At 66.7% G+C, this 55,063-nt stretch carries 55 protein-coding genes and 1 other RNA gene (2 of these 56 only partly in view); 35 read left to right on the plus strand and 21 right to left on the minus strand.

Annotated elements, in window-relative coordinates; genetic code table 11:
• The 5 genes from HMJ39_RS03200 to HMJ39_RS03220 form a co-directional block, all read right to left on the minus strand.
• On the minus strand, positions 1–10 hold the start of the coding sequence (locus HMJ39_RS03200; RefSeq protein WP_194296251.1) for a hypothetical protein. It extends 1,205 nt beyond the left edge of the window; only the first 10 of its 1,215 coding nucleotides appear in the window; its start codon is at positions 8–10; its stop codon lies beyond the left edge, outside the window.
• A gap of 188 nt (positions 11–198) precedes the next feature.
• On the minus strand, positions 199–1,008 hold the full coding sequence (locus tag HMJ39_RS03205) for a putative bifunctional diguanylate cyclase/phosphodiesterase (protein WP_194296252.1): 810 nt from the start codon (positions 1,006–1,008) through the stop codon (positions 199–201).
• The gene (locus tag HMJ39_RS03210; RefSeq protein ID WP_194296253.1) at positions 905–2,245 is read right to left on the minus strand and encodes a sensor domain-containing diguanylate cyclase; all 1,341 of its coding nucleotides are present in this window, start codon (positions 2,243–2,245) and stop codon (positions 905–907) included. Before HMJ39_RS03210 ends, HMJ39_RS03205 begins: the two co-directional genes overlap by 104 nt.
• Before the next feature lie 332 nt (positions 2,246–2,577).
• Positions 2,578–2,895 (minus strand): hypothetical protein, encoded by a 318-nt coding sequence (locus HMJ39_RS03215; RefSeq protein ID WP_161383392.1) that lies wholly within the window; start codon positions 2,893–2,895, stop codon positions 2,578–2,580.
• 131 nt (positions 2,896–3,026) lie between these two features.
• Positions 3,027–3,917, minus strand: a complete 891-nt coding sequence (locus HMJ39_RS03220) for a DUF2167 domain-containing protein (protein WP_194296254.1) — start codon at positions 3,915–3,917, stop codon at positions 3,027–3,029.
• Positions 3,918–4,127: 210 nt separating this feature from the next.
• Between HMJ39_RS03220 and HMJ39_RS03225 the strand changes: the two genes are divergently transcribed.
• Entirely contained in the window at positions 4,128–4,391 is a 264-nt protein-coding gene (locus HMJ39_RS03225; RefSeq protein ID WP_161383394.1) for a hypothetical protein, read from the plus strand.
• Here the strand turns inward: HMJ39_RS03225 and HMJ39_RS03230 are convergent.
• The 3 genes from HMJ39_RS03230 to HMJ39_RS03240 all read right to left on the minus strand — a co-directional run bounded on the left by HMJ39_RS03230 (position 4,375) and on the right by HMJ39_RS03240 (position 7,915).
• Positions 4,375–5,106 (minus strand): SGNH/GDSL hydrolase family protein, encoded by a 732-nt coding sequence (locus tag HMJ39_RS03230; protein ID WP_194296255.1) that lies wholly within the window; start codon positions 5,104–5,106, stop codon positions 4,375–4,377. The genes HMJ39_RS03225 and HMJ39_RS03230 overlap by 17 nt on opposite strands.
• A 4-nt stretch (positions 5,107–5,110) precedes the next feature.
• Positions 5,111–6,736, minus strand: coding sequence for a phytoene desaturase family protein (locus HMJ39_RS03235; RefSeq protein ID WP_194296256.1), 1,626 nt, complete (start codon positions 6,734–6,736; stop codon positions 5,111–5,113).
• Between the two features lie 141 nt (positions 6,737–6,877).
• The gene (locus tag HMJ39_RS03240; RefSeq protein WP_194296257.1) at positions 6,878–7,915 is read right to left on the minus strand and encodes an aldo/keto reductase; all 1,038 of its coding nucleotides are present in this window, start codon (positions 7,913–7,915) and stop codon (positions 6,878–6,880) included.
• Positions 7,916–8,146: 231 nt separating this feature from the next.
• On the opposite strand from HMJ39_RS03240, the gene rplM reads away from it, so the two are divergent.
• The 7 genes from rplM (at position 8,147) to HMJ39_RS03275 (ending at position 12,882) form a co-directional block, all read left to right on the plus strand.
• The gene (gene rplM, locus HMJ39_RS03245; protein WP_161383397.1) at positions 8,147–8,575 is read left to right on the plus strand and encodes a 50S ribosomal protein L13; all 429 of its coding nucleotides are present in this window, start codon (positions 8,147–8,149) and stop codon (positions 8,573–8,575) included.
• Between the two features lie 11 nt (positions 8,576–8,586).
• Positions 8,587–8,982, plus strand: a complete 396-nt coding sequence (gene rpsI, locus HMJ39_RS03250; RefSeq protein WP_161383398.1) for a 30S ribosomal protein S9 — start codon at positions 8,587–8,589, stop codon at positions 8,980–8,982.
• Between the two features lie 222 nt (positions 8,983–9,204).
• A complete protein-coding gene (petA, locus tag HMJ39_RS03255; protein ID WP_194296258.1) occupies positions 9,205–9,792 on the plus strand; it encodes a ubiquinol-cytochrome c reductase iron-sulfur subunit in 588 nt (195 codons plus the stop codon).
• On the plus strand, positions 9,789–11,075 hold the full coding sequence (locus HMJ39_RS03260) for a cytochrome b (RefSeq protein ID WP_228462131.1): 1,287 nt from the start codon (positions 9,789–9,791) through the stop codon (positions 11,073–11,075). Before petA ends, HMJ39_RS03260 begins: the two co-directional genes overlap by 4 nt.
• Positions 11,075–11,731, plus strand: a complete 657-nt coding sequence (locus tag HMJ39_RS03265; protein ID WP_194296259.1) for a cytochrome c1 — start codon at positions 11,075–11,077, stop codon at positions 11,729–11,731. Before HMJ39_RS03260 ends, HMJ39_RS03265 begins: the two co-directional genes overlap by 1 nt.
• A 102-nt stretch (positions 11,732–11,833) precedes the next feature.
• Positions 11,834–12,472 carry a glutathione S-transferase N-terminal domain-containing protein gene (locus tag HMJ39_RS03270; RefSeq protein WP_161383402.1) on the plus strand — a complete coding sequence of 213 codons (639 nt, stop codon included), beginning with the start codon at positions 11,834–11,836 and terminating at the stop codon, positions 12,470–12,472.
• A gap of 17 nt (positions 12,473–12,489) precedes the next feature.
• Positions 12,490–12,882, plus strand: coding sequence for a ClpXP protease specificity-enhancing factor (locus HMJ39_RS03275; protein ID WP_161383403.1), 393 nt, complete (start codon positions 12,490–12,492; stop codon positions 12,880–12,882).
• 73 nt (positions 12,883–12,955) lie between these two features.
• Here HMJ39_RS03275 and HMJ39_RS03280 read toward each other — a convergent pair whose 3' ends face one another.
• The 4 genes from HMJ39_RS03280 to HMJ39_RS03295 form a co-directional block, all read right to left on the minus strand.
• Complete coding sequence (locus HMJ39_RS03280; RefSeq protein WP_161383410.1) at positions 12,956–13,525, minus strand: BON domain-containing protein; 570 nt, start codon at positions 13,523–13,525, stop codon at positions 12,956–12,958.
• On the minus strand, positions 13,525–14,112 hold the full coding sequence (locus HMJ39_RS03285) for a phosphoheptose isomerase (RefSeq protein ID WP_161383411.1): 588 nt from the start codon (positions 14,110–14,112) through the stop codon (positions 13,525–13,527). The genes HMJ39_RS03280 and HMJ39_RS03285 overlap by 1 nt, the downstream gene beginning before the upstream one ends.
• Complete coding sequence (locus HMJ39_RS03290; RefSeq protein WP_161383412.1) at positions 14,112–14,483, minus strand: YraN family protein; 372 nt, start codon at positions 14,481–14,483, stop codon at positions 14,112–14,114. Before HMJ39_RS03290 ends, HMJ39_RS03285 begins: the two co-directional genes overlap by 1 nt.
• Before the next feature lie 62 nt (positions 14,484–14,545).
• Complete coding sequence (locus tag HMJ39_RS03295; protein ID WP_194296260.1) at positions 14,546–16,396, minus strand: penicillin-binding protein activator; 1,851 nt, start codon at positions 16,394–16,396, stop codon at positions 14,546–14,548.
• 148 nt (positions 16,397–16,544) lie between these two features.
• Between HMJ39_RS03295 and rsmI the strand changes: the two genes are divergently transcribed.
• From rsmI to lpxC, 19 genes are all read left to right on the plus strand, one after another.
• The gene (gene rsmI / locus HMJ39_RS03300) at positions 16,545–17,375 is read left to right on the plus strand and encodes a 16S rRNA (cytidine(1402)-2'-O)-methyltransferase (RefSeq protein WP_194296261.1); all 831 of its coding nucleotides are present in this window, start codon (positions 16,545–16,547) and stop codon (positions 17,373–17,375) included.
• Between the two features lie 37 nt (positions 17,376–17,412).
• An RNA gene (rnpB, locus tag HMJ39_RS03305) (RNase P RNA component class A) lies at positions 17,413–17,773 on the plus strand.
• 89 nt (positions 17,774–17,862) lie between these two features.
• Positions 17,863–18,666 carry an oxygen-binding di-iron domain-containing protein gene (locus HMJ39_RS03310; RefSeq protein WP_194296262.1) on the plus strand — a complete coding sequence of 268 codons (804 nt, stop codon included), beginning with the start codon at positions 17,863–17,865 and terminating at the stop codon, positions 18,664–18,666.
• 322 nt (positions 18,667–18,988) lie between these two features.
• Complete coding sequence (mraZ, locus tag HMJ39_RS03315) at positions 18,989–19,432, plus strand: division/cell wall cluster transcriptional repressor MraZ (protein ID WP_194296263.1); 444 nt, start codon at positions 18,989–18,991, stop codon at positions 19,430–19,432.
• Between the two features lie 18 nt (positions 19,433–19,450).
• Positions 19,451–20,389 carry a 16S rRNA (cytosine(1402)-N(4))-methyltransferase RsmH gene (gene rsmH, locus HMJ39_RS03320; protein ID WP_194296264.1) on the plus strand — a complete coding sequence of 313 codons (939 nt, stop codon included), beginning with the start codon at positions 19,451–19,453 and terminating at the stop codon, positions 20,387–20,389.
• Complete coding sequence (ftsL, locus tag HMJ39_RS03325; protein WP_161383418.1) at positions 20,386–20,652, plus strand: cell division protein FtsL; 267 nt, start codon at positions 20,386–20,388, stop codon at positions 20,650–20,652. The genes rsmH and ftsL overlap by 4 nt, the downstream gene beginning before the upstream one ends.
• Positions 20,649–22,382 carry a peptidoglycan D,D-transpeptidase FtsI family protein gene (locus HMJ39_RS03330; protein ID WP_194296265.1) on the plus strand — a complete coding sequence of 578 codons (1,734 nt, stop codon included), beginning with the start codon at positions 20,649–20,651 and terminating at the stop codon, positions 22,380–22,382. Before ftsL ends, HMJ39_RS03330 begins: the two co-directional genes overlap by 4 nt.
• Entirely contained in the window at positions 22,379–23,860 is a 1,482-nt protein-coding gene (locus tag HMJ39_RS03335; RefSeq protein ID WP_194296266.1) for a UDP-N-acetylmuramoyl-L-alanyl-D-glutamate--2,6-diaminopimelate ligase, read from the plus strand. Before HMJ39_RS03330 ends, HMJ39_RS03335 begins: the two co-directional genes overlap by 4 nt.
• Positions 23,857–25,191: a UDP-N-acetylmuramoyl-tripeptide--D-alanyl-D-alanine ligase gene (locus HMJ39_RS03340; RefSeq protein WP_194296267.1), complete on the plus strand. Its 1,335-nt coding sequence runs from the start codon at positions 23,857–23,859 to the stop codon at positions 25,189–25,191. The genes HMJ39_RS03335 and HMJ39_RS03340 overlap by 4 nt, the downstream gene beginning before the upstream one ends.
• On the plus strand, positions 25,191–26,273 hold the full coding sequence (gene mraY / locus HMJ39_RS03345) for a phospho-N-acetylmuramoyl-pentapeptide-transferase (RefSeq protein ID WP_194296268.1): 1,083 nt from the start codon (positions 25,191–25,193) through the stop codon (positions 26,271–26,273). The genes HMJ39_RS03340 and mraY overlap by 1 nt, the downstream gene beginning before the upstream one ends.
• A 14-nt stretch (positions 26,274–26,287) precedes the next feature.
• On the plus strand, positions 26,288–27,613 hold the full coding sequence (gene murD / locus HMJ39_RS03350) for a UDP-N-acetylmuramoyl-L-alanine--D-glutamate ligase (protein WP_161383423.1): 1,326 nt from the start codon (positions 26,288–26,290) through the stop codon (positions 27,611–27,613).
• Positions 27,606–28,760 (plus strand): putative lipid II flippase FtsW, encoded by a 1,155-nt coding sequence (gene ftsW / locus HMJ39_RS03355; RefSeq protein WP_256245273.1) that lies wholly within the window; start codon positions 27,606–27,608, stop codon positions 28,758–28,760. Before murD ends, ftsW begins: the two co-directional genes overlap by 8 nt.
• Complete coding sequence (murG, locus tag HMJ39_RS03360; RefSeq protein ID WP_194296269.1) at positions 28,757–29,824, plus strand: undecaprenyldiphospho-muramoylpentapeptide beta-N-acetylglucosaminyltransferase; 1,068 nt, start codon at positions 28,757–28,759, stop codon at positions 29,822–29,824. Before ftsW ends, murG begins: the two co-directional genes overlap by 4 nt.
• Positions 29,814–31,265 (plus strand): UDP-N-acetylmuramate--L-alanine ligase, encoded by a 1,452-nt coding sequence (gene murC, locus HMJ39_RS03365; protein WP_161383425.1) that lies wholly within the window; start codon positions 29,814–29,816, stop codon positions 31,263–31,265. Before murG ends, murC begins: the two co-directional genes overlap by 11 nt.
• Before the next feature lie 16 nt (positions 31,266–31,281).
• Positions 31,282–32,220 (plus strand): D-alanine--D-alanine ligase, encoded by a 939-nt coding sequence (locus tag HMJ39_RS03370; RefSeq protein ID WP_161383475.1) that lies wholly within the window; start codon positions 31,282–31,284, stop codon positions 32,218–32,220.
• The gene (locus HMJ39_RS03375; protein WP_321206033.1) at positions 32,217–33,035 is read left to right on the plus strand and encodes a cell division protein FtsQ/DivIB; all 819 of its coding nucleotides are present in this window, start codon (positions 32,217–32,219) and stop codon (positions 33,033–33,035) included. Before HMJ39_RS03370 ends, HMJ39_RS03375 begins: the two co-directional genes overlap by 4 nt.
• A 22-nt stretch (positions 33,036–33,057) precedes the next feature.
• Positions 33,058–34,293: a cell division protein FtsA gene (gene ftsA / locus HMJ39_RS03380; protein ID WP_161383426.1), complete on the plus strand. Its 1,236-nt coding sequence runs from the start codon at positions 33,058–33,060 to the stop codon at positions 34,291–34,293.
• A 78-nt stretch (positions 34,294–34,371) separates the two neighbouring features.
• A complete protein-coding gene (gene ftsZ, locus HMJ39_RS03385) occupies positions 34,372–35,535 on the plus strand; it encodes a cell division protein FtsZ (RefSeq protein WP_161383427.1) in 1,164 nt (387 codons plus the stop codon).
• A 109-nt stretch (positions 35,536–35,644) separates the two neighbouring features.
• Positions 35,645–36,559 (plus strand): UDP-3-O-acyl-N-acetylglucosamine deacetylase, encoded by a 915-nt coding sequence (gene lpxC / locus HMJ39_RS03390; protein ID WP_161383428.1) that lies wholly within the window; start codon positions 35,645–35,647, stop codon positions 36,557–36,559.
• Positions 36,560–36,671: 112 nt separating this feature from the next.
• On the opposite strand, the gene HMJ39_RS03395 is transcribed toward lpxC, so the two are convergent.
• Positions 36,672–37,121, minus strand: coding sequence for a hypothetical protein (locus HMJ39_RS03395; RefSeq protein ID WP_194296270.1), 450 nt, complete (start codon positions 37,119–37,121; stop codon positions 36,672–36,674).
• Between the two features lie 129 nt (positions 37,122–37,250).
• On the opposite strand from HMJ39_RS03395, the gene HMJ39_RS03400 reads away from it, so the two are divergent.
• From HMJ39_RS03400 to HMJ39_RS03415, 4 genes are all read left to right on the plus strand, one after another.
• On the plus strand, positions 37,251–38,177 hold the full coding sequence (locus HMJ39_RS03400) for a M23 family metallopeptidase (protein ID WP_194296271.1): 927 nt from the start codon (positions 37,251–37,253) through the stop codon (positions 38,175–38,177).
• Between the two features lie 144 nt (positions 38,178–38,321).
• Positions 38,322–41,072: a preprotein translocase subunit SecA gene (gene secA, locus HMJ39_RS03405; protein WP_194296272.1), complete on the plus strand. Its 2,751-nt coding sequence runs from the start codon at positions 38,322–38,324 to the stop codon at positions 41,070–41,072.
• A 3-nt stretch (positions 41,073–41,075) separates the two neighbouring features.
• Positions 41,076–42,278, plus strand: coding sequence for a bifunctional glutamate N-acetyltransferase/amino-acid acetyltransferase ArgJ (argJ, locus tag HMJ39_RS03410; protein ID WP_194296273.1), 1,203 nt, complete (start codon positions 41,076–41,078; stop codon positions 42,276–42,278).
• Between the two features lie 5 nt (positions 42,279–42,283).
• A complete protein-coding gene (locus HMJ39_RS03415; protein WP_194296274.1) occupies positions 42,284–43,213 on the plus strand; it encodes a Nudix family hydrolase in 930 nt (309 codons plus the stop codon).
• A 67-nt stretch (positions 43,214–43,280) separates the two neighbouring features.
• On the opposite strand, the gene HMJ39_RS03420 is transcribed toward HMJ39_RS03415, so the two are convergent.
• The 5 genes from HMJ39_RS03420 to pilB all read right to left on the minus strand — a co-directional run bounded on the left by HMJ39_RS03420 (position 43,281) and on the right by pilB (position 47,985).
• A complete protein-coding gene (locus tag HMJ39_RS03420; protein WP_161383433.1) occupies positions 43,281–43,472 on the minus strand; it encodes a DNA gyrase inhibitor YacG in 192 nt (63 codons plus the stop codon).
• Complete coding sequence (gene coaE / locus HMJ39_RS03425) at positions 43,462–44,067, minus strand: dephospho-CoA kinase (RefSeq protein WP_161383434.1); 606 nt, start codon at positions 44,065–44,067, stop codon at positions 43,462–43,464. Before coaE ends, HMJ39_RS03420 begins: the two co-directional genes overlap by 11 nt.
• A gap of 73 nt (positions 44,068–44,140) precedes the next feature.
• Positions 44,141–45,001 carry a prepilin peptidase gene (locus HMJ39_RS03430; RefSeq protein WP_228462132.1) on the minus strand — a complete coding sequence of 287 codons (861 nt, stop codon included), beginning with the start codon at positions 44,999–45,001 and terminating at the stop codon, positions 44,141–44,143.
• A 12-nt stretch (positions 45,002–45,013) separates the two neighbouring features.
• Positions 45,014–46,240 (minus strand): type II secretion system F family protein, encoded by a 1,227-nt coding sequence (locus HMJ39_RS03435; protein ID WP_194296276.1) that lies wholly within the window; start codon positions 46,238–46,240, stop codon positions 45,014–45,016.
• A gap of 23 nt (positions 46,241–46,263) precedes the next feature.
• A complete protein-coding gene (pilB, locus tag HMJ39_RS03440; protein ID WP_194296277.1) occupies positions 46,264–47,985 on the minus strand; it encodes a type IV-A pilus assembly ATPase PilB in 1,722 nt (573 codons plus the stop codon).
• 333 nt (positions 47,986–48,318) lie between these two features.
• Here pilB and HMJ39_RS03445 point away from each other — a divergent pair, with 333 nt between their 5' ends.
• Positions 48,319–48,756 (plus strand): pilin, encoded by a 438-nt coding sequence (locus HMJ39_RS03445; RefSeq protein WP_194296278.1) that lies wholly within the window; start codon positions 48,319–48,321, stop codon positions 48,754–48,756.
• A 132-nt stretch (positions 48,757–48,888) separates the two neighbouring features.
• Here HMJ39_RS03445 and HMJ39_RS03450 read toward each other — a convergent pair whose 3' ends face one another.
• From HMJ39_RS03450 to HMJ39_RS03460, 3 genes are all read right to left on the minus strand, one after another.
• Positions 48,889–49,263: a glycine zipper family protein gene (locus HMJ39_RS03450; protein ID WP_228462133.1), complete on the minus strand. Its 375-nt coding sequence runs from the start codon at positions 49,261–49,263 to the stop codon at positions 48,889–48,891.
• Between the two features lie 73 nt (positions 49,264–49,336).
• The gene (gene nadC / locus HMJ39_RS03455; protein ID WP_194296279.1) at positions 49,337–50,185 is read right to left on the minus strand and encodes a carboxylating nicotinate-nucleotide diphosphorylase; all 849 of its coding nucleotides are present in this window, start codon (positions 50,183–50,185) and stop codon (positions 49,337–49,339) included.
• A complete protein-coding gene (locus tag HMJ39_RS03460; protein WP_194296280.1) occupies positions 50,178–51,512 on the minus strand; it encodes an alanine/glycine:cation symporter family protein in 1,335 nt (444 codons plus the stop codon). The genes nadC and HMJ39_RS03460 overlap by 8 nt, the downstream gene beginning before the upstream one ends.
• Positions 51,513–51,861: 349 nt before the next feature.
• Between HMJ39_RS03460 and HMJ39_RS03465 the strand changes: the two genes are divergently transcribed.
• The 3 genes from HMJ39_RS03465 to HMJ39_RS03475 all read left to right on the plus strand — a co-directional run.
• Positions 51,862–54,120 (plus strand): DUF1631 domain-containing protein, encoded by a 2,259-nt coding sequence (locus HMJ39_RS03465; RefSeq protein WP_194296281.1) that lies wholly within the window; start codon positions 51,862–51,864, stop codon positions 54,118–54,120.
• A gap of 48 nt (positions 54,121–54,168) precedes the next feature.
• A complete protein-coding gene (gene ampD, locus HMJ39_RS03470) occupies positions 54,169–54,699 on the plus strand; it encodes a 1,6-anhydro-N-acetylmuramyl-L-alanine amidase AmpD (RefSeq protein ID WP_194296282.1) in 531 nt (176 codons plus the stop codon).
• Positions 54,700–54,764: 65 nt separating this feature from the next.
• On the plus strand, positions 54,765–55,063 hold the 5' end (the start) of the coding sequence (locus HMJ39_RS03475) for a CobD/CbiB family protein (protein ID WP_194296283.1). It continues 529 nt past the right edge of the window; only the first 299 of its 828 coding nucleotides appear in the window; its start codon is at positions 54,765–54,767; its stop codon lies beyond the right edge, outside the window.

Consider the following 55,063-nt stretch of genomic DNA (forward strand, 5'->3'; position numbering starts at 1 on the left):
CCTTGGACATAAGCGCTCCTTAACGACGTGCTAGCGAATTAGGGAGTGGGACGCTGTAAAACCCACCCTAGCATATCCAAGCTTAGTTGAATATCTGAATACCGCGACTCGCGCGATAGCCTTCTCGGGACCGGTATAAGGTGGACCTCGATGACCATTAATTTTGCGTTACTGCTGGCGATGTCAGCCCAAGCCGCGTCAGAGGTGCTTGCCGACGTGCCCCACACTCAGCAGTTTGGTCAAATCCCCTGCCGGCACCGGCTTTGCGAACAAGTAGCCCTGCATATGCCGGCATCCGCTTTCACGCAGCAATCGGCACTGCTCCGGTGTCTCCACGCCCTCGGCGATGACATCCAGATCCAGCCGCTGAGCCATGGCGATGATGGCGTCGGCGATCGCGGCACTGGCCTTATCGGTGGTGATTTCGCGGACGAACGACTGGTCGATTTTGAGCGTATCGATCGGGAAGCGCTTCAGGTAGCTCAGGCCGGAGTACCCGGTGCCGAAGTCGTCCAGTGCGATGCTCACGCCGTAATCCTTGAGGCACGTCATTGTTGCGATCGCAGCATCGACGTCCTCCATGAGCATGCTTTCGGTCAGTTCGAGTTCCAGGTGCTCCGGGTTCAATCCGGTCTCCTTGAGTAGTTGCACCACCCGCATGGCAAGGTCTGCTTGGCGGAACTGCCGGGCTGAGAGGTTCACGCCAATGCGGCCGGGTTTCAGGCCACTTTCGCGCCAGAGCCGGTTCTGCTCGCATGCCGCACGTAGCACCCATTCCCCGATCGATTCGATCAGGCCGGTCTCCTCCGCAATCGGGATGAAACGCGCCGGCGAGATCATGCCCATGTCGGGGTGATGCCAGCGCAGCAGTGCTTCAGCGCCAACGGGAGCGCCGGTGTCTACGTCAATACGGGGTTGGTAATGGACGCAGAACTCGCCTTGCTTCAGCGCGCAGCGCCGCCTCCAGGGACAGTCGCTCCGGATCCCGGTTGCCCGCCATCGTGGCATAGGCCTGGTGCATGTTGCGTCCCCGGTCTTTAGCACGGCGCAGTGCTGACGTGGCATTCTTGAAAAGCTCCCCCGAGTCCGTTCCGTCGGCTGGATAGGCGGCAGAGCCGATGCTGCAGGTTATGCAGACCTCCTGGCCGTTGATCCGCAAGGGCTCGGAGACCGACTCGAGGATACGCTGAACCCAGTACTCAGCCTGCAGGACCTGCTGTGTTCCGGCCGTGTACATGATCGCAAACTCGTCCCCGCCGATACGTGCAACTGTCCCGTGTGTTTCCACGCATCCGGACAGCCGTTCAGCGGTAGCTCGGAGCACCCCGTCGCCGCCCACATGCCCCAGAGCGTCGTTAATCAGCCCCAGGCGGTCGAGTCCGACAATGAGTATTGCCACAAACCTGTTGCCGCGCTGCGCCGATTCGATGGCCTGTGCGAGGCGTTCGTGGAGCGCGGTCCGGTTCGGCAACCGCGTGAGACCGTCGAAACGGGTGAGAAAGTGGATGCGCTCCTCGGTCGCCCGGTGGGCCGTGAGATCGTCGACATAGGCGAAGCTGACGGGCTCGCCTTCGTACTCAATGTAGGTAGCGGTGACCTCGACGGGGATCAGTGTCCCATCGCTGCGGCGTGCGACGGACTCAATGCGTGCCGAGCCCTGCACCTGCAACTCGTGCAAATGCTCTCGCCAGGCCGTTTCCGTCATGGTGGGATCGATATCGGAAAGCAGGCGTCCGATAAGGTCTTCGCGGTCATACCCGAGCATGTAGCATGCCGCGCGATTGGCATAGCGTACCCGCCCTTCGGCGTCGATCTGGAACATCGCGCCCCGGGCGTGATCCACCGCGAACTGGGTCAGCCGCAGTTCCTGCTCCGCTTGCCTGCGTTCCGTGATGTCGCGCGCGGAAGGTACCAGATAGATGACGTTTCCGTGGTCGCCGCAGATCGGATGCAGGGTGAAATCCATGGTCCGCACCTGACCGTTACGGTCGAGGATAGGCACGTCAAAGCGGGACGTCAGCCCGCGTCCGGCAGCCGTTATCGCCTCGCGCAGACGTTGCCGACTCTGGTCCGAGAATCGCCACCAGGGAGTGGCATCAAACGGTCGGCCCAGCACATCGTCGGCTCGTGCGCCAATGGCATCCAGAGCGGCCTTATTGGCGTAGGTGAGAACGCCATTGACGGACAGCAGACCGGCAAAGATTGAAGGTGACAGCCGGTCCATGACCTCATGTACGTCAGTCATCGTATTGCCCCCACGAATTTACTGTTTGCGACGAGTTTCAGTGCCGGATCTTCCACTGATTGAAGATGGAAGTTGATAGCACGGACTTCAGTCTTAAGGGACTCTGGTGCAACGGATACGGCGACCGGCAGCTCAACCCTCTCCCCTGCTCGACCTTTGAACCGCCCCGGGTATCGCGGAGGCAGCTTAGAAAAGGATGCGGCCTGCGTCCTCCGCTGCCGCGTAGTTCGCTGCCGCGTAGGCAGCTTAGGAATCCGCGCCAGGAAGGAGGGTGAGTGATGGATGGTTCGCTGCCGTACAGGCAGCCATGGAACTGCGTATTGGGAAAAGCCTCACTCCCGTTCCGGTGCGCGCACCTTGAGCGGGATGTAGACCGCCTCGACCTTGCCGTCCAGGGCGGCGGGAATCTGCCCGGCCAGGACGCTGCGCGGCAGCGGCGTTCTCAGCACGTAGCCGCCGCCGAGGCCCTCGGCCCGTTCCAGCGGCATGTCCAGCAGACGAATCAGGCGCACCGGCGAGCGGTCGAAGCCGTCCGGTGAGTAGGTCCATTCCGGGACCAGGCAAACGGTGCCCTCGATGCGGATGGCGTCGCAGGTAAAACTGACGTCGGGCTCTTCATCAGAGTGCAGCGTGACGGTAAGCGAGTCCATGCCAACCCCCTTTGGTGGGTTCCTTTGTGGTCTTTTTGTTATTGGCGTGGGCTGGGAAGCTACCACCTTATGTGAAATGGATCACCTGGACATAAGGACAGTGCGGCCCGCCGGGCGGCGGGCCGGCGGGGTCAGGATTTGCGGAACAGCTTGCGGCCCAGGGCGGCGAGGCCGGCCAGGAGGACGAACCAGAACTTCTTGAGCAGCAGCAGGGCGGCGGCGAGCACGCCGGTCTTGGCCAGGGCCTTGCCGGCGATCAGCCCGCCCACGCCGTAGGCGGCCAGGTGGTCGGTGTCCGGGTCGTAGTCGGCGTAGCGGTTGCCTTCCTCGAAGCGGGACAGGGCGAGCACCGCTTCCCGGTGGTGGTTGATCTCCGGCAGGGCGGGCATGTCGGCGATGAAGTTCATCTGCAGGAAGCCTTCGCGGCCCAGTTTGCGGATATTGTAATTGAGGGTGTCGCCTTCCTGGCCTTCGAAGTGGATGCGTTTGGCCCAGTATAACTGGTGGGTGTCCGGGTCGTAGTGGGGCGGTTCCGCCCAGCCCACCAGTTCCAGGGTTTCATAGCCGAGTTCCTGGCGTTGCGGGTTGGCGTCGCGGATGTCCTCGCGCATGGTTTCCAGCAGTTCGTCGTAGTCGATGTGGTCGGCGTCCTCGTCGTCCACGTGGCCGTCTTCCACATAGGCGATGTCCACGCCCCAGGCCTCGGCGTCGAAGGGCCGGTAATGGCTGGGAAACAGCATGCCCAGGGTGGTGTCGTCCGGCGGATTGCCCCAGAAATCCTCGAGGACGGTGCGCGCGTCCTTCTTGTCCAGGTAGTAGAAGTCGTCGGGTATGGTGAGGACCACGCCGGCTTCCTCCAGGCGGATTTCGCCACGGCGCGGGGTCATGGTGTCCCAGGTACGTTCGACATGCTGCTGCCAGGCCCGGGCGTCGTCGTAGGTGGCCGGCGCCGGCTCGTCGGCGGCCAGGGCACTGTTGGACAGCAACAGCGCCGCCCCCCAAAGGGTCGTCCATTGGTTCATCGTGATGTCCTTTCGGTTTCGTTTTTTCCGTTGCGAGCGGGCCCTGAGGCGGGCCCCGTTCCCCGATGTTCAGTGTAGCGGTGGCGGTCATGGTAAGCGCGTGACGCGGCTCTCATCCGCGCCTTTACGGCGGCCATCCGGCTCTGACAAGCTATTCGGACGCCCCGTCGGAAGGGGCGGCTACCCAGCGGTCAGGAAGGGAGGCCAGGGATGATGTTGACGTGTTGCAGTGACTGCCAGTATCGCGGTGCGCGGCCCCGCCGGACGCTTTATGGTCCCGGGGTGTGGTGCAGCCATCCGGACAATCCGGATTCGGTGCCCCGGGGCGTGTTGCACGCCGGTTCCGCCAGTGTGGAGTGCGCCTACGCGCGGTCCGGCGCGGCCCGGGAGCAGGGCGACCGGGTGCGCGAGCGCCGCGAACGCGGGCCGGTGGTGCGGGTGCGCCGGCGTATTCCGGTCAGCGGCACGGCGTGAGCCGCGCCGCCAGGGTGTCCGCCACCCGGTCCGCGATGTAGGCATAGCCCCGTTCGCCGGGGTGGTAGCCGTCCTCGGCCAGATAGGCCGGGTCGGCGATGACCGGATAGGCCAGATGCTGGACGCCCTCCAAGCGCGCCGCCAGGGCGCGCTGTGCCCGATCCAGCCGCGCCGCCCGCAGCCCCAGCACCTGGCGCAGGGGGCGGGGCAGGGCGGTGAAGTGCTGCATCGGGGGCACCGACAGCAATGCTACCGGTAACGAGGGGCGGTCCCGCCTCAGTGCGTCGATCAGGGCCCGCAGGTCCGCCTGGTAACGGCCCGGCCGGGTCAGCCCGGTGGTGTCGTTAACCCCCAGACTGATTACCACCAGGTCCGCCTCCGGCGGCGGTTCCGCCGCCAACCGGTCCGCCAGGGCCCGGGCGCGGATGCCGTTCACGCCTGTTACCCGCCAGCCCACCGTTCGCGCCGAGCGGGCATGCAGCGCGCGGGCCAGCTGACCGCCCAGCCCCTGGTGGTGTTCGGCCACGCCGACGCCGGCGGCGGTGGATTCGCCCACCACCAGCAAGCGGGTGGCCACCGGTCCCGCGCCGGCCTGGCCGTGGTCCGCGCCGCCGGCTTCCGGCAGGCGCGGGGTCTCGCGGCGGGCACGCCTGGCCTGCGCCATCAGCAGCGGGGCCAGAGCGATCAGCGCCAGCCAGAAACGTACGCCTTCCATGGGGTCAGCCCACGAACATGCGCCGCGCCAGCGGCAGGCCCTTGCGGCCGGTGACCGCCAGGGTGGTGGCCAGGCCCGCCACCAGGGCGCCGACCACGCCGCAGGTGAGCACGTCCTGGCCGGTGAGGTAGAGGCCGGGGATGCGGGTCTTGGGGCGCAGCCAGTCCTGCTGGAAGCGGTTGGGATCGTGGTCCAGGCCGTATATCTCGCCGGTGGGGTAGCGGCAGAACCAGGCGGTGGAGAGCGGCGTGGACAGCTCGTAATAGTCCAGGTGGGCACGCAGGTTGGGGTGTTTCTCGAACAGCTTCTCCAGCAACCGTTGGGCGAAGGCCTCCTTGTCGGCCTCGTAGTCCTCGCCACGCTGGCCCCAGGTGGTGCCGTCCCAGCGCTGGTACCACTGGTAGGGCGCGGCGGCGACGATCTCCACCGTGGCCCGGCCCGGGTAGCGGCGGGTGAAATCCGGGTCCTTGGCGCTGGGGAAGGAGATGTAGGTGAGCGGGATGTCTTGGTGGTCCGGGTCCGCCAGGGCGCGGTCCAGCTGGCCTTCGTAATCGTTGTCCGGGTAGATCCAGTAGTTGGTTTTCGGCAGCCCCAGGTTCTCGGCGGTGTCGTTCAGGCCGATGTAGAGGCAGGCGCTGGCCATGGAGCGGTTCACTCGCCCCAGCCGTTCCCGGTAGTGGTCGTGGTGCGGCGCGTGTTCGGGCAGCAGCTCCGTGAAGGTGTTGAACACGCCGGCGTCGCTGATCACGCAGGGGGCCCGCTCTTCATGGCCGTCGGCCAGGCGCACGCCGGTGGCGCGGCCGTTCTCCACCAGAATGTCGGTGACGTCGGCGTAGGTGAACACCTCGCCGCCGCTGGCCTGGATCACCGGCAGGATGGTGCGCGCGATTTGCGCGGCGCCGCCCACCGGGTAGTAGCCGCCGTGCAGGTAGTGGCGGGCGATCAGGGCGTGGATCAGAAAGCTCGACCGGGACGGCGGCAGGCCGTTGTCGCCCCACTGGCCGGTGAGCACGGCGATCAGTTCCTGGTTGCTGGTGAGTTCCTCCAGTACCGCCCGGGTGGGCCGGTTGTAGCGGCCCAGGGCGCCCAGGTCCAGCCCTTTGCGGGTGATGCCGGCCACCGCCCGGGGCAGCATGCGCGCCAGCGTCAGTGGCTGCACGGCGCCGGCCGCCTTCTTGATGGCGGTCAGGTAGGCGTCGATGGCGTCGTGTTCGTCCGGGAACGCCTTTTGCAGCTCGGCGCGGAACGCCTGGGGACCGGCCTTGAGGTCGTAGTGCCGGTCGCCCAGGTGGATGCGGTCGTAGCACTCGGCCATGGGGGCCCATTGCAGCCGGCCGTCGGTGATGTGGTCGAACAGCCGCCGGCCCAGGGTATCGGGGCGGCCCATGTCGCCAATGTAATGCACACCCACGTCCCATTCGTAGCCGTTGCGCTCGTAGCTGTGGGTGAAGCCGCCGGCGGTGTAATGCTGCTCGAACACCGCCACCTTCCAGCCCATCCTGGCCAGGCAGGCGGCACTGGCCAGGCCGCCGATGCCGGAGCCGATCACCAGGGCGTCGTAGGGGCCATTCAGGCGATTGGCGCGGTAGCGCCGGCCGATCCCGAGGCGGCTGGGTTGCGGGCTGGCCATGGTCTCGCTCCTTGAAAGTACACAGTGTGTACATTGCCCCGGTTTGGCCGGGCCGTCAAGGCAGGCGTGTGGGGGTGTAGGAGCGACTTTAGTCGCGATGGAAGCTTGATCGCGACTAAAGTCGCTCCTACGGTGCTGCCTTCAGGGCGCGGGGAAGGGGAAGCGGGTGTGGATGGCTTCCAGTTCCTTCTCCAGGTCCTTGTCCCAGGCCAGGTTCACGCTGTCCAGATTCTCGCGGAGCTGGTTGAGGTTGGTGGCGCCGATGATGTTGCTGGTCACGAACGGCCGGGTGGTGACGAACTGCAGGGCCAGCTGGGTGGGGCTCACGCCGCGTTCCTCGGCGAGCCGGCAGTAGGCCTCGGTGGCGGCCTCGGCCTGTTCGTTGGTGTAGCGGGCGAACTGCTTGAACAGGGTCAGTCGCGCGTTGGCCGGCTGCTGGCCGTGGCGGTACTTGCCGGTGAGCATGCCGAACGCCAGCGGCGAATAGGCCAGCAGGCCCACGTCCTCGCGGTGCGCCACCTCGCCCAGGCCGACCTCGAAGGTGCGGTTGAGCAGGGAATAGGGGTTCTGGATCGACACCGGGCGCGCCAGGCCGATTTTCTCCGCCTCGTGAATGAAGGTCATGGTGCCCCAGGGGGTCTCGTTGGACAGGCCCCAGTGGCGGATCTTGCCGGCGTCCACCAGCTTCTTGAGGCCGGCCACGGTCTCGGCGATGGAGACCGCGTCCGGGTCCTCGCGGTGTTTGTAGTTGAGGCGGCCGAAGTAATTGGTGGTGCGCTCCGGCCAGTGCAGCTGGTAGAGGTCGATGACGTCCGTGCGTAGGCGCTTGAGGCTGCCTTCCACGGCGCTTTGCAGGCTCTCGGCGGTGAAGCGCGGGCCGCCGCGGATGTGCTTGACGTAGTCGCCGGGGCCGGCGGCCTTGGTGGCCAGCACCACCTTGTCGCGGTTGCCGGTTTGGGCGAACCAGTCGCCGATGATCTCCTCGGTGCGGAACGAGGTTTCCGGGCTCGCCGGGACCGCATACATTTCGGCGGTGTCGAAGAAGTTGACGCCCCGGTCCAGGGCCAGCTCCATCTGCGCGAAGCCTTCCTCGGCGCTGTTCTGATTGCCCCAGGTCATGGTGCCCAGGCAAATGCTGCTGACCTTGAGATCGGTGCGGCCCAGCGGACGGTATTCCATGCTCTCCCTCCTGACGTGTGTGGAAAAGACCGACTATACCGTCCCGTGGCGGGCGGCGGCGAGGCATGGCGGGGAGCGGCTTCAGCCGTGATCATCGGGTCATTTTCCTGCTTGTCTTCGGCCGGGCGGTTCAGTACAATTCGCACCCTCTTGCCCGGCGGGCTCTCGCCGGAGGGTTGATTGAACCCGTAACGTATTGAATTCAGGGCACAAATTTTAGGGAAGACTCCCATGAAGACCTACAGCGCGAAACCGGAAAGCGTAAAGCGCGACTGGTATGTGGTGGACGCCTCCGGCAAAACGCTGGGCCGGCTGGCCGCGGAAGTCGCCAGCCGTCTGCGCGGCAAGCATAAGCCGGAATACACCCCGCACGTCGACACCGGCGATTACATCGTGGTAATCAACGCCGAGAAAGTGGCGGTGACCGGCAAGAAAGCTTCCAACAAGATGTACTACCGTCACACCGGCTATCCGGGTGGCCTCAAGGAAGCCAACTTCGAGACCCTGATCAGCGAAAAGCCGCAAATGGTCATCGAAAAAGCCGTGAAGGGCATGATGCCGCGTAACCCGCTGGGTCGCGACATGTTGCGCAAACTCAAAGTCTACGCCGGCGCCGAGCATCCGCACACTGCTCAGCAGCCGCAGCAGCTCGAACTCTAAGAGGTCAGTCGATGGCAACTGCAAACGCCGATTACGGAACCGGTCGCCGCAAGACGGCTTCCGCCCGCGTATTCCTCCGCCCGGGCAGCGGTAACATCACCGTCAACGGCCGCCCGCTGGACGTTTTCTTTGGTCGTCAGACCAACCGCATGGTGGTGCGTCAGCCCCTGGAGCTGGTGGACGCCACCGACCGCTTCGACGTCTACGTGACCGTCAGCGGCGGCGGTAACAACGGCCAGGCCGGCGCCATCCGTCACGGCATTACCCGTGCTCTGATGGAATACGACAGCGAGCTGCGTGGCGCCCTGCGTCGGGCCGGCTACGTGACCCGTGACGCCCGTGGTGTGGAACGTAAGAAGATCGGTCTGCACAAAGCGCGTAAGCGTCCGCAGTACTCCAAGCGGTAAGACGGCGCCCGGCGCTGTCCGAACCCCGAAAAAGCCCGGCTATGCTGGGCTTTTTTTGTGCATAAATCAGGGGTTTAGGGAGGCCCCGCGGGGGAATAACCGGTTGTCAGATGTGGTCTTTTTCATTACCATTTGCGCCGCCTTGCTCCGCCCGGAGCATGAGCACCGACCGCGAGTCTCGGATCACCCCCCGGCCGTGGGATCTAAGGGGAGAACAATTCAATGAGCAATGACGGCGTAAATACCAGCCGCCGCACCTTTTTGATCGGCCTGACCTCGACGGTCGGCGTCGCGGGTGCCATCGGCGCGGCGGTTCCTTTTGTCAAATCCTGGCAACCCAGCGCGAAGGCCGAGAATGCCGGCGCCCCCGTGGAGGTGGACGTCAGCAAACTCGAGATGGGGCAGCGCGTGGTGGCCGAATGGCGTGGCCAGCCGGTCTGGGTGGTTCGCCGGACCGAAGAAATGGTCGCCAATCTGGACAAACTCAACGATCAGCTCAAGGATCCTCAGTCCGAAGAGGATCAGCAGCCGGCCTACGCGGCCACTGAGTGGCGTTCCATCAAGAAAGAATATCTGGTGCTGATCGGTATCTGCACCCACCTGGGTTGTTCTCCTCTGTTCGAAGAAGAGCCCACCGTCGAACTCGAGCAGGGCGGCTTCTTCTGCCCCTGCCACGGTTCCAAGTTCGACCTGGCGGGCCGTGTTTACCAGGGCGTGCCGGCTCCCACCAACCTGGTGGTGCCGCCCCACTCCTACATCAGTGATGCCGTGATCATCGTCGGTTCTGAAGAAGGGGAGACCAAGGCATGATGAGAATGGTGAACGGTTTGATCGATTGGGTGGATGCCCGTCTCCCCGTCGTCAATGCGTACAAGAAACACATGTCGGAGTACTACGCTCCGAAGAACTTCAACTTCTGGTACTACTTCGGGGTTCTCTCCATGGTGGTGCTGGTCAACCAGCTGCTTACCGGCATCTGGCTGACCATGTTCTATTCCCCGGGTCAGGGGTTTGAATCCGTCGAATACATCATGCGCGACGTGCAATGGGGCTGGTTGATCCGCTACATGCACGCGGTGGGCGCGTCCGCCTTCTTCGCGGTGGTCTACATCCACATGTTCCGCGGCCTGATGTACGGCTCCTACAAGCCGCCCCGGGAGCTGGTGTGGATCTTCGGCATGCTGATCTACGTGGCCCTGATGGCGGAAGGCTTCCTGGGCTACGTGCTGCCCTGGGGCAACATGTCCTACTGGGGCGCCCAGGTGATCATCTCCCTGGCCGGCGCCATTCCGTTCGACATCCTGCCGTTCATCGACGGCAAGGACGCCAAGGAAATCGGCGAGGCGCTCACCACCTGGGTGCGCGGCGACTACCTGCTGTCCACCGCCACGGTGAACAAGTTCTTCGCCCTGCACGTGGTGGCCATCCCGCTGGTACTGGTGGCCCTGGTGTTCCTGCACATCCTGGCGCTTCACGAAGTGGGTTCCAACAACCCGGACGGCGTCGAGATCAAGCAGAACAAGGACGAGAACGGCATTCCGAAGGACGGCATCCCGTTCCACCCGTACTACACCGTCAAGGACCTGCCCGGCGTGATCATCTTCCTGATGATCTTCGCGGTGGTGATCTTCTTCTTCCCCACCGGCGGCGGCTACCTGATCGAGAAGCCCAACTTCGTGGCGGCCAACCCGCTCAAGACCCCGGATCACATCGCGCCGGTGTGGTACTACGGGCCTTACTACGCCATGCTGCGGGCCACCACCATCGAGTGGTTCGGCATGTCGTCCAAGGCCTGGGGCCTGATCGCCATGGGCGGCGGCATCGTGGTGCTGTTCCTGCTGCCCTGGCTTGACCGCCACCCGGTGAAGTCGATCCGCTACAAGGGCTGGCTGAGTAAGCTGCTGCTGTTCGTGTTCGCCGCCGACTTCCTGATGCTCGGCTACCTGGGCACGCAGCCGGCCACCGGCACGGCCAAGACGCTGGCGCAGATCGGCACCGTGTACTACTTCCTGTACTTCTTCATCGGGCTGCCGCTGGCGTACCGGTTCGAGAAGTCCAAACCGGTTCCTGAACGTGTAACGGGGGGTCACTGATGAAGAAGCTGGTTGTTGTATTGCTTGTCAGTTGCCTGCCCGCGTTCGCCAGCGCGGCCGGCGGCCATGACGTGGAGCTGGAAAAAGCGCCGGTCAACCTGCAGGACAAGGTAAGCCTGCAAAATGGCGCCAAGCTGTTCGTCAACTACTGCATGGGTTGCCACAGTCTGGAATACCTGCGCTACGGCCGCATGGGCGAGGACCTGGGTATCTCCGACGAGCTGACGCTGAAGTACCTGAACTTCACGTCCGAGAAAATCGGCGACCCGATGAAGAACGGCATGACCGCCGAGAACGGCAAGGACTGGTTCGGCAACCCGCCGCCGGACCTGACCCTGGCGGCCCGGCACCGTTCACCGGACTGGATTTATTCCTACCTCACCGGTTTCTACGAGGATGAATCCCGTCCCTACGGCTACAACAACGAGGTGTTCCCCAGCGTGGGCATGCCTCATGTGATGGCCAAAATGCAGGAAAATCTGAGTGAGGAGGAGTTTGAGTCCAACATGGGCGATATCACCAACTTCCTCACCTACGCGGCGGAGCCCATCGCTCCCACCCGTGAACGGATCGGCGTGTACGTGCTGGTGTTCCTGGCTATCCTGTTCGTACCGGCGTACCTGCTGAAAAAGGAATACTGGAAAGACGTTCACTGAGCGGACCGACCCGCTCAGAACCCTTTCCGGCGAGCAACAGGGTAACCGCGCGAGCGGCTACCCTGTTTGTGTTATAGCGATATACGTGGAGATGACTCGACCATGGGTGTGGTGACCAAACGTTCCTCGATGACATTCTTTTCTTCCCCGAACGATCATTACTGCCATCGGGTACGCATCGTTCTGGCGGAAAAGGGCGTGACCGTGGACATCGTCGACGTGGACAACGGGGACAAGCCGGAGGATCTGGCTTCGCTGAACCCCTACAACGAGGTGCCCACCCTGGTGGACCGGGAGCTCACCCTGTATCAGTCCACGGTGATCATGGAGTACCTGGATGAGCGTTTCCCGCATCCGCCGTTGCTGCCGGTGTATCCGGTGGCCCGTGCCCAGAGCCGGCTGCTGATTCACCGCGTGGAGCGCGACTGGTGCCACAACGTGGACGCGCTGCTGGAAGGCACCGAGAAGGAAGCGAGCCTCAACAAGCGCCGCAAGGAGCTGCGCGAGGGCCTGATCGCCACCGCGCCGATCTTCAGCGAGCTGCCGTTCTTCATGAGCGAGGAATTCACCCTGGTGGATTGCGTGGTGGGCCCGATCCTGTGGCGGCTGCCCGCCATGGGCGTGGAACTGCCGGCCAAGCAGGCCAAGCCGCTGATCGACTACGCCGAGCGCCTGTTCGATCGCGACGCCTTCCAGGCCAGCCTGTCCGACGCCGAGCGTGAACTGCGCCAGCGCCTGTAAGCCCTATGAGTGAAGAGATGACCCCCAATCGCCCGTATCTGATACGGGCGATGCACGAATGGATCTGCGATAACGGCCTGACCACGCACCTGGCGGTGGACGCCCATTACCCGGGCACCGAGGTGCCGCAGGAGTTCGTCCAGGACGGCCAGATCGTGCTCAACATCGCCCCCCGGGCGGTGACCGCCTTCGAGGCGGGCAACGAGGCGATTACCTTCTCCGCCCGTTTCGGCGGCGTGCCGCGCACGGTGTACGTGCCGGTGGAGGCGGTGATGGCGGTGTTCGCCCGCGAGAACGGCCAGGGCATGGCCTTCGAACCCACCGAACCGCCGCCGGAGCCGCCGGCGCCGCCGGAACCGGACAACGACGACAAGCCCTCCCGCGGCAGCCACCTCAAAGTCGTCAAGTAATGGGGTGGTGATGTCCTGGCGGCGGAAGCCGCTCCTATTGCCAAGAGCACCGTAGGAGCGGCTTCAGCCGAGATCAGTCGATGTATTCGATGATCTTGACGATCTTCTGAACGCCCCCCACCTGCTTGACCTGCTCGACCACGGCGCTGGCTTCGTCGTGGCTGAGCAACCCCAGCAAATACACCACGCCGTTCACCGTCACCACCTTGGTGCGCATGCCCGGGGCGTCGCTGTTCACCAGCAACCGGCTTTTCACCTTGGTGGTGAGCCAGGTGTCGTTGGTGCGCGCCAGGGTGGAGGTCTTGCCGGACACCTTGAGCTCGTTGTGCACGTGGCGCACATGGCGCACCCGGTCGGCGATGTTGCCGGCCTGGGCGCGCAGCTGGTCGCTGGCTACTTCGCCGGCCAGCAGCACGTTGCCGTTGAAGCTCACTACCACGATGTGGCTTTCGTCCAGCTCGGCGCTGGCACGGGCCAGGTTGATCTTGATCTTGCGCTCGATGTTGCCGTCCTCGACGAAGGCGCCGAAGGTGCGCGAGCCGTGGTCGCGGTCCACCGGTTCCTGGGACATGTTCTTGGTCAGGCTGGCGCAGCCGGACAGCATCAGGGTGGCGAGCAGGGCCATCAACCCGAGAGCACGCATCAGGGTCCTCCGAACAACTGTTGGTCGATAAAATCGCACAGGGCGTGGATCACCAGCAGGTGCACCTCCTGAATGCGGGCGGTGGAGCTGGCGGGTACGCGGATTTCGATGTCGCCGGGGCCGTAAAGGTTCACCATTTCGCCGCCTTCCCGGCCGGTCATGGCGACCACCTTCATTTCCCGGTCATGGGCGGCCTGGATCGCCTGGATCACGTTGGCGGAGTTGCCGCTGGTGGAGATCGCCAGCAGCACGTCGCCGGCGTTGCCCAGGGCGCGCACCTGCTTGGAATAGACCTCGTTGTAGCTGTAGTCGTTGGCGATCGAGGTGAGCGTGGAGGAGTCGGTGGTCAGGGCCACCGCCGGCAGGGCCGGGCGCTCCATCTCGAAGCGGTTGAGCAGCTCCGAGGAAAAATGCTGGGCGTCGCCGGCGGAACCGCCGTTGCCGCAGCTGAGAATCTTGCCGCCGTTGAGCAGGCTCTCGACCATCACCTGACCGGCGGCGGCGATCACCTCGGGCAGCACCTCGCCGGCCTTGGCCTTGGTTTCCAGGCTCTCGGCGAACAACTGTCTGATGCGGTCCACACTCATTATCCGTCTCCGTAAAATGCGTTCTGTACCCAATCATAGCGGACCGTGCCGCCGTCATCCGGTTCCAGGCCCAGCACGTCGAAGCGGCAGGGCCGGCGTGCCTGATGGGGATGGCGGCCCAGGTAATGACGGGCCGCGAGGATCAGACGGCGTTGCTTGCGGGTGTCCACCGAGGCCAGGGCGCCACCGTAGTCCGTCTCGCCGCGCCAGCGCACCTCCACGAACACCAGGGTTTCGCCGTGGTTCATGATCAGGTCCACTTCCCCCAGCCGGCACTGGTAATTGGCCACTTCCGGCGTCAGTCCCTGGCCGCGCAGCCAGCGCAGCGCCCATTGCTCGGCCCGTTGGCCGCGTTGTTTGCGCCAATGCATGAGGCATCCCTTCCTCGTCGTCGTTGTGCGGGCGGCGCCATCCCCCGGCGCCGCCGGATGTTCTAGTCGCGTACCGGCTCGCCGGCCCGGCGGCCGCTGATGCGCGGCAGCGGTTCCGGCTCGCCGCGGCGGAACACCGCCCAGTTGCCGTCGCGCACCAGGCGCGCGCCTTCCAGATGCAGGTTGCCGGTGACGCCGGGCAGTTCGGCGCCGCTCAGGCTGCGCAGCATGGACAGCCGCGCCTGCAGACGGTAGGCGTCCACGCCCATGGCGAACAGCCGGTTATAGCGACCGTGGCCCTCCGGCCAGGTTTCCTCGGCCAGACGGTGCAGTCGGGTATCCTGGTAGAGAATCCAGGGCATGTCCACGAAGCGCACGCCGTCCAGATCCTGGTCGCGGCGCGGCGCCGGGGTGCCATCGTAAATGTAGGAGGTGGTGTACACCGGCAGACGACGGCCGTAGTGGAAGTTCAGCAGCGGTTTGATCTGGCGGCCCTGATTGGGGCTGGCGACCATGAACAGGAAGCTCATGTCCTCGCCGATGCGCGGCTGATATTCCGTCTTGCGGCCGTAGCGGTCCTTGGTCGGGCCGCCCTGGCGTTCCCGGGCCGCCTCCATCAGGTTGCGCACCGTGTCGCCCATGTTCTCGTCGGTGAAGCCGCTCTCCAGGCTGACCTCGCCGCCGCGTTCCCGCCAGGCGTTCATGAAGGCGCCGCTGACACGGCGGCCCCAGTCGCTTTCCGGGTACAGCACGCCCACCTGACGGTGGCCCTCGCGCCAGGCCTGGCGCGCCACTTGGCGGGCCTCGTCCTCCGGCGCCAGGCCAAACTGGAACAGCGGCGCGTCGCGGCTGCCCTGGTCCAGGTAGTTCAACGCCAGCACGGTAACCGGCGGCGCGCCTTGGGCGGCCAGCTCGGCGACCTGCTCCTTGGCCAGCGGGCCGACCACGAACTGGGCGCCGTCTTCCACGGCGCGCTGGAACACGGCGCTCACGTCGGCGTTGCTGACGTCGTAGAAGCGCAGGTCGGGGGTTGGGTTGCCCGCTTCCTCGGCGCTGTAATAGCCGGTCATCATGCCGTCGCGAATGGCGTCCGCCGCCGTCGACAGGTTACCGCTTTCCGGCAACAGCACCGCCACCCGCTGCGGCCGCTGGCGGGCGGCTTTCCGCATGGCGCCGACCATTTCCGGCAACTGCAGGGCGGCGGGGTGGTTGGGCCATTGCTCACGCCATTGCGACAGGCGCTGAACCTGGTTGTCGATGTCCGCCTGCGGGTCGCGGTAGAGCAGCGCCAGTTCCAGCCAGCCGCGCAGATCCCCGGACGCTTGCTCGGAGCGGTTTTCCAGGGTGTCCATGGGCAGGCTCATGAGCGCTTCCCAGGTGAGCTTGCGGCTATATCGCTGGTCGTCCCGGTCGAGCAGCGCGTCCACCGCCACCCGTTCGCTCACGCTGTCCATCAGCTGACCGTCCAGGGCCAGGGCGTCGGCGTGCAGCAATTTCAGGCGCGCGCGGCGCTGAGCGTCGAGACCATCGATGGTGCTCCGCGAACCGTCCAGCAGCTCAAGGGCCCGCTCCGGTTTCTGTAACGCCAGCCAGCATTGCGCGCGCAGCCACAGCCAGCGATAGCGCTGGTCCTGGGACTGGGCGCTGTCGGCGATCCGGTCGAGAAGATCGGAGGCGTCCTGGGCGCGCTGGTTGACCAGATAGTAGCGCGCCCATTGCAGGGCTCTTTCGGTGCGCACCGGTTCCGCCAGAGCCGCCAGTTGGGCGTTGGCATCCTCCAGGTTGCTCGGGGCTTCGCGGAGAGGGGCTCCCCGGTGAGGGCCGTCGGAGGCCTCCTTGGGAGTGGGTACTTGGCAGGCGGCGAGCAGCGCGATCAGCGCCATCGCGGCCAGGCGGGCCGGTCGGAATTCCATGACTTTGGGGCAACCCCTTTGCTACTGCGGGAACGAAGCCGGTATTGTAGGGCCTGTTCGCACCGCTTGCACCACGCCGGGGGTGCTGTTTCGGGGCGTCCTTCTCACTCCCAAACAACTCTTTACACTAGCTCGGGATACAAAGGGCATGAGCGGTTCCCTCTATGTGGTCAGCACGCCGATCGGCAACCTGGACGATATCACCCGGCGCGCGCTGACCGTGCTCGGCGAGGTGAACTGGATCGCCGCGGAGGACACCCGCCACAGCCAGAACCTGCTCGGCCACGTGGGCGTGAGCACCCGCCTGATCAGCTACCACGATCACAACGAAGCCCAGCGTACCCCGGAGCTGGTGAGCCGCCTGCGCGAAGGCGACAGCGGCGCGCTGATCAGCGACGCCGGCACGCCCCTGGTGAGCGACCCGGGCTTCCGGCTGGTGCGCGCCTGCCAGGACGCCGGCGTGCCGGTGGTGCCGGTGCCCGGCGCCTCGGCGTTGCTGGCGGCGCTGGCGGTGGCCGGCCAGCCCAGCGACCGGTTTCAGTTCGAGGGCTTCCTGCCCGCCAAGGGCGCCGCCCGGGAGCGCGCCCTGGAACGCCTCGCCGGCAGCGACGCCACCACCCTGATCTACGAGGCGCCGCACCGGGTGCTGTCCCTGCTGGAGGCGCTGGCACCCAAGGTCACCGCGGAGCGGGAGCTGACCCTGTGCCGGGAGCTCACCAAGCGCTTCGAAACCGTGCGCCGGGGCCCGGTGCCGGAGATCCTGGAGTGGGTGCGCGGCGACAAGGACCAGCAGCGCGGCGAACTGGTGCTGGTGCTGTCGCCGGCGGTCCGTGGCGAGGTGCTGGATGAACGGGACCGGGCCCTGGCCCGGGCGCTCCTCGAGGAACTGCCCCTGTCCCGGGCGGCCCGCGTTCTCGCCGCCCACACCGGGCTCAAGCGTCAGGCGCTCTACACCTACCTGGAAGCAATTAACAGTTAACTGTTCACCGTTCACTATTCACTGCTATTATCCGCGCCGGACCGGTCAGGCAACCGCTGGCGACGTACGTCGCTGGAGGAAAGTCCGGGCTCCATAGGGCAGGGTGCCAGGTAACGCCTGGGGGCCGCGCTGGCGACGGCGCGGTCACGGACAGTGCCGCAGAAAACAAACCGCCCGTTCGTTCTCGATCGGGTAAGGGTGAAAAGGTGCGGTAAGAGCGCACCGCGCCGCTGGTAACAGCGGTGGCACGGTAAACCCCACCCGGAGCAAGACCAAATAGGGATCCCATGGCGTGGCCCGCGCTGGATCCGGGTAGGTCGCTTGAGGGCCCGCGGTGACGCGGGTCCCAGATGAATGGTTGCCCACGACAGAACCCGGCTTATCGACCGGTCCACCCCTTTCCCACGACCCGGGCTTTTCTTGACCCGGGTCAGTCGCCCCGCGGGCACCGTGGATTATCCTCCTCCCAGAGATAGACGGGGGAATCATGGCCAAAGCGGATATTCTGTTTGAAAGCGACGATCACCGGGTGGTGCGCTACGCCGACCTGGTAAAAGGCGAGGGCATTCAGGCCAACCAGTTCGCCATCCGCCACGGTTCCCACGGCGCCCTGATCGATCCGGGCGGCGATCTCACCTTCACGCCGCTCACCATCGAGTTGAGCCGGCACCTCAATCTCCAGGGGCTGGATTACATCCTCGCCTCCCACCAGGACCCGGACATCATTGCCTCGCTGCCGCGCTGGATGCTGCATTCCAACTGCAAGGTGGCGGTGTCGAAGCTGTGGTCCCGGTTTCTGCCCCACCTGGCTTCCACCTTCGTCACCAGCCGGGTGGGGGAGCAGTGGCAGTCGCGCATCCTGGCCCTGCCCGACGAAGGCGCCCGGTTGCCGTTCGGCGATACCGAGCTGTGGGCCCTGCCGGCCCACTTTCTGCACTCGGTGGGCAATTTCAGCTTCTTTGATCCGATCAGCCGGATCCTGTTTTCCGGCGACATCGGTGCGTCCCTGGACGGGGAAGAGGCGGCGGTGGCCAAATTCGAGGATCATGTACCGGCCATGGCCGGTTTCCACCGGCGCTACATGGCGGGCAACCGGGCCTGCCGGCTGTGGGTGCACATGATCCGCGAGCTCAAGCCCGCCATGATCGTGCCGCAGCACGGCGGCTACTTTGACCGCCCGGAGACCGTTGAGCTGTTCCTGGACTGGCTGGAACGGCTGGAATGCGGCCCGGATTTGATGGAGCCCCGCCAATACCGGCTTCCCCCGCGAGTCAGTGCTTACCCGGAATAATCCTTTTCGATCTAAAAAATAACAATCCTTAGAATAAAATAATCTAGCACTTAAAGTGGTTTCTCGGAAACGGCCGTCAGGGCCCTGATTCCGCACGCAACTCCTTCCTCCATACCCTCCAAACCCCCTTTGTGACTCAGCTAACAAACTGATTTGCAAAGAGTTTCTTTTACATTCGCCATTGTCGCCGTGCTTGACTTGCCGAATAGGGTGGTCCTAGAGTGTCGCAATGTGGTGAAAAGTGGGATGAAGTGGAGAAAAACGCTCATCCGGTGGCTCGAAGTGGGATGGACCCGCACAGACCCGAGAGAGGGGAAGGCCAGTGTTCAACGGGCGTACGGCGCTCAATCTGGATGCCAAGGGTCGGCTGACCGTGCCGACCCGCTACCGTGAGTCGCTGAACAGCGCTTGCGGCGGCCGCCTTGTGCTTACCCAACACCCCTACGACGCCTGTCTGGTGATGTATCCCGCCCCGGAATGGCGTGACATCGCCCGCCAGGTGGCGGGCCAGAGCGATGCCCACGCCCAGGTGCGTGCCCTGAAGCGGCGGTTCCTGGGCCAGGCCGCGGAAATGGAAATGGACGGCAACGGCCGGCTGCTGGTGCCGCCGGAGTTGCGTGACGTGGTCGGCCTGGAAAAGCGCGCCATGCTGGTGGGCTTGATGCACCGTTTCGAGATCTGGGCCGAGGACACCTGGAACGAACTGGAACAACAGAGCCTGGATCAGGAAGCCATGCCCGAAAGCGTGCAGGCCCTGTCCTTCTAGGGTCATAGGGCGGCGGGTATGAGCAACGACAACAAGCAGTACGAACACCAGCCGGTGATGCTGGAGGAGGTACTGGAAATGTGGTCCACCCGCGCGGATGGCTTTTACGTGGACGGCACCTTCGGGCGCGGCGGTCACAGTCGCGCGCTGCTGGGTCGCCTCGACGACGCCGCCCGGCTGGTGGGCGTGGACCGGGATCCGCAGGCGGTGGCCGCCGGCGAGGCCCTGGCCGCCGAGGACCACCGTTTCCGCATTCACCGGGCCCGTTTCGACTGCCTGCCGGAGCTGGTGGCCGCCGAAGGCCGGGCCATCGACGGCCTGTTGCTGGATCTGGGCGTGTCCTCGCCGCAGCTGGACGACGCCGCCCGCGGCTTCAGCTTCCTGCGCGACGGGCCCCTGGACATGCGCATGGACCCGGAGCACGGCGAAAGCGTGGCCGACTGGCTGGCCCGCGCCGAGGAAAAGCAGATCGCCGACGTGCTCTATCAGTACGGCGAGGAACGCAAGTCGCGCCGCATCGCCCGGGTGATCCGCGAGCGCCGCGAGCAGACGCCGATTCGAACCACCGCCCAGCTGGCGGATCTGATCGAGTCGGTGCTGGGTCGTGGCGAGCCGGGCAAGCACCCGGCCACACGCAGTTTTCAGGCGTTACGCATCCACATCAACGGTGAGCTGGATGCGTTACGCAATGTGCTGGACCAGGCTCTCGAGACGCTCGCCATCGGCGGGCGTCTCGCCATTATCAGCTTCCATTCCCTGGAAGACCGGCTGGTGAAGCGTTTCATCCGCGATCACTCCGGCCTGGCCCCCAAGGGCCGGGGCGGCCTGCCGATGATGGACGAACCGCCCGAGCGGCTGCGGCCGCTGGGCAAGGCGCGCCGCGCCGGCGAGGCGGAGGTGCGCGTCAACGCGCGCAGCCGCAGCGCGGTGCTGCGCGTGGCGGAGAAGGTGGCATGAGCGCGCGCTGGCTGGCGCCGCTGCTGATCGCCCTGGCGGTGGTGTCCGCCCTGGGCGTGGCCTACAGCGTGCACGAGGCGCGGCGGCTCACCGACCGCGCCCAGCAACTGCAGCGCGAACAAGCGCGACTGGAAACCCGCTGGGGCCAGTTGCTGCTGGAGCACAGTACCTGGGGCAGCTATGCCCGGGTGGAGCGCCTGGCCCGTGACGAGCTGGGCATGAAGTTACCGCAAAACGACGAGCGAGTGTTGATACGGCCATGAAAGGGGCGCGTCGAACCTCACAACCGGCCAAACGGCAAGCCAACCGGACCCTGCGCTGGCGCTTCGTGCTGGGCTTCTGGGCGGTATGCGGTGCCGTTCTGGTGGGGCGCGCGGTGCAGCTGCAGGTGGTCGAGCATGACTTCCTGGCCCACCAGGGCCAGATTCGCAACCTGCGGGTGGAACCGGTGGCCGCCCACCGCGGCGTGATTCGCGACCGCGAAGGCCGCCCCCTGGCCGTGAGCACCCCGGTCACCACCCTGTGGGCCAACCCCAGCGAGGCGCTGGAGCACCCGGAGCAGTGGGCCCGGCTGGGCAACAACCCGATCATCGACCGGGATCGCTTCGCCAAGCGCATCGAGCGCCACCGGAACAAGGAGTTCATCTACCTGGCCCGCGGGCTGGCCCCGGAGCAGGCCGCCACCGTGCTCGACAAGAGCGTGCCCGGCATCCACAAGCTCACCGAATACCGCCGCTACTACCCGGCCGGCGAGGTGACCAGCCATGTGGTGGGCTTCACCAACATCGACGAGCAGGGCCAGGAAGGCGTGGAGCTGGCCTTCGAGGACCGCCTGTCCGGCCAGCCCGGGCGCAAGAAGGTGGTGCGTGATTTGCTTGGCCGGGTGATCCAGGACATCGAGATGATCGAGCCGGCGGCGCCGGGCAAGGACGTCACCCTGAGCCTGGATCTGCGCCTGCAATACCTGGCCTACAAGGAACTGCTCGCCGCCACCCGCCGTTTCAAGGCCAAGGGCGGCTCCGCCGTGGTGCTGGACGTGAAGACCGGCGAGATCCTGGCCATGGTCAACCAGCCGGCCTACAACCCCAACAACCGGGGCAACCTGGACACCGCCAGCCTGCGCAACCGGGCGGTCACCGACCTGTTCGAGCCCGGCTCCACCATGAAGCCGTTCACCGTGGCCGCCGCCATGGAGCAGGACCTGGTGACCCCGACCACGGTGATCAACACCCATCCGGGCTACCTGCGCGTGGGCGCCAAGACCATCCGTGACCACCGCGACTACGGTGTCATCGACGTCACCACCGTGCTCACCAAGAGCTCCAACGTGGGCACCAGCAAGCTGGCCCTGGCCATGGAGCCGCTGGTGCTGCCCGGCTACCTGGAACGGTTCGGCTTCGGCCAGCCCACCGGCATCGCCTTTCCCGGCGAGAGCGACGGCATGCTGCCGCTGCGTTCTCGCTGGCGGGACGTGGAGCGGGCGGCGCTGTCCTACGGCTACGGCGTGAGTGTGTCCGCCCTGCAGCTGGCCCAGGCCTACGCCATCATGGCCAACCACGGCCGCAAGGTGCCGCTGTCCCTGCGCAAGGTGGACACGCCGCCCCAGGGCGAGCAGGTGATCGCCCCGGAAACCGCCGATTCCCTGGTGCGCATGCTGGAAACCGTGGTCAGCCTGGAAGGCACCGCCCGGCGCGCGCGCATCCCCGGCTACCAGGTGGCCGGCAAGACCGGCACGGTGCACAAGGTGACCAGCCGAGGCTACGCCGACGACCGTTACATCGGCCTGTTCGCCGGCATCGCGCCCGCTTCCAACCCGCGCATCGCCGCCGTGGTGGTGATCGACGACCCGCGCGGCGACGCCTATTACGGCGGCCTGGTGGCGGCGCCGGTGTTTTCTTCCATCGTTGGCGGGGTGCTGCGCACCCTGCACGTGCCGCCGGACAAGACCGACGGCCTGATCGCCGGCGATCTGGACGGGGAGGGCCGCTCATGATCACCCTGCGCGACCTGTTGCCCGACCTGCCCTTGCCGGCGGCCCTGCGGGACCTGACCGTGCCGGCCCTGCGCCTCGACAGCCGCGCCGTGGAGCGCGGCGATCTGTTCCTGGCGGTGCCCGGCCATCAAGCGGACGGCCGCCGTTTCATCGACGCGGCGATCCGCGCCGGCGCCGCCGTGGTGCTGGAAGAGGGCGATGTCTTCGCGGTGCATGGCCAGGAGCCGGTGGCGCGTATCGTGGTGCCGGACCTGCGACGCCAGGTAGGCGATCTGGCAGCCCGTTTTTACGGCCAGCCCGGGCGGCAGCTGAAAGTCATCGGTGTCACCGGCACCAACGGCAAGACCAGCATTACCTGGTTCCTGCGTGACGCCCTGGACGCCCTGGGTTACCACTGCGGACTGATGGGCACCCTGGGGCTGGGGCTCAAGGGCGCCGAGATCGCCACCGGCCACACCACGCCGGACCCGATCACCCTGCAGCGCGGCCTGCGCGATCTGTGCGACGCCGGCGCCGACACCGTGGCCATGGAAGTCTCTTCCCACGCCCTGGACCAGCACCGTCTGGGCGATACCCCGGTGTGGGCGGCGGTGTTCAGCAATCTGAGCCGCGACCATCTGGATTACCACGGCGACATGGACAGCTACCTGCTGGCCAAGGTGGCCCTGTTCACCCGCCCGGACCTGCGCGAGGCGGTGATCAACGGCGACGACCCCTCGGCGCCGGTGCTGCTCAGCCGCCTCAACGACGGCGTGCGCTGCATCATCTTCGGCGGCCAGGCCGGCGCCACGGTGCGCTGCGTGGCCGAGCAGCCCCACGAGGCGGGCATGGATCTGCGCCTCACCGTGGGCGGCGAAGCGATCAATGTGTCGGTGCCGCTGTTCGGCGCCTTCAACCGCAGCAACCTGATGGCGGTGGCCGGGGTATTGCACGGCCTGGGCGTGGCACCGGAACGGCTGGGCACGGCGCTCAACGCCATCACGCCGGTGCCGGGCCGCATGCAGCCGGTGCGCGAGCCGGGCAAGCCCACGGTGATCGTTGATTACGCGCACACCCCGGACGGGCTGGAGAAGGCCCTGGCGGCGGTGCGCGAGCATTTCCCCGGCCGCCTGCATTGCGTGGTCGGTTGCGGCGGCGACCGGGACAGCGGCAAACGCCCGTTGATGGCGGCCGCCGCGGAAGCCGGCGCCGACCGGCTGATCCTGACCAGCGACAACCCCCGGGGCGAGGATCCGCAAGCGATCGTCGACGCCATGCTGCAAGGCGCCGCCAACCCGTCCGCGGTGGCCGTGGAGCTGGACCGCCGGGCGGCGGTGAAGCGGGCGGTGGCCGGCGCCGGGCCGGGCGACGTGGTGCTGGTGGCCGGCAAGGGCCACGAGGATTACCAGGAAGTGCGCGGCCAGCGCCAGCCCCTGGACGACCGGATCCTGGCCCGCGAAGCCCTGGCGGCCTGGACCGGCCAAGGAGGCGCGGCATGATGCGCTTGTCCGAAATTCGCGACTGGACCGGCGGCGAACTGCGCGGCGCGGACCAGACCATTACCTCGGTCAGCACCGACACCCGGGCGCTGGGCGAGGGCAGCCTGTTCGTGGCGCTGCGCGGCGACCGCTTCGACGGCCACGACTTCCTGGCCGCCGCCCGCGAGGCCGGCGCCCGGGCCGCCCTGGTGGAACGGGATCAGGAAGTGTTCGACAGCCAGGTGCGCGTGGCCGATACCCGCCAGGCCCTGGGCCGGCTGGCCGCCGGCCACGCCACCCGTTTCCCGATTCCGCGCGTGGCGGTGACCGGCAACGCCGGCAAGACCACCGTCAAGGAGATGATCGCCACTCTGCTGGGCGAGGGCACCCTGGCCACTCGGGGCAACCTGAACAATGACATCGGCGTGCCGTTGACCCTGCTGGGGCTCAATGAAAGCCACCGCCGCGCGGTGATCGAGCTGGGCGCCAACGCCCCTGGCGAAATCGCCTGGACGGTATCGCTGGTGAAGCCGGACGTGGTGCTGGTGACCAATGTCACCGGCGCGCATCTGGAAGGCTTCGGCAGCATGGATGGCATCGCCCGCGCCAAGGCGGAAATCTTCACCGGCTGCGCGGAAGGCGCCACCGCCATCATCAACAATGACGACAGCTACGCGGACTTCTTCGCCGAGCAGGCTCGGGAACAGGGTTTGACCCTGTGCCGCGTGGGCGGCACCGACGGTGATCTGCGCGCCGAGTTCGTCTGTCTGGATGACGCCGGCGCCGACTTCTTGCTGCAGCCCCTGGGCGTGCGCGTACGCCTGCCGCTGGTGGGTGCCCATCAGGTCGGTAACGCCCTGCTGGCGCTGGCGGCGGTGCAGGCCCTGGGCGTGGACCTGGCCGAAGCGGCGCCGCGCTTGAACACCCTGAAACCGGTCCCCGGGCGCATGAACGTGATCGCCCGCGACCGGGGCACCCTGGTGGACGACACCTACAACGCCAACCCGGGTTCGGTGCGCGCCGCCATCGCCTGGCTGGCCGGCCGCCCGGCGCCGCGCGCCCTGGTGCTTGGCGCCATGGGCGAACTGGGGCCGGACGCGGAGACGCTGATCGGCGAACTGGGCGAGGACGCCAAACAGGCCGGCATCGAGACGCTGATCACCCTGCCCGGGGCGCACGCCGCCGCCGAGGCGTTCGGGGACGGCGCCCGACCGGTGGACAATCATGACCAGGCCGCCCGCGACGCCGAGGGAATTCTCGCCGCCGGTGGCACCGTACTGGTCAAGGGGTCGCGCTTTGCCCGCATGGAGCAGGTGGTGCAACGGCTCACCAACGAGGGGGAGAAGCACTGATGCTGCTGTGGCTGGCGGAACAACTGGGTGATTTGTACAACGGCTTCCTGGTGTTCCAGTACATCACCCTGCGCGCCATTCTGGCGGTGCTGACGGCGCTGTTCCTGGCGTTCTGGATCGGTCCGGTGATGATTCGCAAACTCCAGGAAAAGCAGGTCGGCCAGGCGATCCGTGACGACGGCCCGAAAAGCCACCTGAGCAAGGCCGGCACGCCGACCATGGGCGGCGGCCTGATCCTGGTGTCCATCGCCATCGCCACCCTGCTGTGGGCGGATCTGGAGAACCGCTTCGTGTGGATCACCCTGGGCGTGCTGGTGGTGTTCGGCGCCGTGGGCTGGGTGGACGACTGGCGCAAGGTGGTGGAGAAGAACCCGCGTGGCCTGCCGGCGCGCTGGAAGTATTTCTGGCAGTCCGTGGGCGCGTTGGGCGCCGGGCTGGCGCTGTACTTCACCGCCCAGAGCCCGGCGGAGACCCAGTTGATCGTGCCGTTCTTCAAGACCGTGGCCATCAACATGGGCGTGTTCTACGTGGTGCTCACCTATTTCGTGATCACCGGCGCCTCCAACGCGGTCAACCTCACCGATGGCCTGGACGGCCTGGCGATCATGCCCACGGTGCTGGTGGCGGCGGCCCTGGGCATCTTCGCCTACGCCAGCGGCCACGCGGAGTTCGCCACCTACCTGCAGATTCCCTACATCGCCGGCGCCGGCGAGCTGGTGGTGATCGTCGCCGGCCTGTGCGGCGCGGGTCTCGGTTTTCTCTGGTTCAACGCCTACCCGGCCCAGGTGTTCATGGGCGACGTGGGCGCCTTGGCGCTGGGCGCGGTGCTCGGCGTGATGGCGGTGATCGTCCGCCAGGAAATCGTGCTGTTCATCATGGGCGGCGTGTTCGTGATGGAAACCGTGTCGGTGATGCTGCAGGTGGCGTCGTTCAAGCTCACCGGCCGCCGCATTTTCCGCATGGCGCCGATCCATCATCACTTTGAACTGAAGGGCTGGCCGGAGCCCAAGATCATCGTCCGGTTCTGGATCATCACCGTGATGCTCGTACTGGTGGGTCTCGCGACCCTGAAGATTCGTTGAGGGATGCGTAGATAATGTCGAAAGACGCGTTCGATCTGGTCATTGGTCTCGGGGTAACCGGGCGTTCCGTGATCCGCTATCTGGTGGATCAGGGCATGCCCGTGCGCGCCCTGGACACCCGGGAAGCTCCCGCCGGGCTGGATGATCTGCGCGCCGAATTCCCCAAACTCAAGATCCACACCGGCGGGTTCAAGAACGGCTGGATGAAGCGCGCCCGCCGGCTGATCGTGAGCCCGGGCGTGGCGGTGTCCACTCCGGCCATCGCCGAGCAGGCCGCCGAAGGCAAGGAAGTGGTGGGCGACATCGAGCTGTTCGCCCGGGCCGCCAGCCGCCCGCTGGTGGCGATCACCGGCTCCAACGCCAAGAGCACCGTGGTCACCCTGCTGGGCGAAGTGGCGCGGGCCTGCGAGGCGCGCCCCGGCGTGGGCGGCAACCTGGGCGTGCCGGCCCTGGATCTGCTGCGCGAGGAAGCGGAGCTGTTCGTGCTGGAGCTGTCCAGCTTCCAGCTGGAAACCACCTACAGCCTCAATGCCCAGGTGGCCAGCATCCTCAATGTGTCCCAGGACCACCTGGACCGCTACGCCAAGTTCAGCGACTACCTGGCCGCCAAGCAACGCATCTACGACGGCTGTCAGGTGGCGGTGTGGAACCGCGACGACCTGGCCACCCGGCCGCAGAATCCGGCGCCCCGGGAGGTCACCTTCGGCAGTCACCCGGAAGCGCATTACCGTCTGGACACCGAGCGCCAGGCGCTCACCCACCAGGGCCAGGTGCTGGTGCGCCTGGACGAACTGGCGCTTACCGGCCACCACAACGCCATGAACGTGCTGGCGGTGCTGGCCATGAGCGACGCCCTGGGCTTTCCCCGGGATCTCACCCTGGCCACGGTGAAGCCCTTCGAGGGCCTGCCGCACCGCTGCCAGCTGGTGGCGGAGGCCGGCGAGGTGCGCTGGATCAACGATTCCAAGGCCACCAATGTGGGGGCCACCCTGGCCGCGCTCACCGGCATTGGCGAAGCGATTCCCGGCAAGGTGATCCTGATCGCCGGTGGCCAGGGCAAGGGCCAGGATTTCTCGCCCATGGGCGAACCGGCGCGGCAGTATCTGCGTGCCGCTCTGTTGCTCGGCCAGGACGCGGACAAGGTGGGCGAGGGCCTCTCCGGCGTGCCCTGCGAGCGGGTGGCGGACATGGCCGCCGCCGTGGACCGGGCCCGGCAACTGGCCCAGCCCGGCGACGCGGTGCTGTTGTCCCCGGCCTGCGCGTCCTTCGATATGTACAGCGGCTACACGGCCCGCGGCGACGAATTCGTCGCCCTGGCCAGGGAGGTGAGCGGTGGCTAATCCCCTGATCTCCCCGCGCCAGCCCGGCCTGGATCGCCCCCTGCTGTGGACGGTGGCGCTGCTGTCCCTGGCCGGCCTGGTGATCGTCACCTCGGCGTCGCTGCAGATCGCCGAGACGCGCCTGGGCAACCCGTTCTATTACGGCGTGCGCCATGGTCTGTACCTGCTGGCCAGCGTCGGCGTTGGCCTGTTCGTGTATTGCTGCGTGCCGCTGTCGCTGCTGGAGAAGCTGCGCTTCGCCACCTTGCCGGTGGCCTTGGTGGCCCTGGTGCTGGTATTCGTGCCCGGCCTGGGTCGGGAAGTGAACGGTTCGACCCGCTGGATCGCGCTCCCCGGCCTCACCATCCAGGCCTCGGAAGTGGTCAAGCTGTGCTTCGTGCTTTACCTGGCCGGGTACATTGCCCAGCACAAGGCCGCCCTGGAGAAAACCTGGAAAGCCTTCCTGATCCCCCTGGGCGTGCTCGGCGTGCTCACTTTCATGCTGCTGCTGCAACCGGACTTCGGCGCCGTGGTGGTGCTGGGTATCGCCGCCATGGGCATGCTGTTCCTGGCCGGCGTGCCGACCCTGCGTTTCTTGCTGATCGGGCTGGTGGCGGTGGCGCTGGCGGCCCTGGTGGCCCTGGCCGAGCCGTACCGGGTGGCGCGCCTGATGAGCTTCACCGATCCCTGGGCGGATCAGTACGGCGCCGGCTACCAGCTCACCCAGAGTCTGATCGCGTTCGGCCGTGGCCATTTCCTGGGCGTGGGCCTGGGCAACAGCGTGCAGAAGCTGTTCTACCTGCCGGAAGCGCACACCGATTTCGTGTTCGCGGTGCTGGCCGAGGAGTGGGGCCTGCTGGGCGTGCTCGCCATGCTGGCCGGTTTCGCGGTGCTTGGCTGGCGGGTGTTCCTGATCGGGCGGGGCCTGGAAGAACGCGGCTTCCTTTATCACGCCTACCTGGTGTACGGCTGCGCGCTGGTGTTCTGCGCCCAGGCCTTCATCAACGTGGGCGTGAACATGGGCGTGCTGCCCACCAAGGGCCTGACCCTGCCGTTCGTCAGCTACGGCGGTTCATCCCTGCTGATCTCGGCGGCCATGATCGGGCTGGTGCTGCGCGCCGGCGCCGAGCAATCCCGCCTCAAGGCCAGGGGGAGGGCGAAATCATGACCGGGACGGTACTTATCATGGCCGGCGGCACCGGCGGGCACGTGTTCCCCGCCCTGGCGGTGGCCCGGGAACTGGCCGACGCCGGTTACCGCATTCTCTGGCTGGGCGCCGAGGGTGGCATGGAAACCCGGCTGGTGCCCAAACACGGCTTCGAAGTGGCCACCCTGGGCGTGGGCCGGCTGCGCGGCGGCGGTCTCAAGCGCAAGGTGCTGGGGCCGCTGCAACTGCTGCGTGCGCTGTTGCAGGCGCGGCGTCTGATCCGCCGGGTCAAGCCGGTGCTGGCGGTGGGCTTCGGCGGCTTCGTCAGCGCCCCGGGCGGCCTGGCGGCGCGGCTCGCCGGGGTGCCCCTGGTGATCCACGAGCAGAACGCGGTGCCCGGCCTTACCAACCGCCTGCTGTCGCGGTTCGCCCAGGAGGCCCTGGAGGGCTTCGAAGGGGCGCTGATCGGCGGCGTCTGGGTGGGCAACCCGGTGCGCGCGGAAATCACCGGCCTGCCGTCGCCCGACGAGCGCTACGAACAGCGCCGGGGCCCGCTGCGGGTGCTGGTGCTGGGCGGCAGCCAGGGCGCGCTGGCGCTCAACCAGGATCTGCCGGAGTTGCTGATGGCGGCCCTGGGCAGCCACCTGGAGGTACGCCACCAGTGCGGCGCCGGCCGCGAGGAAGAGGCGGCGCCGGTGTACAAGGCCCTGGGGCTGGACGCCCGGGTCAGCGAGTTCATCGACGACATGGCCGAGGCCTATGCCTGGGCGGACCTGGTGGTGTGCCGGGCCGGCGCCCTGACCGTGGCGGAAGTGGCCGCCGCCGGCGTGGCCGCCCTGTTCGTGCCGCTGCCCACGGCGGTGGACGACCACCAGACGCTGAACGCGCGCTGGCTGGTGGATCGCGGCGCCGCCCTGATGATGGCCCAGAACGATATGAACGCCGGCGCCCTGGCGCGCAGCCTGGCCGGCATGACCGAACGGGACGCCCTGGCGCAGATCGCGCGCCGGGCGCGCCAGCTGGCGGTGCCGGACAGCGCCGCCCGGGTGGCGAAACTGTGTGAGGAGGTGGCCGATGGCCGCTAACGACGTGAAGCCGGAAGCCGTGCACATCGTGCCGGAGATGCGCCGCATCCGCGGTATCCACTTCGTGGGTATCGGCGGCGCCGGCATGTGCGGCATCGCCGAGGTATTGGCCAATCAGGGCTACCGGATCAGCGGCAGCGACATCAAGGAATCGCCGGTGGTGGCGCACCTGCGCGCCTTGGGCGCGCGGGTGGAAATCGGCCATCGCGCCGAGAACATCGGTGACGCCGACGTGGTGGTGACGTCCTCGGCGGTGAACAGCGACAACCTGGAGGTGGCCGCCGCCCATGAGCGCCGCGTGCCGGTGGTGCCGCGCGCGGAAATGCTCGCCGAGCTGATGCGCTTCCGCCACGGCATCGCCGTGGCCGGCACCCACGGCAAGACCACCACCACCTCCATGGTGGCGTCGATCCTGGCGGAGGCGGGCCTGGATCCCACCTTCGTGATCGGCGGCCGCCTCAACAGCGCCGGCACCAACGCGCGCCTGGGCCAGAGCCGCTATCTGGTGGCCGAGGCGGACGAGTCCGACGCCAGCTTCCTGCACCTGCAGCCGATGAGCGCCATCGTCACCAACATCGACGCCGACCACATGCACACCTACGGCGGCGATTTCGCCCAGCTGGAGAACACCTTCATCGAGTTTCTCCACAATCTGCCGTTCTACGGCGTGGCGGTTCTGTGCGTGGACGATCCGGTGGTGCGCAAGCTGCTGCCCCGGGTGAACCGCCAGGTGATCCGCTACGGCTTCAGCGAGGACGCCGACCTGCGCGCCGAGAACCTGACCCAGCGCGGCATGAGCACCGCTTTCCGGGTGGTGCGCACCGAGGGCGAGCCCCTGGAGATCACCCTCAACATGCCGGGCCGTCATAACGTGCTCAACGCCCTGGCGGCGATCGCCGTGGCGGCGGACGAGGGCGCCGACGACGAGGCCATCGTACGTGGCCTGAACGGCTTCGGTGGCGTTGGCCGGCGCTTCGACGTGCTCGGCGAATACCCCTGCGCCGGCGGTGGCAGCGCCACCCTGGTGGACGACTACGGCCACCACCCCCGGGAAGTGGCGGCCACCGTCGCCGCCATCCGCGAAGGCTGGCCGGAGCGGCGCCTGGTGATGCTGTTCCAGCCGCACCGTTACACCCGCACCCGGGATCTCTACGAGGATTTCGTGGAGGTGCTCGGCGAGGTGGATCAATTGCTGATGCTGGAGGTCTATGGGGCCGGTGAAGCACCGATTCCCGGCGCCGACAGCCGCGCGCTGATGCGCAGCCTGCGCCAGCGCGCCCGGGTGGAGCCAGTGTACGTGGACGACCCGTCCAAGCTACGCGGGCTGCTGGACACCATTCTTCGCGACGGCGACCTGCTGGTGACCCAGGGCGCCGGCAATGTGGGCGCCATCGCCCGGGAACTGGCGGAACAGACCAAGGGAGAGCCGGACCGTGGTTAATCGTCTGGACAACGGGATGAAGCAGCGCCTGGCCCGCATCGGCCGGGTGGCGGTGCTCGCCGGCGGCGATTCCGCCGAGCGCTCGGTGTCGCTGAAGAGCGGTGCCGCGGTGCACCAGGCGTTGCGCCAGTTGGGCCTGATCGCCGAGCTGGTGGACCCGGCGGAGACCGGCGTGGCCACGCTCAAGGGCTTCGACGTGGCATTCGTCGCCCTGCACGGGCGTGGCGGCGAGGACGGCGTGATCCAGGGCGTGCTTGACCACCTGGGCGTGCCCTATACCGGCTCCGGGGTGATGGCCTCGGCGATTGGCATGGACAAGGTGCGCACCAAACAACTGTGGAAGGGCGCCGGTCTGCCCACTCCGGCTTTCTATGTGGATGGCGTTTCCGAAGCGCCGGCGGAGATGGGTTTCCCGCGCATGGTGAAGCCGTCCCACGAAGGCTCCTCCATTGGCATGGCCAAGGTGGACAACGAGGCGGAACTGGCCGCCGCCCTGGCCGAGGCGCGCCGCTACGACAGCGAAGTGCTGGTGGAAGCCTGGGTGAACGGCCCGGAATACACGGTGGCGGTGGTCGGCGACCAGGCGCTGCCGTCGATCCGGCTGCGCACGCCCCATGCCTTTTATGACTTCGAGGCCAAGTATCAGTCCGACACCACCGAGTACCTGTGCCCGGCGGGCCTGGATGAGGCCGATGAACAGGCCCTGCGCGAGCTGTCGCTGCGCGCCTTCCGGGTAGTGGGCTGCCAGGGCTGGGGCCGGGTGGACGTGATGCGCGACGAGCAGGGCCGCTGGCAGCTGCTGGAAGTGAACACCGTGCCCGGCATGACCGACCACAGCCTGGTGCCGATGGCCGCCAAGGCCGCCGGCGACGATTTCGCCACCCTGGTGGCGCGCATTCTTCTGGAGGCGGTGGACCGGTTCGCCGCCGACCGTGACAGGGAGCAATCGACGTGACACGCCAACACGCCGCCAAGCGCCCGGTGAGCAAGCGGGGCGCGCGCAACGCGGTGCCGCAGCGCGGCGCCCGCCGCCGCGTGGCCAAACCGCAGCGCCCGCCGCTGCGCGAGCGGCTGGCGGCGGCGCTGCCCGGTGTGCTGGCCTCGCTGGTGGCGGCGGTGCTGGTGGCCGGCGTGATCTGGCTGCCCCGGGTGCTGGATCAGTACCCGATCCGCAAGGTCGGCGTGGACGGCGTCACCGACGTGCGCCGGCAGCAGCAGGTGCAGACCGCCCTGGCGGCTCTGGTGCGCGACGCCAACTATTTTTCGGCGCCGCTGGAAGAGATCTACCAGCGCGCCGCCGGCCTGAGCTGGGTGTCCGATGTGTCGGTGCGCCGGCAATGGCCGGACACGGTGAAGCTGGACATCACCGAGCGCGAGCCGGTGGCGGTGTGGAACGACACCGTGCTGGTGTCGCGCAATGGCGAGCCGTTCAAGGCGCTCAAGCAGTACGACCTGACCGGCCTGCCGCGCTTGAACGGGCCGGACCAGCGGCTGGAGGCGGTCATGGGCTTCTACCACAGCATGAGCAAGCTGCTGCGGGAAGTGGGCCTGGGCATCGAGCGCATGGAAGTGAACGCCCGGCTCACCGCCCGGCTGACCCTGGACAACCAGATGCAGGTGGTGGTGGACCGGGAACATTACGTGAGCAAATTGCGCCGCTTCACGCGGCTTTACCGCGGCGTGCTGAGTTCCGACAGCCGCGGCGTGGCCCGGGTCGATCTGCGCTATGCCGATGGCATCGCGGTGACCTGGCGGGATCAAAAGGCTTGAGCAAACAGAGGATGTACCTCTAATGGCGAATGCAGTGGACAACATGATCGTGGGTCTCGACATCGGCACCTCCAAGGTGGTGGCCATCGTCGGCCAGGTCACCGAGGAGGGCACCGTGGAGGTGGTGGGCCTCGGCTCGCAGCCGTCGCGGGGGATGAAGAAAGGCGTGGTGGTGGACATCGAGGCCACCGTGCGCTCGATCCAGCGTGCCGTGGAGGAAGCCGAGCTGATGGCCGGCTGCCAGATCCACTCGGTGTACGCGGGCATCGCCGGCTCCCATGTGCGCAGCCTCAACTCCCACGGCATCGTGGCGATCCGCGACCGGGAAGTGACCCAGGCGGACATCGACCGGGTGATCGACGCCGCCCAGGCGGTGGCGATTCCGGCGGATCAGAAAACCCTGCATGTGCTGCCGCAGGAATACGTGGTGGACAACCAGGAAGGCGTGCGCGAGCCGGTGGGCATGAGCGGCGTGCGGCTGGAGGCCAAGGTGCACCTGGTGACCTGCGCGGTGAACGCCGCCCAGAACATCGAGAAGTGCGTGCGCCGCTGTGGGCTGGAAGTGGAGGACATCATCCTCGAGCAGCTGGCCAGCGCGCATTCCGTGCTCACCGAGGATGAGCGCGAGCTGGGCGTGTGCATCGTCGACATCGGCGGCGGCACCACCGACATCGCCATCTTCACGGAAGGGGCGATCCGCCACACCGCCAACATTCCGATCGCCGGCGATCAGGTCACCAACGACATCGCCATGGCGCTGCGCACGCCCAAGCAGCACGCCGACGAGATCAAGATCAAGTACGCCTGCGCGCTGACCCAGCTGGCCGGCGCCGATGAGACCATCAAGGTGCCCAGCGTCGGCGACCGGCCGCCACGCACCCTGAGCCGCCAGAATCTGGCCGAGGTGGTGGAGCCGCGCTACGACGAGCTGTTCACCCTGATCCAGGCGGAAATCCGCCGCTCCGGGTTCGAGGACATGATCCCCGGCGGCATCGTGCTCACCGGCGGCTCCTCCAAGATTGAGGGCGCGGTGGAACTGGCGGAAGAGATTTTTCATATGCCGGTGCGGCTGGGCACGCCCCAGGGCGTTGCCGGGCTCACCGACGTGGTGCGCAACCCGATTTATTCCACCTCCGTGGGCCTGCTGCTGTATGGCCACCGGATGGAGAAGGAAGGACGCAGTCCGCGGGCCCAGGCCGGCGGCGGCGAAGTGAACTGGCTGGAGCGCTTCAAGAAGTGGTTCCAGGGCAATCTTTAAAGGTTTCAAAACGGGGCGGACAGGCCGGCCCGATTTGGAAAAAGCAGTAAACAGGGAAGCATTAACGGGAGATCAACCATGCAATTCAAACTCGAAGATTCCGTACCCCATGGCGCGGTAATCAAAGTAGTGGGCGTCGGTGGTGGCGGCGGCAACGCCGTGGACCACATGGTGCGTTCCAACGTGGAAGGCGTGGATTTCATCTGCGCCAATACCGACGCGCAGGCACTGCGCAACTCCGCGGCCAAGACCGTGATCCAGCTCGGCAGCCAGGTCACCAAGGGCCTGGGCGCCGGCGCCAACCCGGACATCGGCCGGCAGTCCGCTCTGGAAGACCGTGAGCGCATCGCCGAGCTGCTGGACGGTGCCGACATGGTGTTCGTCACCGCCGGCATGGGCGGCGGCACCGGCACCGGCGCGGCGCCGGTGGTGGCCGAGATCGCCAAGGAGCTGGGCATTCTCACCGTGGCGGTGGTCACCAAGCCGTTCCCCTTCGAGGGCAAGAAGCGCATGCGCTCCGCCCAGGAAGGCATCGAGGCGCTCAAGGAGCACGTCCACTCCCTGATCACCATCCCCAACGAGAAGCTGCAGTCCGTGCTGGGCGGCTCCACCACCCTGCTGGACGCCTTCAAGGCGGCCAACGAGGTGCTGCAGGGCGCGGTCAAGGGCATCGCCGATCTGATCGTGCGCCCGGGCATGATCAACGTGGACTTCGCCGACGTGCGCACCGTGATGAGCGAGCTGGGCACCGCGATGATGGGCACCGGCGTGGCCAGCGGCGACAACCGTGCCGCCGAGGCGGCCCAGGCGGCGATCTCCAGCCCGCTGCTGGAGGACGTGGACCTGCGCGGCGCCCGTGGCATCCTGATCAACATCACCGCCAACGAGTCCATCGCTCTGGATGAGTTCTCCGAAGTGGGCGACATCGTCAGCGAACTGGCCAGCGAGGATGCCAATGTGATCATCGGCACGGCCATCGACCCGGACATGGGCGACAATATCAGCGTGACCGTGGTCGCCACCGGCCTGGGCGCCGCCCAGCAGGAACTGAAGGTGGTCCGTGGCCGTCAAACCCCCGTCGGCGCCGACGGCCGGGTCGACTACAACGACCTGGACCGCCCCGCCGTGGAGCGCAAGCGTGCCCAGCAGCAGGCCGCCAGCGGGGGCCGGCAGGCCGTGAACACCGCGGAAGACCTCGATTTCATCGATATTCCGACCTTCCTCCGCCGTCAGGCTGACTGACGGCGGCGGATACGTGGTGCGAAAAGGGGTTTTTTGCTATCATCGCCCCCTTATTTCGCGTTGAGGATGGACGTATCCTCGCGGATACCGGCAATTTTGTGACGGATCAATGATCAGACAACGAACGCTCAAGAACGTCATCCGCGCCACCGGCGTGGGTTTGCACACCGGGGAAAAGGTCTATCTCACGGTGCGCCCGGCACCGGCGGACACGGGCATCGTGTTCCGGCGGGTGGACCTGGATCCGGTGGTGGAGATCTCCACCGGGGCCGAGAACGTGGGCGAGACCACCCTGTCCACCACCCTGGTGAAGGACGGCGTGAAGGTAGGGACCGTGGAGCATCTGCTCTCGGCCATGGCCGGTCTGGGGATCGACAACGCCTACGTGGAGCTGTCGGCGCCGGAAGTGCCGATCATGGACGGCAGCGCCGGTCCTTTCGTGTTCCTGTTGCAGTCCGCGGGTATCCGGGAGCAGGACGCCGCCAAGAAGTTCATCCGGATCAAGAAGGAAGTCACCGTCCGCGACGAGGACAAGGTGGCCACCTTCGTGCCCTTCGATGGCTTCAAGGTGACCTTCTCCATCGAGTTCGACCACCCGGTGTTCGAGGAGCGCAACCAGCTGGCCAGCATCGACTTTTCCTCCACGTCCTTCGTGAAGGAAGTGGCGCGGGCCCGGACCTTCGGGTTCATGCGCGACATCGAGTTCCTGCGCAGCCAGAACCTGGCGCTCGGTGGCAGCGTGGACAACGCCATCGTGGTGGACGAGTTCCGCATCCTCAACGAGGACGGTCTCCGTTACGACGACGAATTCGTCAAGCACAAGATGCTGGACGCCATCGGCGACCTGTATCAGCTGGGCCACAGCCTGATCGGCGAGTTCGTGGGTCACAAATCCGGCCATGCCCTGAACAACGCCCTGCTGCGTGAGCTGCTCAAGCAGGAGGACGCCTGGGAACTGGTCACGTTCGAGGACGCGGACACCGCGCCGATCTCCTACGTGAAACCGATCATGGCCGCGGAGTAACCGCCCCGCGTATCGTCACCGCGACGGATCGCGGTGGATGCCTCCCTGTGCGCCCCGGTCGTCTCCCGCGACCGGGGCGCTTTCGTTTGCGCTGATCGCGGTCGGAGCGGCTTTAGCCGCGATCGGCCCGCCCGGCCAGGCGCCGCAGCGCCGCCGCCAGATCCGGGTCCTCGATGTAGTCCGCCGCCTGTCTCAGGTGGGAGGCGCTTTGGGCGTCCAGGGTCGGGCCGCTGGCGGGGGCCTTGCCCGGTGGCGCGGCGCCGCCCACTTCCCGCTTGCCGGTGACCACGATTTTCAGGCCGTTGCCCGGCGGCAGCGCCCGCTGCAGGCGGGGCAGGTGAAAGCGCAACAACTGGGCGGTGGCGCTGGTTTCCACCAGGGCCAGCCAGCGCCGCTCGTCCTCCACCAGGCGCACCCGGTCGCGCAGGGCCGGCGGCAGGCACTCAAGCGGGTCCTGCGCCGGCGCCGCTCCCTGGGCGCGGGCGGCCCGGGCCAGCCGCGCCAGCCCCGGCGTGGCGCGGATCAGGCCCTGGAGTTCGTCGGGCAGGGTTTTCTTGCTCATGCCAAATCCTTACGCTACCCTGCGATTGTAAAAATGTTTTAAGGAACCCTTGATCAATCCGTAAAAGCCCGCCTTCACGCGGAGCCCGGGGCTTTCTATAGCCCGGATTATGGGACGTTCTTAATCACCATGAACATCATATTGTTGAACAGCAAGCGGGGCCACTCCCGCACCTTCTCGCTGCCGCGCTTCCTGCCGCTGATCGCGCTGGGCGTGCTGGTGGCGCTGCCGGTGCTGGTGGGCGTGGGCGCCTACTGGATCAGCTACCGGGTGGCGCCGCCATCCTACACCGACGCCGTGGCCGAGCGCTTCCAGGAGAATCTGCGCGCCCAGGCCGACGAAGTGGTCGAGCTGAAGCGGCTCAGCGAGGAACAGATTCGCGCCCTGACCCTGAAGCTGGCCGACGCCCAGGCCCGGCTTACCCGTCTCGACGCCCTCGGCGAGCGGCTGGTGGACGTGGCCGGCATCGACAGCGATGAGTTCGACTTCGGCGCCGAGCTGGCGGTGGGCGGCCCGGAACCGGCGGAAAGCAGCGCCTTCACGCCGCCGTCCTTCATGGCCGAGCTGGACGCTCTCACCAATACCCTGGAGCGCCGCGAGCAGCAGTTGAACATCCTCGAGGACCTGCTCGCCGACCGCCACCTGGAAAACGAAACCTTCCTGGCCGGCCGCCCCATCGTGCAGGGCTGGATGTCCAGCCGCTTCGGCCGCCGCACCGACCCCTTCAGTGGCAAGCTGGCCTGGCACGAGGGCGTGGACTTCGCTGGCAAGGACGGCTCCGACATCGTCGCCACCGCCGCCGGCGTGGTCACCTACGCCGGCAAGCGCTCTGGTTATGGCCGGCTGGTGGAAATCAACCACGGCAATGGCATCAGCACCCGCTACGGCCACGCCAAGGACGTGCTGGTGAAGGTGGGGGACATCGTGCGCACCGGCGACGTGGTCGCCCGGATGGGCTCCAGCGGCCGCTCCACCGGCCCGCATGTGCATTACGAAGTGCTCAAGAACGGCCGCCAGGTCAATCCGCACCCCTATATCTACCGCGCCCGTCGGTGACGGGGGGCGGTTGATCGCGGCGGAAGCCGCTTCCGCCGTGATTCCCGGCCCTTGAATAGTCGCCCCCCGCACCTTATCTCCCTGGCCTATTGTGTTTAGAATGGCATCCTTTCGCCCTACCCATTGATCGGAAACGGACGTTTCATGCTGGCTACCATCGTCAAGAAAGTCTTCGGGACCAAGAACGACCGCGAGCTCAAGCGGATCAGCCGTCTGGTGGCGTCGGTGAACGCGCACGGCGACGAAATGGCGCAACTGGACGACGCGGCGCTCCAGGCCAAGACCGCCGAACTGAAGGCCGCCCTCGCCGACGGCAAGACCCTGGATGAACTGTTGCCGCGAGCGTTCGCCGTGGTCCGCGAGGCGGCCACCCGGGTGATGGGCATGCGCCATTTCGACGTCCAGCTGATGGGGGGCATCGCTCTGCACGAGGGCCGCATCGCCGAGATGCGCACCGGCGAGGGCAAGACCCTCACCGCCACGCTGCCCACCTACCTGAACGCGCTCACCGGCAGCGGCGTGCACATCGTCACGGTGAACGATTACCTGGCCGAGCGGGACGCCAACTGGATGCGTCCGTTGTATGAGTTCCTGGGCCTGAGCGTGGGTATTATCTTCTCCCAGCAGCCCCAGGAGCAGAAACGCGAGGCCTATGCCTGCGACGTCACCTACGGCACCAACAACGAATTCGGGTTCGACTACCTGCGTGACAACATGGCGTTCCGGCTCGAGGACCGGGTGCAGCGGCCGCTGTACTACGCCATCGTGGACGAGGTGGACTCGATCCTCATCGACGAGGCCCGCACCCCGCTGATCATCTCCGGCCCGGCGGCGGATTCCTCCGAGCTGTACAAGCGGATGAACGTGCTGATCCCGAAACTCAAGGCGCAGACCGAGGAGGACGAGGGGGACTACTTCATCGACGAGAAGCAGCGCCAGGTGGAGCTCACCGAGGAAGGCCACCAGCTGATCGAGTCCCTGCTGGTGGAGAACGAGCTGCTGGAAGAGGGCGAGAGCCTCTACGCCGCCCACAACCTGAGCCTGCTGCACCATGTGCACGCCGCGCTCAAGGCCCACGCCCTGTTCCACAAGGACCGCGAATACGTGGTGCAGAACGGCCAGATCGTCATCGTCGACGAGCACACCGGCCGCACCATGCCCGGCCGCCGCTGGTCCGAGGGCATCCACCAGGCGGTGGAGGCCAAGGAAGGCGTGCGCATCCAGCAGGAAAACCAGACCCTGGCGTCCACCACCTTCCAGAACTACTTCCGCCTCTACGAAAAGCTGGCCGGCATGACCGGTACCGCCGACACCGAGGCGGTGGAATTCCGCCAGATCTACGGCATGGACGTGGTGGTGATTCCCACCAACAGACCCATGGTCCGCAAGGACGCCAACGATCTGGTCTACCTGACCCTGCAGGAGAAGTTCGACGCCATCGTGGAGGCGATCCGCGACTGCGTGGAGCGCGGCGCGCCGGTGCTGGTGGGTACCGCCACCATCGAGGCGTCCGAGTACCTCTCCCAGCGGCTCACCAAGGACAAGATCAAGCACCAGGTGCTCAACGCCAAGCAGCACCAGCGCGAAGCGCAGATCATTGCCCAGGCGGGCCGGCCGGGCACCGTGACCATCGCCACCAACATGGCCGGTCGCGGTACCGACATCGTGCTCGGCGGTAACGCCGAGGAAGAAATCAAGCACATGGAAGAGCCCTCCGAGGAGGTGGCCGAGAAGATCCGCGCCGAGTGGGAGCAGAACCACAAGACGGTGCTGGAGGCCGGTGGCCTGCACATCATCGGCACCGAGCGCCACGAATCCCGGCGCATCGACAATCAGCTGCGCGGCCGGGCGGGCCGCCAGGGCGACCCGGGCGACACCCGTTTCTTCCTCTCCATGGAAGACGACCTGATGCGCATCTTCGCCTCCGATCGGGTGCGTAACATGATGCGCTCGCTGGGCCTCAAGGACGGCGAGGCCATCGAGCACCGCTGGGTGACCCGCGCCATCGAGAACGCCCAGCGCAAGGTGGAGGCGCGCAACTTCGACATCCGCAAGAACCTGCTCGAGTACGACAACGTGGCCAACGACCAGCGCAAGGTGGTCTACAGCCAGCGCGAGCAGATTCTGGAAAGCGAGGATCTGTCCTCCTCCGTGGAAAGCATCCGCCGCGACGTGATTCCCGAGGTGGTGCACAACTACATGCCGCCCGGTTCCGTGGAAGACCAGTGGGACGTGGAAGGCCTGGAAAAGGCCCTGTACGCGGAGTACAGCTGCGACGTGCCCCTGCGCCAGTGGCTGGAGGACGACAAGAACCTGCACATCGAGGGCATCACCGACCGCATCGTCGAGCACATGGAGCAGCTCTACGAAGGCAAGCGGGCGGAGATCGGCGCCGACACCCTGCGCCAGATCGAGAAACACCTCATGCTGCAGATCCTCGACCGCCACTGGAAGGAGCATCTGGCCAGCATGGATCACCTGCGCCAGGGCATTCACCTGCGCGGTTACGCGCAGAAGAACCCCAAGCAGGAATACAAGAAGGAAGCCTTCGAGCTGTTCCAGACCATGCTCAACCAGATCCAGCACGAGCTGATCCGGGTGCTGCACAGCTTCGAGGTACGCCGTGACGACGAGGTGGAGCGCCTGGAAGCCCAGCGCCGCGAGGAAGCCCGCGAGCAGGCCGAGAAGATGAAGGCGCGCCAGGAACAACTGGCGGCGCCCACCGCCGACGAGGGCCCCGTCGGCGCGGCGCCCCAGCCCCAGGGCGCGTCGTCCTCCCAGCCGGAGAAGCCGCGCACCGTGGTGCGGGAAGGCCGCAAGGTGGGGCGTAACGAGCCGTGCCCCTGTGGCTCCGGCAAGAAGTACAAGCAGTGTTGCGGAAAGTTGGAATCCTGAATCATGACGCAAACGCAGTGGTTTCCCGTGGCCGGCGTCAAGCTGGCCGCCATCGAAGCGGGCATCAAGAAAGCCAATCGCAAGGACCTGGTGGTGATCGAGGTGGCCGAGGGCAGCCGCGTGGCGGGTATCTTCACCACCAACCGGTTCCAGGCCGCGCCGGTGCGGGTGGCGCGCCGTAACCTGGCCGAGACCGCGCCCCGTTATCTGATGATCAACACCGGCTACGCCAACGCCGGCACCGGTGACAAGGGCTTCGCCTACTGCGAGGAAACCTGCCTGCTGCTCTCCGAACTGGCCCATTGCCCGCCGGCGGCGGTGCTGCCGTTTTCCACCGGCGTGATCGGCCAGGCGTTTCCCATGAAGCCCTTCGAGGATGGCTTGCCGCTGGCCTTGGACGCGCTCGATGAGCACGGCTGGGGCCGCGCCGCCGAGGGCATCATGACCACCGACACCGTGCCCAAGGTGGCCAGCCGCCGTATCGAGCTGGGCGGCGAGACCGTCACCGTCACCGGCATGGCCAAGGGCGCCGGCATGATCAAGCCGAACATGGCCACCATGCTTGGCTTCATCGCCACCGACGCCAAGGTGGCCCAGCCGCTGCTGGATCAGTGGGTCAAACAACTGGCCGACGCCTCCTTCAACCGCATTACCGTGGACGGCGACACCTCCACCAACGACGCCTGTATGCTGATCGCCTCCGGCCAGGCCGGCGAGGAAATCAGCGACGCTGACGGCCGCCCGGCGGCCTTGCTCTACCAGGCCCTGGAGGCGGTGTTCGTGGATCTGGCCCAGGCGCTGATCCGCGACGCGGAAGGGGCCACCAAATTCGTCTCCATTGAAGTGTCCGGCGCCGACAGCGACCGGGACGCCCAGGCGGTGGCGGAAACCATTGGCCATTCACCGCTGGTGAAGACCGCGCTGTTCGCCTCCGACCCGAACTGGGGCCGTATCCTGGCCGCCGTGGGCCGGGCCCCCATCGAGCACCTGGAGGTGGAGAAGGTGTCCGTGTGGCTGGACGACGTGCAAATCGTCGCCGAGGGTGGCGTCGCCGACAGCTACACGGAAGAGCAGGGCGCCCGCGTCATGGCGCGGCCGGACATCACCATCCGCGTGGACCTGGGCACCGGCGATGGTCGAGGCCAGGTATGGACCTGTGACTTCAGCTACGACTACGTGAAGATCAACGCCGAATACCGGACCTGACGCGGATGTCGTCCCCCCTCCCCGAAATCGTCGTCGTGGCGGGCATCATCCCGGACGCCGACGACCGCCTCTGCCTGAGCCGCCGCCCCGACCACAAGCACCAGGGCGGCCTGTGGGAGTTTCCCGGCGGCAAGGTGGAGCCCGGCGAAGCGCTGGACCACGCGCTGGCCCGGGAGCTTCACGAGGAGCTGGGCCTGGACGGCGTCCGCTCGATCCCTTTTCTCACCGTTCGCCACCGTTATCCGGACCTGGCGGTGACCCTGCATTTCCGCGAAGTGACCGCTTACACCGGCGTCGCCCATGGCCGCGAAGGCCAGCCGGTGGAGTGGGTGCCCCGGGCCGAGCTGTCCGCTCGCGCCTTTCCGGAGGCCAACCGGCCGGTGGCGGTGGCGCTGCGGCTGCCGCCGGAATGGGTGATTCCCCCGGAGGACCTGGACGAGACCGCCGTGGTCGAAGGGCTGGCGCGCCTTGATCCGGCGAGGCAGGGCGTCTACCTGCGCGGCTGGAGCGGCCACCCGGCGGTGACCGCCGCCTGCCGGGCCCGGGGCCTGCGCTTCTGGGTTCGGGACGATGCCGGCCTGGCGCTGCGGGAAGGGGCCTTCGGGCTCCATCTAAGCGGCGAAGGGCTGGCGCGGGCGCAACGGGAAGGGGCGCCCGCTTTCGAAGGGCTGCTGTCCGTGGCCTGCCACGACGCCGGCCAGATCGACGCGGCCCGGGCCCTGGGCGCCGACATGGTCACGCTCTCGCCGGTGCGGGCCACGCCCACCCATCCGGAGGCCGCGCCCTTGGGCTGGGACGGCTTCGACGAACTGGTGGCCGGCAACCCGCTGGTGTTCTACGCCCTCGGCGGTGTCGGGCCCGAGGATTTGGCCACCGCCCGGGCGCACGGCGCCTATGGCGTCGCCGGCATCCGCGGGCTCTGGCCGCGCGGTTGACGCACGCCATATATCGCCGCTGTGGGAGCGGCCGGGCGGCGCTCCGCTCCAGCCGCCATCCCGCCGATCAGCTCAAATCGTCCAGATCATCGGTCGGCGCGTCCGGATCCCCGGGGATGCCGTGACGTTCCGCCGCCCAGTCGCCCAGATCGATCAGCTTGCAGCGTTCACTGCAGAACGGCCGCCAGGGGTTGTCGTCCCAGCGGGTGGGTTTCTTGCATTGCGGGCAGGGGTAAATCCGAGTGGGCTTATCCGGCATGGTGTTCCGCGAGTTTCAGATACTTTTGATGCAGCTGTTCCAACTGGTCGTGGAGCAGATGCAGCGGGCCGTGGTTTTCCACCACGTCGTGGGCCTGGGCGCGGCGTTGCTCCCGCGCCATCTGCACGCGCATGATCGCCGCCACCTGTTGCTCGGGCACCTGGTCGCGGGCGATGGTGCGCGCCACCTGGACCTCCGGTGGCGCGTCGATCACCAGGATCCGGTGCGTCATGTCCTTCTGGGAGCCCTCCAGCAGCAACGGTGACACCAGCACCGTGTAGGGCGCCTGGCTGCCCGCGATCTGGCGGCGCAGCTCGTCGCCGATGGCCGGGTGGGTGATCGCTTCCAGATCCCGGCGCGCGGCCTCGTCGCTGAATACGATGTCACGCAAGGCGCGGCGGTTCAAAGTGCCGTCGTCCTGTAGCACCGGCCGGCCGAAACGGTCGACGATGGCGTCCAGGGCCGGCTGCCCCGGCTCCACCACCACCCGGGAGGCGAGATCCGCGTCCACCACGGTGATGCCCCGGTCGGCGAGATAGTCCGTGGCGGCGGTCTTGCCGCTGCCGATGCCTCCGGTGAGGCCCACTACGAACATGGAAGGCTCCTGAAAAATGAGAGCCAAAAGATACAGGATCAGGCGGGCGGGATACAGGCGATCCCTCACGCCGCTAAAGCGCGAACAACCCGAGGTAGGAGCTCACGATGCGCTCACCCCACAGCAGCGCGATCCAGCCGGCGATGGCCAGGTACGGCCCGAACGGAATGCCCTGATCCCGTTTCACGCTGCCGGTGGCCATCATCGACAGCGCGAACACCAGCCCCACCACCGACGACAGCAGAATCACCAGCGGCAGGAACTGCCAGCCCAGCCAGGCACCCAGGGCGGCGAGCAGCTTGAAATCCCCGTAGCCCATGCCCTCCTTGCCGGTGAGCAGCTTGAACACCCAGTAGAGGCTCCACAGGGACAGATAACCGGCCATGGCGCCCACCACCGCGTCCGGCAGCGCCACCGGAGAAACGCCCAACAGCGCGGCCAGCAGGCCCGCCCAGAGCAGGGGATAGGTAAGATCGTCCGGCAGCAGGGTGGTGTCCAGATCGATCACCGCCAGGGCCAGCAGCGTGAAGCTGGCGCCCAGGGTGAACAGCAGCCAGGGCCCGTAGCCGAACCGCCAGGCGCACAGCGCCGCCACCACGGCAGTGATCAACTCGATGATCGGGTAACGTTTGCTGATGGCGGTGCCGCACCGGCTGCAGCGGCCCTTCAGGGCCAGCCAGCTCACCACCGGAATGTTCTCGTACCAGCGGATGCCGTGGCCGCAATCCGGGCAGCGTGAGCGCGGCACCACCAGGTTGAACACCGGTTCGTCCTCGGCGGGCTGCTCCAGCAGCTCCCGTGCCTCGCGGCGCCAGCCGGCCTCCATCATGCGTGGCATGCGGTGGATCACCACATTGAGAAAACTGCCCACCAGCAGGCCGAACAGGGCGCAGACGACGATCAGGGCGACCGGCGAGGCCGCCAGATACTCCATTCCTCCCACGCTTTACACCACCTGGCCGAGCTGGAAGATGGGCAGGTACATGGCGATGATCAGGCCACCGATCAGTACGCCCAGAATCGCCATGATCATGGGCTCGAGCATACTGGTCAGCCCGTCCACCATGTTGTCCACCTCGTCCTCGTAATAGGTCGCCACCTTGGCCAGCATGGCGTCCAGGGAGCCGGATTCCTCGCCGATGGCGGTCATCTGCAGGGCCATGGCCGGGAACACCCCGGTGGCGCGCATGGCGAACTGAAGCTGCTGACCGGTGGCCACGTCTTCCTTCACCTGCAGCACCGCCTTGCGGTACACCACGTTGCCGGTGGCGCCGGCACAGGCGTCCAGCGCCTCGATCAGCGGCACGCCGGCGGCGAAGGTGGTGGACAGGGTGCGGGCGAAACGGGCCACCGTGGCCTTGTGGGTAATGTCGCCAACAATGGGCAGCCGCAGCGTCAAACGGTCCACCGCGTCATGGAAGCCCTTGGAGCGTTTGCGGCCCTCCACGAAGCCAAAAATAAGCCCCGCCGTGATCAGCAGGATAGGCAGGAAGTTGGCCTGCAGCCCCTCCGACAACCCGATCACGAACTGGGTAAAGGCCGGCAGCTCGGCGCCGAACCCCTCGAACAACTCCTGGAAGGTGGGGACCACCTTCACCAGCAGAATGCCGGTGACGATCACCGCCACCACGATCACCGCGATGGGATATTTCACCGCCTTCTTGATCTTGGCCTTCAGGGCCTCGGTCTTTTCTTTATACAGCGCCACCCGGTCGAGCATGGTTTCCAGGGAGCCGGAGGCCTCGCCGGATTCGATCAGGCTGCAATAGAGGTCGTCGAACAAACGCGGGTGCTGGCGCAGGGCGCCGGCGAAGTTGTTGCCGCCTTCCACATCCGCCTTGAGGCGCATCACCACCTCGCGCATGGACGGATTGTCCAGGCCGTCGGCGACGATCTCGAAGGCCTGAACCAGCGGCACCCCGGCTTTCATCATGGTGGCCATCTGCCGGGTGAACAGGGCGATGTCCGCCGGTTTGATCTTTTTCTTGCCACCCAGGATGGAAATTTCCCGCTTTTTGATCACCTTCTTGGCCTGGATGCCCTGCTTGCGCAACTCCGCGCGCACCAGGGCCGGGCCCTTGCCGGAGATTTCCCCCTTTACGCGGGTGCCCTTTCGGTCAATGCCTTCGTAGGTGAAGGTGGCCGTTTTTTCTTGAGCCGCTGTTTTCGCCATAATGCTTGTCCCCGCCGTCCCCGTCAGTGGCCGCTGGTCACGCGGCTCACCTCCTCAAGACTGGTGACGCCCTGCATGACCTTGACCAGGCCGGAACGGTACAGATCGTTGAACCCCTCTTTGCGGCATTGATCGCCGATCTGGATGGAATTCCCTTCCTCCATGATGATGCGGCTGATGCCATCGGTAATGCGGACGACCTCGTAAATCCCCACGCGCCCCTTATAGCCGCCCCGACACTTGTCGCAACCCTCGGCGTGGGGGCCGTACACAGTAAAACCGCTTTCCAGGTCGGCGTCCGTGAAACCCATCTCAAGCAACGACTGCCTGGGCACGTCCACCGGCTCCTTGCAGTGCTCGCACAGGCGCCGGGCAAGCCGCTGGGCGATGATCAGAATCACCGAGGTGGCGATGTTGAACGATGGCACGCCCATGTTGCGCAGCCGCGTCAGCGTCTCCGGCGCGCTGTTGGTGTGCAGCGTGGACAACACCAGGTGGCCGGTCTGCGCCGCCTTCACGGCGATCTCGGCGGTCTCCAGATCGCGGATCTCGCCCACCAGCACCACGTCCGGATCCTGGCGCAGGAAGGCGCGCAACGCGGTGGCGAAATCCATGCCCTGCTTGGGGTTCACGTTAACCTGGTTGATCCCCTCCAGGTTGATCTCCACCGGATCCTCCGCGGTGGAGATGTTGCGCTCCGGCGTATTGAGGATGTTCACCCCGGTGTACAGCGACACCGTCTTGCCGGAGCCGGTGGGCCCGGTCACCAGAATCATGCCCTGGGGCTTCTCCAGGGCATCCATGTACATCTGCTTCTGATCCGGCTCATAGCCCAGCGCGTCGATGCCCATCTTGGCGCTCTCCGGATCCAGAATCCGCAGTACGATTTTTTCCCCAAACAGGGTCGGGCAGGTGTTCACCCGGAAATCGATGGCCCGGGTCTTGGAAATCTTCAGCTTGATGCGGCCGTCCTGGGGAATGCGCCGCTCGGAAATATCCAGCCGCGCCATCACCTTCAGGCGCGCCGCCAGCTTGCTGGCGATGTTCACCGGCGGCTTGGAGACCGTCTGCAGAATGCCGTCCTGCCGGAACCGCACCCGGTAGGCCTTCTCATAGGGCTCGAAGTGCAAATCCGAGGAACCGCTTTTAATGGCGTCCAGCAGCAGCTTGTTGACGAAGCGCACGATGGGGGCGTCGTCGGAACCGGCCCCGGCGTCCTCGCCGCCGGCCTGCGCCGGTTCCGTGTCCGCCGCTTCAAGGTTGTCCAGATCGTCATCCAGATCGTCGAAGGCCTTGCCTTCCTGCTCCGACTCCAGCTGGTCGATCCAGCGCCGCAGCTTGTCGTCCTCGACAATCACCGTCTCCACATTGAGACCGGTGTTGAAGCGGATCTCTTCCAGCGCCGGCAGGTTGGTGGGGTCCGACACCGCCACGAACAACCGGCTGCCACGCCGTAACAAAGGCAGGATGGTGTGCTTGGTGATCAGCTTGGGATCCACCACATCCTTGGCCACGGTATCCGGCGCCACCGCGTTCAAATCCACCAGTGGATCGCCGAACTCCTCGGCGGCGGAGCGGGCCACCACCGCCGCCGACACGCGGCCTCCGGCCACCAGATGATGGACCAGCGCCACCCGCGCTTCCCGGGCCTCCGACGCGGCGGCCTGCGCCGCCTCCATGGAGAGGTGCCCTTCCTTTACCAAACGGCGGGCAAGGCCGCTCAAGGACGCTACCGAATTAGTCATGGGTCATAGTCAGGACAATCGTTGTGGTTATGAGAAGAAGGGCCTACCCCCGGGAAGAGATTGGCAGCCTTCCCGGGCCCTGTAAAGGGCGCCGAATCAGGGAGTTGGCGCCGACAGCTGCGGCCCCGCCTTAACCTGACAAAGAAGGGCAGGTTGGCTGACGCAAGGCGTCATACGGTGACAAAAAAGGGCACGGGAACGGGTTCACAAAAGCGCTGGAATCAGGGCAAAACGGGGGCTGAAAAACTTGGCCCAATAGCTGCATAACGTCGGTGCAGGCGCTCGCCTCGGGGGTGAGCACACATAAAAAGTTTCCAGTGTGGAGAGACTGTTATGAAACAAGTGCAGAAGGGTTTTACTCTGATCGAACTGATGATCGTGGTCGCGATCATCGGCATTCTGGCGGCCGTCGCTATTCCCGCTTATCAAGACTATACCGTTCGCGCTCGCGTCGCTGAGGCAATGTCCCTGGCTTCAGGTGCGAAGACTACTGTTGCTGAGAACGCCTCTGCTGGTGCTGCCACGTTGGATTCCGGCTGGACTGCTCCTAATGCCACGGACAACGTAGCTGCTGTTGCGATTGATGGTACCACCGGTGCTATTACCGTAACTACTCAAGCTCGTGCTGGCGGTGGTGATATTGAATTTGTTCCTAATGATAATAACGGGGCTTTGGCTGCGGGGACTTTGCCTGAAGGTGCAATTACCTGGGATTGCTCCGGTGCAGGTACCACCTTGGATGCTAAATATCTTCCCGCTGAATGCCGTTAATTTAACTGCGGTCTAATAAAGCAAAGCCCCCGGGAACTTTTGTCCCCGGGGGCTTTGCTTTATATGGTGAAATGCCAATAAGACAACGTAAAGATATTGGCTTTACCAAACGGTTGCCGTACGGAAAGGGACTCAGTTCAAAACCCGGTAACCCCGCCCGCGCATACAGTTCTTGAGCACCTGTTCCTTTTCTTGCTGAGCATCGCCGGCCTTGCCGGCGGCACCGACGACGGCGCCGCCGCCGGCCATGCGGCCGGCGGTGCCGGAGTTGCCGAAGATGGCGCCGAGCACGCCGCCGATGAGGGCCCCGCCCACGGCGCCTTCGGCGGCGTCACGGCCGGTGCCGACCTGGTCGGCGATGGCGCGGCAGTCGCTGAGGTCCTGCTGGTATTGGGCTTCGTCCACGTTCTGTTTGTCGACGATGACGCGGTCGGTGGAGGCACAGGCGGCCAGCAGCAGGGCGCTGAGGCCGATGGCGGCGGTGCGGATGAGAGTCGGGCGCATCATTGGGGGCTCCTTGGCGTGGCCGGCCGGACGGTGATCTTCATTCTAGGAGGCCGCCGGGCCGGGGGCCAGGGGGTCAGCCGAGGCGCAGGGAGAGGTCCACGGCCTGGACGTGCTTGGTGAGGGCGCCGGAGGAGAGGTAGAGGTCGCGGCTGCCGGGCAGTTCGCGGGCGTCCTCCAGGGTGCGGTTGCCGGAGATTTCCAGGGCGGATTGCGGTGCCAGGTCCATGGCCTCGGCGATCATCTCCGGGCTGAAGTTGTCGAGCATGATCTGGTCCGGGGTCAGGGCTGCGGCTTCGCGGAGTTCGTCCAGGTTTTCCACTTCGATGATGATCTTCTTGCCCGGGCCTTGCTCGCGGGCGGCGCGGATGGCGTCGGTGATCGAGCCGCAGGCGGCGATGTGGTTTTCCTTGATCAGGAAGGCGTCGTGGAGGCCGAGGCGGTGGTTGCGGCAGCCGCCGCAGAGAACCGCGTATTTCTGGGCGGCGCGCAGGCCGGGCAGGGTCTTGCGGGTGTCGAGCACGGTGACCCGGGTGCCGGCCACGGCGTCGGCATAGCGGCGCGCGGTGGTGGCGGTGGCCATCAGGGTCTGCAGGAAGTTGAGGGCGGTGCGTTCGCCGGTGAGGATGCGCCGGGTGTTGCCGCGCAGGGTGCAGAAGGCGGTGCCGGCGGCGAGCCGGTCGCCGTCGCGGGCGTGCCATTCCAGGTCCACGCCGCCGAGCTGGCGGAACACTTCCTCGGCCCAGGCGGTGCCGCAGAGTACCGCGTCTTCCCGGGTGAGGATGGTGGCGGTGGCGGTGGCGTCTTCCGGGATCAGGCCGGCGGTGAGGTCACCGTCGCCCAGGTCTTCCTCGATGGCGAAGGCCACCACTTTTTCCAGGTGTTCGCGGGCGTAGCCGGGCAGTTGCGGTGCGGTGTTATCCATGGGTATCGAAAAACTCTTTGCTCAGGCGCACCACCACGGGCGCCAACAGTAACAGGGCGATCAGGTTGGGTACGGCCATCAGGATGTTCATGATGTCCGCCATGGCCCAGACCAGGTCGAGGCCGACGATGGCGCCCACCGGCACCACCACCACCCAGACCAGCCGGAACGGCAGCAGGGCCTTGTCGCCGAACAGGTACTGGGTGCAGCGCTCGCTGTAGAGGCTCCAGCCCAGCAGGGTGGTGAAGGCGAAGACCGCCAGGCCGCAGGCCACCACCACGTCGCCGAGGGTGCCGAAGGTGCTGGAGAAGGCCAGGGCGGAGAGAGGCGCGCCTTTTTCGCCGCTAGTCCAGGCGCCACTGGCGATGATCGCCAGACCGGTGACGGAGCATACCACGATGGTGTCGATAAAGGTGCCGAGCATGGCGATGCTGCCCTGGCGGGCCGGGTGGTCGGTGTGGGCGGAGGCGTGGGCGATGGGCGCGCTGCCCAGGCCGGCTTCGTTGGAGAAGATGCCGCGGGCCATGCCGAAGCGGATCGCTTCCTTGACGGCGGCGCCGGCGAAGCCGCCGGCGGCGGCGGTGCCGGTGAAGGCATCGTGGAAAGCCAGGGCCAGGGCGTCGGGCAGGGCGGCGGCGTGGTCGGCGAGCACGAACAGCCCGGCCAGCAAGTAGGTGATGGCCATGAACGGCACGATAAAGGTGGCCACCCGGGCAATGCGCTTCATGCCGCCGAGCACCACCAGGCCCACCAGCACGGCCAGGGTCAGGCCGGTGACCCAGGTGGGCACACCGAAGCTGTCATGGAGGCCGTCGGCCACGGAGTTGGCCTGCACGGTATTGCCGATGCCGAACCCGGCGAACATGCCGAAGAAGGCGAACACCACCGCCAGCCAGGTCCAGTTGCGGCCCAGGCCGTTGCGGATGTAGTACATCGGGCCGCCGACATACTGGCCGAGGCTGTCCCGCTCTCGGTAGTGCACGGCGAGTACCGCCTCGGCATACTTGGTGGCCATGCCCACCAGGGCGATCAGCCACATCCACACCAGGGCGCCGGGCCCGCCGGACTGGATGGCGGTGGCCACGCCGACGATGTTGCCGGTGCCGATGGTGGCGGCCAGGGAGGTGGCCAGGGCGGCGCTGGCGCCGATGGTGCCTTCCCCGGTGGCGCGGCCGAACATCTGCCGGAAGCCGAAACCCAGCCGTCGCATGGGCAAAAAGGCCAGGCGCACGGTCAGGTAGAGCCCGGTGCCGGCGATCAGGGCCAGGGCGGGCCAGCCCCACAGCACCTTGCTGATGGCCTTGAGGATGACGACGGCTTCACTCATGAGGCGGTTCCCCGTGGTGTTGGTTGTTATCGGTCTTGAAGGGTAGGGAAATACACTATCCCTGGGAAGCACCGGGCGGCTGGTGGCCGATGGACGGCTCCGGGCCCCGGTGATACGGGTAAATGCCGAAGCTGCAAACTGGTTCAAAATTCTGATGCGCGGGTCGTGCTAGCGTCGTATTCGGGTGAGGAACAGTTGAGTTTTCTGAGTTTGCTGGCAGAGTTTCGTGGAGTTTCCCCGAATTCGCGGGAGTATACAGAGAGCCCCGTGAGGTCGAGCCGCCGCCGGCGCCCTGATTCCCGCCGGCGCCCCTAATCAGAGTCGAACCTTCGACAGAGTCGAGAATCCCATGGCCAAAGTGACGCGGTTGAAACCGGTGGACGGCGGAAAGCAGCCCGCGCGCGGCCTGCCCCGGCCGCTGGAGCAGGTGCGCCTGCACGTGCGTGGCCGGGTGGGTGAGCTGCTGTCGGACATGCTCGACGGCGCCGACGACACCCTTTTCGACCTCGCCGAGAAAGAAACCGACAGCGAGCGGGACCGCTACTTCGACGCCATGCGCGAGCTGCGCATCCAGCGCGCCGGCATCGAAGCGGGCTTCCGCCAGGCGGTGGACAACCTGTTCCAGTCCACCGGCCGTGAGCCGGAAGAGGCGGAACGGGTGAGCGACCGGGTGGACGCGGAGAACCTGTCCCTGGTCAAGCACGACGAGCTGGAAATTTCCGTGGCCCTGGACAACCTGGCGCGGCGCTCCCGGCGCGGCTGCGACGAGGCGCTGGGCGTGTTCCGCCACCGGCTGGAGTACCTGTTCGAGGGCCAGCACCCGATCACCGACAAGACCAATCCCCTGGAGCCGCGCAATCTGGCCGCCTGTTTCGCTGGCTGCCTGGAGCGGCTGCAGCTGGACATTCGCGCCCGCCTGATCGTGCTCAAGCTGTTCGAGCGGGTGGTGATGGACGAAACCGGCGCCCTGGTCACCGAGGCCAACCAGATTCTGGCCGACGCCGGCGTGTTGCCGGATCTGAAGAGCGTGCCGGTGGGCCGGCCCCGGGTCACCGGCACGCGCTCGTCCTCCGTGGAGGGGGCGTCGCCGGCCGGTGAGTCCCGGCCCGTGGAGGGCGGCATGCCGCAAGGGGCCGGCAACGACCAGATGTTCGGCCTGCTGCAGGAGCTGCTCACCACCCTGCGCGGGCTGGGCGGCGCGGTGCCGGCGGGTCCTGCCGCCGGGGCACCGCCGGCCGGGCCTGCGCCGTCGTCCGGCATGGCGGTGATGCACAACGGCGTGCCCTACATGGACGGCGCGCCGCTGGCCGCCGACGCCCGGGTGGAATCGCTCAGCAGCCGGGACCTGTTCGGCATGCTCACCCGGCTGCAGCGCCTGGAACAGGCCCTGGAGGGCCCGGAGCATGGCGAGCGCAATGTGCGCGAGGAGCTCAGTGACCTGCTCGACAGTGAGCACGGCGAGGCGATCCACGCCCTGGAGCAGGCCGATGACGACGTCATCAACCTGGTTTCCATGCTGTTCGATTTCATCCTCGACGACGACGGGCTGCCCTCCGAGATCAAAGCGCTGATCGGCCGCCTGCAGATCCCTCTGCTCAAGGTGGCCATCGCCGACAAGACCTTCTTCAGCAACGAAAGCCACGACGCCCGCCTGTTGCTCAACACCCTGGCCCGGGCCGGCAGCCAGTGGGACCCGCAGCAGGGCCGCGACGACGAGCTGTTCCAGCGCATCGACGCCGCGGTGCACGCCATCATCGACGACTACGACGAGGACGCCGACCTGTTCCGCGCCCTGCTGGACGATTTCGAGGGCTATTTCAGTGCCCAGCACGCCCGCGCCGAGCGCGTCGCCGAGCGGGTCCGCGAGGCGGAGGAGGGCAAGGCCCGCGCCGAGCTGGCCGGCGAGGCGGTACAGGCCTACATCGACGCGCGCCTGGCCGGCCGCGCCGTGCCGGATGTGGTGGTGCGGCTGCTGCGCCAGGGCTGGCAGCAGGTGCTCTATCTGACCTGGCTGCGCGACGGCGAGGGCAGCGACACCTGGCGCCGTCAGGCCAAGGTGGTGGACGCGCTGATCTGGAGCGTGCTGCCGCACCGGGACCAGGCCACCCTGGAAAAGCTGCGCGACCTGTCCCCCAAGCTGCGCCGGGCCCTGGAGCACGGCCTGGAGAGCATCGAATACGACGCCGCCGAGCGCCGCGCCCTGCTGGACGATCTGGCGCGGGTCCACGAGACCCTGCTGGAAGGCCTGGACACCGAGCGCGTCACCGTGCCCAAGGCGCCGGAGCCGGCACCGGAACAGGACGCCGCCCGGGCACTGCTGCCCGACGACCACGACGAGGTGCGCCGGGCCCGCCAGTTGCGCGCCGGCCAATGGCTGGAGCTGGGCGAGGGCGAGGACGCCCAGCGCGTCAAGCTGGCCGCCAATCTCCGTGACGGCGCCAAGCTGGTGTTCATCAACCGTCGTGGCATCAAGGTGCGCGAGTACGAGGCCCGCGAGCTGGGTACCGCCCTGGAGGCCGGTGAGGTCCGTCTGATCGAGGACGGTGCCCTGTTCGATCGCGCCCTGGAAGCGGTGATCGGCGACCTGCGCCGCCGCCACGACGGCTAGCCGATCTCCCGCTTGCGGTCCGCCGCCAACGGCCGGACACTACCGACCATGCTCACCCTCACCGACCACTGGATCGACCAGGCACGCCGGGTGCCCTCGCCGAACTTCAACGAACGGCCGGACCCGGACGACATCGCCCTGGTGGTGATCCACAACATCAGCCTGCCGCCGGAGCGTTTCGGCGGCGCCCACATCGAAGCGTTCTTCCAGAACCGCCTGGACCCGGACGCCGATCCCTATTTCCAGACCATCCGCGACCTCAAGGTGTCGTCGCATTTCCTGATCCGCCGCGACGGCGAGCTGGTGCAGTTCGTGGCCTGCGATCGCCGCGCCTGGCACGCCGGGGTGTCGAGCTGGCGAGGCCGGGACAACTGCAACGACTTCGCCCTGGGCATCGAGCTGGAAGGCGCCGACCATATTCCCTACGAGGAGGCCCAGTACCGCCGCCTGAACGCGCTGCTGGACGCGCTGATCGCCCATTACCCCAGGCTCTCGCGGGACACCATCACCGGCCATGAACACATTGCCCCGGGCCGCAAGACCGACCCGGGCCCGGCGTTCGACTGGAGCCGCCTGTAGTCCTGATCGCGGCGTGTCCGTCGGTCCCGTATGATGCGGGGTGAACCCTGTTGGGAGGAACCGGGATGAAATTCTTGGTGTTGCTTCTGGCGCTGGCTCTGCGCCGCCGGGACGGCGGCTGGCCCGCCTGGTTGAGCCGTGATGACAGGCACCGGCGTTTGCTGGCCTCGCTGTCGCCGGGGGCGGGCACCCTGGCCTGGTGGCTGGCGGTGGCGCTGCCGGCGTTGCTCGTGGCCCTGCTGTTCGGCTGGTTCGACGGTGCCCTGGGGGCGCTGGCCACCCTGGTGCTGGGCACCGTCCTGGTGCTCTGGATGGTGGGGGTGGAAAGCGAGTTCCGCAGCCTGGACACCCTGCTGGTGCGCGG

Source organism: Alloalcanivorax profundimaris, assembly GCF_015265435.1.
Classification (GTDB): domain Bacteria; phylum Pseudomonadota; class Gammaproteobacteria; order Pseudomonadales; family Alcanivoracaceae; genus Alloalcanivorax; species Alloalcanivorax profundimaris.

Coding starts and splice junctions, on each gene's coding strand:
- ampD (WP_194296282.1), top strand. CDS start 54,169: ATGCTCACCCTCACCGACCACTGGATCGACCAGGCACGCCGGGTGCCC.
- petA (WP_194296258.1), top strand. CDS start 9,205: ATGAGCAATGACGGCGTAAATACCAGCCGCCGCACCTTTTTGATCGGC.
- HMJ39_RS03210 (WP_194296253.1), bottom strand. CDS start 2,245: ATGACTGACGTACATGAGGTCATGGACCGGCTGTCACCTTCAATCTTT.
- murC (WP_161383425.1), top strand. CDS start 29,814: ATGGCCGCTAACGACGTGAAGCCGGAAGCCGTGCACATCGTGCCGGAG.
- HMJ39_RS03420 (WP_161383433.1), bottom strand. CDS start 43,472: ATGCCGGATAAGCCCACTCGGATTTACCCCTGCCCGCAATGCAAGAAA.
- HMJ39_RS03230 (WP_194296255.1), bottom strand. CDS start 5,106: ATGGAAGGCGTACGTTTCTGGCTGGCGCTGATCGCTCTGGCCCCGCTG.
- ftsL (WP_161383418.1), top strand. CDS start 20,386: ATGAGCGCGCGCTGGCTGGCGCCGCTGCTGATCGCCCTGGCGGTGGTG.
- HMJ39_RS03415 (WP_194296274.1), top strand. CDS start 42,284: ATGTCGTCCCCCCTCCCCGAAATCGTCGTCGTGGCGGGCATCATCCCG.
- HMJ39_RS03215 (WP_161383392.1), bottom strand. CDS start 2,895: ATGGACTCGCTTACCGTCACGCTGCACTCTGATGAAGAGCCCGACGTC.
- mraY (WP_194296268.1), top strand. CDS start 25,191: ATGCTGCTGTGGCTGGCGGAACAACTGGGTGATTTGTACAACGGCTTC.
- murG (WP_194296269.1), top strand. CDS start 28,757: ATGACCGGGACGGTACTTATCATGGCCGGCGGCACCGGCGGGCACGTG.
- HMJ39_RS03340 (WP_194296267.1), top strand. CDS start 23,857: ATGATGCGCTTGTCCGAAATTCGCGACTGGACCGGCGGCGAACTGCGC.
- argJ (WP_194296273.1), top strand. CDS start 41,076: ATGACGCAAACGCAGTGGTTTCCCGTGGCCGGCGTCAAGCTGGCCGCC.
- rsmH (WP_194296264.1), top strand. CDS start 19,451: ATGAGCAACGACAACAAGCAGTACGAACACCAGCCGGTGATGCTGGAG.
- HMJ39_RS03460 (WP_194296280.1), bottom strand. CDS start 51,512: ATGAGTGAAGCCGTCGTCATCCTCAAGGCCATCAGCAAGGTGCTGTGG.
- HMJ39_RS03295 (WP_194296260.1), bottom strand. CDS start 16,396: ATGGAATTCCGACCGGCCCGCCTGGCCGCGATGGCGCTGATCGCGCTG.
- rpsI (WP_161383398.1), top strand. CDS start 8,587: ATGGCAACTGCAAACGCCGATTACGGAACCGGTCGCCGCAAGACGGCT.
- HMJ39_RS03225 (WP_161383394.1), top strand. CDS start 4,128: ATGATGTTGACGTGTTGCAGTGACTGCCAGTATCGCGGTGCGCGGCCC.
- HMJ39_RS03310 (WP_194296262.1), top strand. CDS start 17,863: ATGGCCAAAGCGGATATTCTGTTTGAAAGCGACGATCACCGGGTGGTG.
- HMJ39_RS03220 (WP_194296254.1), bottom strand. CDS start 3,917: ATGAACCAATGGACGACCCTTTGGGGGGCGGCGCTGTTGCTGTCCAAC.
- HMJ39_RS03445 (WP_194296278.1), top strand. CDS start 48,319: ATGAAACAAGTGCAGAAGGGTTTTACTCTGATCGAACTGATGATCGTG.
- murD (WP_161383423.1), top strand. CDS start 26,288: ATGTCGAAAGACGCGTTCGATCTGGTCATTGGTCTCGGGGTAACCGGG.
- HMJ39_RS03330 (WP_194296265.1), top strand. CDS start 20,649: ATGAAAGGGGCGCGTCGAACCTCACAACCGGCCAAACGGCAAGCCAAC.
- HMJ39_RS03335 (WP_194296266.1), top strand. CDS start 22,379: ATGATCACCCTGCGCGACCTGTTGCCCGACCTGCCCTTGCCGGCGGCC.
- HMJ39_RS03435 (WP_194296276.1), bottom strand. CDS start 46,240: ATGGCGAAAACAGCGGCTCAAGAAAAAACGGCCACCTTCACCTACGAA.
- rsmI (WP_194296261.1), top strand. CDS start 16,545: ATGAGCGGTTCCCTCTATGTGGTCAGCACGCCGATCGGCAACCTGGAC.
- HMJ39_RS03260 (WP_228462131.1), top strand. CDS start 9,789: ATGATGAGAATGGTGAACGGTTTGATCGATTGGGTGGATGCCCGTCTC.
- HMJ39_RS03290 (WP_161383412.1), bottom strand. CDS start 14,483: ATGCATTGGCGCAAACAACGCGGCCAACGGGCCGAGCAATGGGCGCTG.
- ftsZ (WP_161383427.1), top strand. CDS start 34,372: ATGCAATTCAAACTCGAAGATTCCGTACCCCATGGCGCGGTAATCAAA.
- HMJ39_RS03285 (WP_161383411.1), bottom strand. CDS start 14,112: ATGAGTGTGGACCGCATCAGACAGTTGTTCGCCGAGAGCCTGGAAACC.
- HMJ39_RS03275 (WP_161383403.1), top strand. CDS start 12,490: ATGACCCCCAATCGCCCGTATCTGATACGGGCGATGCACGAATGGATC.
- HMJ39_RS03205 (WP_194296252.1), bottom strand. CDS start 1,008: ATGCCACGATGGCGGGCAACCGGGATCCGGAGCGACTGTCCCTGGAGG.
- HMJ39_RS03465 (WP_194296281.1), top strand. CDS start 51,862: ATGGCCAAAGTGACGCGGTTGAAACCGGTGGACGGCGGAAAGCAGCCC.
- secA (WP_194296272.1), top strand. CDS start 38,322: ATGCTGGCTACCATCGTCAAGAAAGTCTTCGGGACCAAGAACGACCGC.
- ftsA (WP_161383426.1), top strand. CDS start 33,058: ATGGCGAATGCAGTGGACAACATGATCGTGGGTCTCGACATCGGCACC.
- HMJ39_RS03400 (WP_194296271.1), top strand. CDS start 37,251: ATGAACATCATATTGTTGAACAGCAAGCGGGGCCACTCCCGCACCTTC.
- HMJ39_RS03270 (WP_161383402.1), top strand. CDS start 11,834: ATGGGTGTGGTGACCAAACGTTCCTCGATGACATTCTTTTCTTCCCCG.
- nadC (WP_194296279.1), bottom strand. CDS start 50,185: ATGGATAACACCGCACCGCAACTGCCCGGCTACGCCCGCGAACACCTG.
- HMJ39_RS03370 (WP_161383475.1), top strand. CDS start 31,282: ATGAAGCAGCGCCTGGCCCGCATCGGCCGGGTGGCGGTGCTCGCCGGC.
- HMJ39_RS03395 (WP_194296270.1), bottom strand. CDS start 37,121: ATGAGCAAGAAAACCCTGCCCGACGAACTCCAGGGCCTGATCCGCGCC.
- HMJ39_RS03280 (WP_161383410.1), bottom strand. CDS start 13,525: ATGCGTGCTCTCGGGTTGATGGCCCTGCTCGCCACCCTGATGCTGTCC.
- pilB (WP_194296277.1), bottom strand. CDS start 47,985: ATGACTAATTCGGTAGCGTCCTTGAGCGGCCTTGCCCGCCGTTTGGTA.
- rplM (WP_161383397.1), top strand. CDS start 8,147: ATGAAGACCTACAGCGCGAAACCGGAAAGCGTAAAGCGCGACTGGTAT.
- lpxC (WP_161383428.1), top strand. CDS start 35,645: ATGATCAGACAACGAACGCTCAAGAACGTCATCCGCGCCACCGGCGTG.
- HMJ39_RS03240 (WP_194296257.1), bottom strand. CDS start 7,915: ATGGAATACCGTCCGCTGGGCCGCACCGATCTCAAGGTCAGCAGCATT.
- HMJ39_RS03265 (WP_194296259.1), top strand. CDS start 11,075: ATGAAGAAGCTGGTTGTTGTATTGCTTGTCAGTTGCCTGCCCGCGTTC.
- HMJ39_RS03430 (WP_228462132.1), bottom strand. CDS start 45,001: ATGGAGTATCTGGCGGCCTCGCCGGTCGCCCTGATCGTCGTCTGCGCC.
- HMJ39_RS03235 (WP_194296256.1), bottom strand. CDS start 6,736: ATGGCCAGCCCGCAACCCAGCCGCCTCGGGATCGGCCGGCGCTACCGC.
- coaE (WP_161383434.1), bottom strand. CDS start 44,067: ATGTTCGTAGTGGGCCTCACCGGAGGCATCGGCAGCGGCAAGACCGCC.
- HMJ39_RS03450 (WP_228462133.1), bottom strand. CDS start 49,263: ATGATGCGCCCGACTCTCATCCGCACCGCCGCCATCGGCCTCAGCGCC.